This is a genomic window from Halonatronum saccharophilum DSM 13868, assembly GCF_000517025.1.
Taxonomy (GTDB): domain Bacteria; phylum Bacillota; class Halanaerobiia; order Halobacteroidales; family Halobacteroidaceae; genus Halonatronum; species Halonatronum saccharophilum.
Map to the genome: position 1 here is coordinate 146,395 of NZ_KI912092.1, position 49,800 is coordinate 196,194.

Sequence of the window (49,800 nt, forward strand, 5' to 3'; positions counted from 1 at the left end):
GCAGCCAAGGTTAAGAAACCAGCATGACGCCCCATAGCTTCAATTACAAAAGCTCTTTCATGAGAACTTGCAGTATCACGTATCTTAGTAATGGCATCAATAATTGTATTCATAGCAGTATCATAACCAATAGAATCGTCTGTACAAGCAATATCATTATCGATTGTACCAGGGACACCTATAGTTTTAATTCCAGTTTCATTAGTCAATAACATAGCTCCTGTAAAGGATCCATCTCCACCAATTACAACTAGCCCTTCAGCGCCTTCTTTTCTTAGCTGATCTGCTGCTTTTTGGCGGCCTTCTTTAGTTCTAAACTCTTCACAGCGAGCAGATCTTAAGAAGGTTCCTCCGCGATTAATAATATCACTTACAGCACTTGCACCCAATGTAATAAAGTCACCTTCAATTAACCCAGCATAACCTCTATTTACACCTATAACCTCTACACCTTCATAGATGGCTTTTCTAACTACTGCTCTAACAGCAGCATTCATACCTGGTGAATCTCCACCACTAGTCAAGACAGCTATCTTTTTCATAGTAATTTCCTCCTTGATGAATTCTTAGATGGCAGCTTATTTTTCTACTATCTCTCCAACCTTTTCTTTAACCTGCCCCATTTTTCTAAATTTATTATATCTATTATCTAGTAATTCTTCTTTAGATAAGGTTTGTAAAAACTCTATTTCTTTCATAATCTCTTCTTTTAATAATTGTGCACTAAGATTGTAATCTTTATGCGCACCTCCTGGAGGTTCTGACACTATAGTATCAATAATACCAAGCTCTAAGAGATCATTGGCTGTTATCTTTAAAGCTTTAGCAGCAGCTTTAGCTTCCTTAGCATCCTTCCACAATATAGCAGCACAAGCCTCTGGAGAACATACTGAGTAATAAGTGTACTCTAGCATCATTACCTTATCACCTACTCCAATTCCTAATGCTCCACCGCTACCTCCCTCTCCAAGGATAACCACGATAATAGGAACATCAATGCCTGCCATCTCCATCATATTCTTAGCAATAGCTTCAGCTTGACCCCTCTCTTCGGCTCCTAGACCAGGGTAAGCTCCTGGAGTATTAATAAGAGCTACTATTGGACGATTAAATTTCTCTGCTTGTTTCATCAAACGCAAAGCTTTTCTATAACCTTCAGGATGAGCCATTCCAAAGTTTCTCTCTATATTATCTTTGGTCGTCTTCCCTTTTTGGTGCCCAATAATTGTCACTGGCATTCTACCTATAGTTCCAATCCCACCAATTAAAGCCTTATCATCTCCAAATTGACGATCACCATGAAGTTCGATAAAATCATCACAAATTAAATTAATATAGTCTAAGGTCACTGGTCGCTCGGGATGCCTTGCTATTTGAAGCACTTGCCATGGTTCTAATTGAGAGAAGATTTCTTCTCTCAATGTAGTAGTCCTACTCTTTAAACGCTCAATCTCATCAGTCAAATCTATATCCTTCATCTCCATAAAATTACGCAACTCTTGAATCTTTGCTTCTAGTTCTACAAGAGGTTTTTCAAAGTCTAAATAATTACTCGCCATTATCTTCACCTCTCAAATCATGAATAGATAATATTTTAGCTAAAACATTCTTTAAATCTGATCTCTTTACTACTTTATCAATCATTCCATGTTCTAATAAAAATTCAGCTGTTTGAAAACCTTCAGGTAGGTCACGATTGATAGTCTGCTTAATTACCCTTGGCCCGGCAAAACCGATCTTGGCCCCTGGCTCAGCAATATTAATATCACCTAAAGAAGCAAAACTAGCAGAGATTCCACCATAGGTTGGATCTGTTAGTATGGAGATAAATAATCCACCTGCTTTATCTAACCTCTTTAAAGCTGCACTTGTCTTAGCCATTTGCATCAAGGAGAACATCCCTTCATACATACGAGCACCACCACCTCCACCAGCTACGATAATCAAAGGTAGTTGCTTTTCAATAGCTCTTTCAATAGCTAAAGTAAGTTTTTCACCTACTACTGAGTTCATACTTCCCATTAAAAACCTTGAATCTAAGGCTGCTAAAGAGACCTTATGACCAGATATTTTAGCAATTCCTGTAACGACAGCATCTTTTAGCCCTGTTTTCTTCTGATATTTATTTATCTTAGAATCATATTTAGGAAAATCAAGTGGATTATCTGCTTCTAACTCTTCATCATACTCCTCAAACCATTGATCATCAACTAATAAAGATATTCTCTCTGTAGCAGTTAACCTAAAATGATGCCCACAGCTTGGACATACCTTTAAATGTTCACTTAACTTCTTATTAAATATGATTTCCTTACACCTTTTACATTTGGTCCATAGATCATCTGGCATCTCTCTTTTATTTTCTTCTTTATTAGATTTTATTCTGTCTTTATCTCTTCTTGATCGACTCTTCCGCTCAACAGTAACATATTTAGATTTCCCAAAGAAATCTTTTAGCAAAACAGTTCACCTCACTACTAATATAATAGTCTTTTAATTATGATCTTTTTAACATAATTTTTAATCTCTTTTTAGAATAAGTGTATGTTTTATTATAAACTAATATAGATATTAATAATCAACTTTTATCTTTACATAATAAGACCAGTATTATTTTCAAATACTGGTCTTATTATAACACAAAATGAACAAATTGCAACTTTATCAGAGCAAATTTTCGTCTTATATGAACTTTAATTGTAATATGTGGAGGTAATGTAATCAGAAAAGACTCCTTAATTATCTATAAGCTCATACATAAAGCTACTTATAACACTTAAAATTATTGAGGCAAAAGTAGCTGCAAATAACCCTGACACATAAAAGTTATTAACTAAAACTGCAGTAAACAATAACATTAATCCATTAATTACAAATAAGAACAGTCCAAAGGTCAATATAGTAAAAGGCAGAGTGAATATTGTTAAGATTGGCTTAATCAAAGTATTAACCAAACCTAAAATAAAAGCCGCCCATAACCCAGCCCCTAGGGTAGTAATTTGAATCCCTGGAACTATCTGAGCTGTTAAAACCAAAGCCAACATGGTAATTAATAATCTAGTAATATATCTCATTTTACCCCCTCCTTGCTCTTTAAAATTGGAATCAGAAATCAGTAAATTCAAAAACCTAAGTTCATATAAACAAAAAAGCTTTACACTGACTAAAATCTGACAAGGCAGGACAATAGATTAAAAAATAAATTTACTAAAAATCTCACCAGACTTTAGTCAAAGATTTAGTCTCGCCTTTGTCTGCTTTAAGTATTTAGGATTACGTTTTTTAGCTCTCAGCATTTCCTGATTCCAGGCTCCTAAACTTTAAGATGTTCATCTAAGTAATCTCTAATCTCTCCAGCCAACTTATAGCTGATCCCTTCAACCTGGGCCAACTCTTCTTCAGATGCTCTTTTAATCTTATCTAAAGATCCAAAATGTTTCAATAAAGCATTCCTTCTCTTCTTAGCAATTCTAGGTATCTCGTCTAGCATAGAATGGGTTAAGCGCCTTGACCTTAACTTTCTATGGTAACTTACTGCAAAACGGTGGGCTTCATCTCTAACCCTTTGGATCAAATAAAGGGCTTGAGAATCTCTAGGTAATATAATCGGTTCACTTTGCCCAGGTAAGAATACTTCCTCTTCCCTTTTAGCAAGGCCAATTATCTGCTCGTTTCCTCTCCCCAATTCATTAAGTATCTGAACAGCTGAGCTTAGTTGGCCCTTTCCACCATCTATTAAGATCAAATCTGGAAAATCTTCACCCCGCTTAAGAAGGCCTGAATACCTTCGATAAACAACCTCTTCCATAGAAGCAAAGTCATTTACCCCTTCTACAGTCTTAATCTTAAAGCGACGATAATCACTCTTTTTAGGCTTACCATTCTCAAAGACCACCAAAGATGCTACTGTATCAGTTCCTTGAACATGAGAGATATCGAATCCTTCAATCCTATAAGGAAGCTCCTCTAATCCCAAGTGCTCCTGTAACTGAGCAACTCCTTTAGCAACATTAATAGATTTAAACTTCTTCTTAAATCTATATTCTTTTAAGTTATATCTAGCATTTCTATAAGCCATCTGAATAAGTTCCTTCTTCTTACCTTGTTTTGGCACCTGTAAATCAACCTTAGTCCCACGCTTGCTACTTAACCACCCTTCAATCAACTTCAAATCTTCTATCTCAGATTCTATGATGATCTCTTCAGGAATATAATAGACATTATTATAATACTGCTTTAAAAAGGCTGCCAAAGTTTCATTTCTATCCTCGACTTTATTAAAGATAAAGTCCTCTTTTCCAATCAATCGACCACTCCTTACTATTAGAAGCTGGACACAGATATCATCATCTTCTTTGGCAAGGGCAATGATATCTTGATCTATCAGCTTATCTGATACTACCTTCTGCTTTTGGGTTATCTTGTCAATGGCCCGAATCTGATCCCTTAACTTTGCTGCTTGCTCAAAATTTAATTCCTTAGATGCTTGGCCCATCTCTTCTTCTAGACCTTTAATCAATTTATTCTCTTTTCCTTCTAAGATAGATATTCCCTTATCTATTAAGATATTATATTCTTCGACACTTATTTTGTTAATACACGGGCCAACACATTTCTCGATATGATAGTTTAAACAAGCCCTACTCTCCTTCTTCTCCCCTAACTCTCGCTTGCAGGTTCTTAAAGAGAATAGATTCTGTATTAATTCCAAGATATCATTAACAGCCTTAGCATCGGTATAAGGGCCAAAATAACGCGAACCATCCTTTTTAACTATCCTTGTCTTAAAGATCCTAGGATAAGTCTCTTCTAGGGTTACCTTAATATAAGGGTAAGTTTTATCATCCTTAAGTTGAATGTTGTACTTAGGATGGTGCTTCTTAATTAGATTATTCTCTAAGATAAGGGCTTCAACCTCTGTATCTGTTATAATATATTCAAAATCTACAATATTATCAACTAAAATTTTAGTCTTAAAGCGGAGGTTCTTATCACTTTGAAAGTAGGAGGAGACTCTATTACGCAAGGACTTAGCCTTACCAACATAGATAATCCTCCCCCTAGCATCCTGCATCAAATAAACCCCCGGCTCCTTAGGTAGCTTCCTTGCTTTCTCCCTTAGCTTCATAGATACAAACCTCCAAGTCTAAAGATAAAACCTTTTGGAACCACTAATTAACAAGAATTGCACTAATATAAGTTCAAAAGATTAAAATGACTTTAATATTTGTTTAAATAAAATAATCAAATTATGAAATTATTGAAAATTTTAAATTTACTAGTATGAGCTTTATTTTTTTATCTTTTATTTGTGATTATTTGTGTTCATTAGTGGTAAAAATATCTTTAAGTTCTTTGCTCTTAATAATTTATAATATCTCCTTAAGAAATCTCCCTGTATGGGATTTCTCAACCTCTGCTACTTCCTCTGGGGTTCCGGTGGCTATTACCTCTCCACCATTAACACCGCCTTCGGGCCCTAAATCAATTAGATAATCAGCAGATTTGATCACATCTAGGTTATGTTCGATAACTAAGATGGTATTTCCGCCTTCTTTTAATCTCTGCAATACTTGAAGTAGCTTATTAACATCCTCAAAATGAAGTCCTGTCGTTGGCTCGTCCAAGATATAGATAGTATTACCGGTACTTCTCTTGCTCAACTCTGTGGCCAGCTTGACCCTTTGGGCCTCTCCTCCTGATAAGGTAGTAGATGGTTGGCCCAATCTAATATAACTTAAACCTACATCATACAAGGTCTGTAACCTTCTCTTAATAGTCGGGATATTCTCAAAGAATTCTAATGCCTCCTCTACAGTCATACCCAAGACATCAGCTATAGTCTTGCCTTTATACTTAACATCTAAGGTTTCACGGTTATAACGTTTTCCATCACATACCTCACAAGGAACATAGACATCGGCTAAGAAGTGCATCTCTATCTTAATTATACCATCACCCTTACAAGCTTCACAACGTCCCCCCTTAACATTAAAGCTGAAGCGACCTTTCTTATAACCTCGCTCTTGGGCCAACTGAGTCTTAGTAAATACATCTCTAATATAATCAAAGACCTTAGTATAGGTTGCTGGATTGGAACGGGGAGTCCTTCCAATAGGTGATTGGTCAATATCAATAACCTTATCTAAATTTTCAATACCCTCAATCTTCTTATGCTTACCTGGTCTTAACTTGGAGTTATAAAACTCCTTCATCAAGGTCCTTTTTAGAATCTTATTGACTAAGGTACTCTTACCAGATCCTGAAACTCCAGTTACACAGGTAAAGGTACCTAAAGGAATCTCCACATCTATCTCTTTGAGGTTATATTCTTTGGCCCCAAGAACTCTCAGGTAAGCTCCTTCACCCTCTAATCTATCCTCAGGCACCTCTATCTTCCTCTCACCTGATAGATACTTTCCTGTTATAGATTCCTCAACCTTAGCTATCTCTAAAGCACTTCCTTGAGCGATAACCTTTCCACCATGACGACCGGCACCTGGGCCAATATCAATTATCTGATCAGATCTTCTAATCGTCTCTTCATCATGCTCAACTACTAAGACAGTATTTCCTACATCACGCAGATGCTCTAAGGTCTTAATCAGCCTTTCATTATCCCTTTGATGTAAACCGATACTTGGTTCATCAAGGATATAGATAACACCTACTAAACGGGAACCTATCTGAGTTGCTAATCTAATTCTTTGGGCCTCTCCTCCTGATAAAGTACCTGCATTTCTAGCCAAAGATAAATAACCCAAGCCTACATCTACTAAGAATCCTAACCTGGCTCTAATTTCCTTTAATATCTCACGTCCTATTATCTCCTCTTGACCTGATAGTTTTAAATCTAAGAAAAATTTCTGAGCATCCTCGATAGATAATAAATTTATATCAGCTATTGACCTTTCTCCAACTTTAACAGCCAATGACTCTGCCTTTAGTCTCTTGCCTTCACAGACAGGACAAGGGCGAATACTCATATAATTTTCCAAACGCTTTCTAGCACTCTCTGACTTACTCTCCCTGACCCTACGATTAAATAAGCTTATCAGCCCCTCAAAAATCACATAATGGACTCTTGTTCTACCTCGCCTATTGGTATATTCAAATTGAACCTCATCTCTATCACCATAAAGGAGTATATTTATAAAGTCATCATCTAACTCCTTAAGTGGAGCTTCGTATTCTTGGTCATACTTATCAGCCATTGCTTTAATAATCTGGGGATAATAAGTACTAGAAGAACCTTGCCAAGGAATTATTCCTCCTCTAGCCAAAGACTTATCATAATCTAAGATCAAATCTGGATCGAACTCCCTCTTATTCCCTAACCCATCACAAGTAGAACAAGCACCATAAGGACTATTAAAAGAAAACATCCTGGGAGATAATTCCTCTAAACTGATCCCACAATCTGGACAAGCAAATTTTTCACTAAATAAGAACTCCTCACCATCAATTTGGCTTACAATTACTAGACCATCGCCTAACTCTAAAGCTGTCTCTAAAGAGTCTACTAATCTAGACTCTATCCCCTTTTTCATAATCAATCTATCTACAACTACCTCTATAGAATGCTTCTTATTCTTATCTAGATCTATATTCTCGCTTAAATCTCTTACTTCTCCATTAACTCTGACTCTCACAAAGCCATCTCTTTTTACCCTAGCCAAAAGTTCTTTATGCTCTCCCTTTCTCCCTTTAACAATAGGAGATAAAACTTGAAACTTTGTCCTCTCTTCTAACTCCATCACCTTATCTGCAATCTCTTGTACAGTTTGAGATGATATCATCTCTCCACACTTTGGACAGTGAGGAACTCCTATTCTAGCATACAACAACCTCAAATAATCATGTATCTCAGTTACTGTTCCTACAGTAGATCGTGGATTGCGGCTAGTTGTCTTCTGATCAATAGATATGGATGGAGATAAGCCCTCTATATACTCTACCTTGGGCTTCTCCATCTGACCTAAAAACTGCCTAGCATAAGCCGATAATGATTCTACATAACGTCGTTGGCCCTCAGCATAGATTGTATCAAAAGCTAAAGATGACTTACCAGATCCACTAAGACCAGTAATTACTACAAACTTATCCCTAGGTATATCCACATCTATATTTTTCAGGTTATGTTCATTTGCTCCCTTAATTATAATCTTATCCTTTGCCATGGTCATCACCTCAATTTATTTTATTAAATTAATCCTAGTCTCTTCTTAAATATTATATATCATTAATTTATACTTTGATACTCCTTCATTTTTAGGATAAAATAAAGATAATACTTCTTTATTATATCAATAATAATTACTAATTACAAGCAAGTTAATAAAGCTATTTATCGGGAGTCAAGGTTTGGAAATTAGCAAAATAATCTTGTTGCTGATTCTAGATTCTTTATTCCAATACTCAAGGAGGAATATAAATGAAGAAGCCAATTTGTGAAAAGTGTAATAATATAATGAAAACAAAGTTTAAAGAAGGGAAAAAAATATTTTTCTGTAAATCATGCAATGAGTATAGCGACTATTCAATTAAGGAGATTAAGAACTATTGTGATAATTGTAATGAGCAGTTAGAAATAGTTAAAGGGTGTGGAAGTATCTCCTTCTTCTGTAATAACTGTAATAAGGTTAAGTCTAAGAATAAGGTGAAGATCAAAATTTTAGATTTAAATGAATAATTAGAGAATTAAATCGGAAATTAAACTCTAAATATTTACACTTAATCCTTCATATGTTATACTGTTATTAAGTATAATGTAATTATAAGTCAATTTGTATTGGATTGACTTATCAATAAATAATTGACACTAGAAGAAGGAGTGAGACGATTGGCGTTTCCTGTTATAAAGAAAATATTCTTTCAAAAGAAAAAACAGAGTAATATAATATCAAAGGACTTATTAAAACTATTAGTTGAGGAAGAAAAAGTTCTGTTTAAGAATTTGGTTGTTGAGAAGAGTAGAAAACTGGATATAATGTTATGGTTATCGGCTCTTTACTTATTTAATTTCACTATTATAAGAGAATTAAATGATATAAGTATAAAATCCCAAGTTAAAAATAATGTATTTGAAAACTTATCCATTTCTCTTGCATCTAGATTAGAATGTTTATCTGAAGGTAATAATAAGGAAGAGTTATTAGACTTATTAAACAAAAGAACCAATAAATTTCTTCGAATCTATCAGGCTAATAAAACAGGAACAACAAAAGATAGACTAAGGATAATAGCTAAAGAATTATCAAACAATATATTTGAAACATCTAAAGAAAATTTTTCTGTATCCTATCAAGATAAGTTGTTTAATTTTTCAACTAGAAATATGACTATAATACAAGATCTTCTAATCGCAAGATCTGTAAAGTAAATAGGTTCCTACTATTCTTTAGTATCCCCAAAGAAGTCTTCTTGAATTACTAAAAAGAGAAGCCATTCACCTCTAAAGGTAATGGCTTCTCTTTTTAAATTATTATATCTCCAAAATATCTTTTATACCCTCTCTAATCTGACTAGCTAAGATGCTTCGGTTATGCTTGATATCTTTATCCTCTAATCCCTTTAGACCCCTATGAACTCTTAAACCACTAAGTTCACTTAGCCTTTCTAAAATTCTAAACTCATTATCTTCTTCCACCTTTTCTAAAGCTTCTAAGACCGATTTGCTAAATTTATAAGGGTTTGCTGTAGAATCAACTACCATTGGAGTATTATCTGAACTACCTTCTAGATAATCTTGATAAGCCTTAACCCCTACTGCTGTATGAGTATCTAAGAGGTAATCATATCTTTGATAGACCTCTCTTATCGTCTCTTTTGTTTCTTTTTCGTTGGCCCATTCACCAACAAACAGTCCTTTAATCTTCTCTTTAGTCTCTTCATCAACCTTAAAGGCACCATTCTCTTTCAGATCACCATACCATCCATTAATCTTTTGACTATTATGTCCTGTCATCTCAAATAAGAATCTCTCTAAGTTAGAAGAAATTAAAATATCCATCGATGGACTAATGGTCTTCTTAAATTCACGATTAGTACTATACTCACCGCTTTCTAAGAAATCTGTTAAAACCTTATTATCATTAGAAGCACAGATAAACTTATTGATCGGTAACCCCATCTCTCTAGCATAATAAGCTGCTAGAATATTACCGAAATTCCCTGTTGGCACAGAGATATTAATCTTCTCTCCTTCTTTTATCTCTCCATCACGCAAAAGATAAGCATAGGTTGCAAAATAATATACTATCTGAGGAACTAAGCGTCCCCAGTTTATTGAGTTGGCTGATGAAAATTGATAGCCTGATTCTTCTATTAACGCATTAAAATCATCATCACCAAAGATCTCTTTAACTCCACTTTGACAATCATCAAAGTTACCATCTACCCCAACAACGAAGGTATTATCTCCATCGGTAGTAAGCATCTGAGCCTCTTGAACCTTACTAACACCATCGTTAGGATAGAAGACAATAATCTTCACTCCATCTATATCCTTAAAACCTTCTAAAGCTGCCTTCCCTGTATCACCAGAAGTTGCTACTAAAATCAATATTTCCTTGTCAACCTGCGACTTTTCAACTGCTTTGACTAGCAAATGTGGCATTAACTGTAGAGCCATATCTTTGAAGGCTGCCGTTGGCCCGTGCCAAAGCTCTAATATATAAAGCCCATCCTCCAATTTCACCACTGGAGCAATATCCTTATGAGAAAAGCCCTCAGCATTATATGTAGCCAAAATAATCTCCTCCAACTCCTCGGAGCTATAGTCGGTTAGAAATTCTTTCAAAACTTTATAGGCAATCTCCCCATAAGAAAGATCTTTCATCTTATAAATCTCTTGCTTATCAAGATTTGGTATATCTTTAGGGACGAAAAGTCCTCCCCCTGGTACCATACCCAAGCTTATCGCTTCTGCTGCACTCGCCTGCTCATAATTTCCTCTAGTACTAATATATTTCATTCTACTCCGTCCTTTCTACTCATCGTATATACTTAGTTTAATTAATTATATCAAACTTAGTTATAATTTTAAACTTTAAATTTTCAAATTATAAGCTTACCCTATTATTAGCCTAAAAAAGACATGTGAACTTTCACAGAAAATGTGAACTTTCACAATAAGAGTAATTGATAACTGATTGATCCAACCCTATTGTAAATAAATCTTTTATTTGCTATTATAAGACTAATAGAAGTTATTTGCTTAATTTTCTGAATATTTTAAAACTTAAAAGGGAGGCTTTATTATGAAACAGATGAAAGAAAAAATTCAACGCTTTGGTGCTGCTATGTTTGTACCCGTCTTATTATTTGCATTTGCCGGTATTACTGTTGGACTAAGTATCCTATTTATGAACCAAGAAATTGTAGGATCAATAGCAAATCCAGATGGATTATGGTATCAAATTTGGTTTATTATCCAAGAAGGTGCCTGGACTGCATTTCGACAATTACCTCTATTGTTTGTAGTAGGACTACCTATAGCTTTAGCAAAAAAAGCACAAGCTCGTGCCTGTTTGGAAGCTTTAGTAACTTATTTGACTTTTAACTACTTTGTTAGTGCTATGCTTTCACTTTGGGGTAGTAGTTTTGGGATTGATTTTAGTGCTGAAGTTGGTGGTACTAGTGGATTAACAATGATTGCAGGAATTAAGACTTTAGATACAGGTATGATTGGAGCTATTCTAATTTCAAGTATTGTTGTTTATTTACATAACAGATACTTTAGTACAAAGTTACCTGATTATTTAGGGATCTTCCAAGGTTCTTCTTTCGTCGTAATTATTGGATTCTTTGTTATGCTTCCTGTTGCTTTATTGACTTCTATAATATGGCCACAAGTTCAAAGTGGAATAGAATCTTTACAAGTCTTTTTAACTGCTTCTGGCGCAATTGGAGTCTGGTTTTATACATTCTTGGAACGAATCTTAATTCCAACAGGACTACACCATTTTATTTATGGACCATTTATTTTTGGACCTGCAGTAGTAGAAAATGGTATTGCAGCATATTGGCCACAACACCTATCTGAATTTGCAACTTCTAGTATGACCTTAATAGAAATGTTCCCAGAAGGTGGCTTTTCTTTACATGGATTATCTAAAGTTTTTGGTGCCCCTGGTATTGCATTAGCCATTTATGCTACTGCTAAATCTGAAAAGAAAAAGGTTGTGGCAGGATTATTAATTCCAGCTACACTAACGGCAGTTATCGCAGGAATTACAGAACCACTTGAATTTACATTCTTGTTTATTGCACCGGTTTTATTTGCTATCCATGCTGCCTTAGCAGCAACCCTATCAGCGGTTTCTTATTCTCTAGGAGTAGTCGGTAATTTTGGAAGTGGATTGATTGAATTTTTAGCACAAAACTGGCTTCCACTATTCAAATACCATTCATCTACTTATATAATACAGATTCTAGTTGGATTATCATTCACAGCAATTTATTTCTTTACTTTCCGTTATTTAATCTTAAAATATAACTTTGCTACACCTGGTCGTGAAGAAGAAGGTGCAGATATAAAGTTATATAGCAAAGAAGATTTTAAAACAAAAAAATCTAATACAACTCAAGGTAATCAAGCAGTAACAGATAATCAGGCACTAGCCTTTTTAAAAGCATTAGGTGGAAGGGAAAATATTGAGGATGTTACAAATTGTGCAACTCGTCTTCGTGTCTCTGTAAAAGATGAAAGTAAATTATTGAATGATAGCGTCTTTAAGCAAGCAGGAGCTCATGGAGTAGTAAGAAATGGAACGGCAATTCAAGTAATTGTTGGATTATCTGTCCCACAAGTAAGAGATGACTTTGAAAGTTTACTTGACAATGAAGCCCTAAATCTTTAATTAATAAATCAAGGAGGAGATAGTTATGGAGAAGTTTTCTATAGTAATTTCAGGTGGAGGAAGTACATTTACCCCAGGGATTGTTTTAATGTTATTGGATAATTTAGATAAATTCCCAATCCGAAAGCTTAAATTTTATGATAATGATAAAGAACGTCAAGATACTATTGCTCAAGCATGTGAGATTATCTTAAATGAACAAGCACCAGAAATTGAATTTTTAGCTACAGTAGATCCAAAGGAAGCTTTTACTGATGTGGATTTCGTGATGGCCCACATCAGAGTTGGTAAGTATGCAATGCGTGAATTAGATGAAAAAATTCCATTAAAACATAATGTTGTAGGTCAAGAAACCTGTGGACCAGGTGGAATTGCTTACGGTATGAGGTCAATCGGTGGCATTCTTGAAATTATCGATTATATGGAAGAGTATTCTCCAAATGCATGGATGCTAAATTATTCTAATCCAGCAGCTATTGTAGCTGAAGCAACTCGTAGATTACGTCCTAATTCAAAGGTATTGAATATCTGTGATATGCCAGTTGGAATTGAGACTCGTATGGCTGAAATTGTAGGATTAGAATCTCGTAAAGAAATGAATGTACGCTATTATGGATTAAATCACTTTGGTTGGTGGTCAAGTATTACCGATCAAGAAGGTAATGATTTAATGCCAAAAATTAAAGAACATGTTCAAGAATATGGTTATGTAACAGATATAGGAGATGACCAGCATGTTGATAAAAGCTGGAATGATACTTTCCTTAAAGCTCGTGATGTATATGAATTAGACCCAACAACTTTACCAAACACCTATTTAAAGTACTATCTATTCCCTGATTACGTTGTAAATCATTCTGATAAAGAACATACTCGTGCTAACGAAGTAATGGAGGGTCGTGAAAAAGTTGTCTTTGGTGAAGCTAAAAAAATAATTGAAAAACAATCTGCTAAAAATTGCAAATTTCATATTGATGAGCATGCTTCTTATATTGTTGATTTAGCACGTGCAATTGCTTATAATACACAAGAAAGAATGCTATTAATAGTTGAAAATAATGGCGCCATTGAGAACTTTGATTCTACAGGAATGGTGGAAATCCCTTGTATTGTAGGCAGTAATGGTCCAGAACCTATTTCTATTGGAAAGATCCCACAATTCCAAAAGGGATTAATGGAGCAACAAGTATCGGTTGAAAAATTAGTAGTAGAAGCCTGGATAGAAGGATCTTACCAAAAGTTATGGCAAGCAATCACCTTATCAAAAACCGTTCCAAGTGCTAAGGTAGCAAAAGATATCTTAGATGAATTGATTGAAGCCAATCAAAAATTTTGGCCTAAACTAGGTTAATACTACTTTTAAGGGAGGGAAAGGTATTTTTAAAAAATTGTTCAAATCCAAAGTAGAAGAAGTGGAGATACTTTCACCTTTAAAGGGAGAGATTATAGATCTAACAGAGGTTCCTGACCCAGTATTCGCTGAAAAGATGCTAGGTGATGGCTTTGCTATTATTCCTAATGAAGGACGATTACTTTCTCCAGTAGAAGGAAAAGTAGTTGAAATCTTTCCTACTAAACATGCTATTGGAATTAAAACAAAGGAAGGATTAGAACTTTTAATCCATGTTGGACTAGAAACAGTCGAGTTGAACGGAGAAGGATTTGAAGTAATGGTGGAGACTGATGATTCAATAGCAGTAGGTGATCACTTATTAAGCTTTGATATTGATTTTATAGAAAAGAATAATAAAGAAATCATAACACCGGTAGTAGTTACTAACCATAATGATAAAGTAAAGAATTTCTCTAAAATATCTAGCCCACAGGTTGCTTATCAAGACTTAGTACTAAAATGTGAATTAAAATAAACAAACTTTAATAAGAAGGCCATATGGACTTCTTATTTTTATTCTTCAGATTTCTTTCTTTCTTGATACCTTATATACTGTCTAAATAATACATCAATTAAAATAAAAAACATTGAAAAACCATAACTTTCAATACCTATGCAATTCCACCTAGAAGTGGTTATATATAAATTATGAGTTGTCATTCTAGAAAGTAAATTATTACTAAGCTTTGTAATTGAAATAGTATCAATCCCTTTAATAGATAATTCATTAATACAGCTTTGAAGAGAAGTTGTATCCCCAGATAGAGAGACAATTATTACAAGATCACCTTTTATTATTCTAGGAGTTATAATCTGAAACTCACGGAAACCTTCAATAATATTAAAATATTTATTTGCTGCTAAAAAAGTACGATTTAATTCTTGGGCAACGGCCATCTGGGCTGTACCTGTACCATAAACAAAGATTCGTTCTGAGCTATAGATCAGCTCACAGATATCTGTAAAATCCTTCTCCTTCATCAACTTTAAAGTCTCACTTACATCAGTATAAAACTGCTCAATATAATCATTTTCTTCTTGATTGCTTTGTTCCTCTTCCCATTTTAAATTAAATTTAAACTCACTATATCCCTTAAAACCTAATTTTTTTGCAAAGCGAAAGATAGTTGTTCTAGATACATTACACCTTTTAGCTAGATCATTAATCCCTAAATTGATACATTCATCTTTATGATTTAAGATATGCTTTGCAATATAGAGATCATTTTCATTTAAGTTATTATAATAATTATTAATTAACTCTTCTAACCTCATAGTCTATCCCCCTATTAGAAATATTGGTATATCTAATTTAATAATTGTACAATATATAACAACATTCCTGCTTGTTGACAATTTAAATCAATTACACATATAAAAAACAGGCTTTTCAGCCTGTTTAAAAATATTATATTTTTATATTTTAATTTAATTATTTAAGTTGTCCACCAATCCCAACTGTTGTAATTTCTACTTCTAAATTAGAATTAGCTTGCTTAACTGCTTGTTGAACAATTTTAACTAATCCACCACAACAAGGAACCTCCATCCGAGCTACAGTAATACTTTGTAGATCATTTTGTTTAATAATTGCTGCTAACTTATTGACATAAGCCTGACCATCATCCAATTTAGGACAACCCATCGCTACTGCCTTACCTTTTAATAGCTTTTGATGATAATTAGCATAAGCTACTGGTACACAGTCTGCAGTAATTAATAAATCTGCATTCTTAAAGTAAGGAGCAGCTGGAGGTACTAAATGAATCTGTACTGGCCATTGTTGTAATTGAGATTCTAATTCTACATCATAATTTTGTTCAGTAGCCTCTTGCTTCTGATTTAACATTCTCATCTTGGTACTAGGACATCCTGCACTAGGCTTTTTGATCATCTTCATTTGAGTACCTGGACATCCACACTCACTACCGGCAGCAAGATCTAAAGCTGGTTCTTCATCTCCTGTATGAGCTTTCTGTGCTTTTAGCATCTCTTGAACAGCCTCTTCTCCCCTGATCTCTTTTACATGCTCTGCTGTTGCTTTTAAATCAAACTCTTTAGCCTCTCGTTCCTCAATCACCAAAGCTCCTGTTGGACATTCACCTATACAATCACCAAATCCATCACAGAACTCCTCATTTACCAGCTTTGCCTTACCATCAATTATCTGTAGCGCTCCCTCATGACATCCTGTTACACATAGCCCACAACCATTACATTTATCCTCATCAATTTTAATAATCTGTCTCTTTGTCATCTTAATCTCCCCTTTCGGTTTTTTACTTCCCCTTTATATGAATTTTAATTGTTTTTTTAGCTTACTTAAATTATAACTCTACATAAAAAGAAGTTCTGTGAAGTTAATCACAGAACTTCTTTTTATTTGAAATAAAGACTTAGCTTAAATTAATAACTAAGAGTCTAAGTCAAAAACCTTAAGAGCTCTTTTTACCACTAATGAACACGAATAGCCACGAATAAAAGATTTAAAAACAAAAATCATATAAAATCTATTTTAATTAAATAAAAATTCCATAATAAATATCTAAAGTTTAATAATTATTTGAATTACATTAGTGTTAATTCGTGTCCATTAGCACCCCAAGAGTATTTTTCATGGTTTATAAAAGCCATAAACCATTCATGGGATTTCAATTTTAAAGGTCCTCCTCGATCGTCCCTACGAGTTTTATAGTTCCAAAACATCTCGTGTGATCCCAATTCAAAAGGTGCTCCCTCAGGGCATAGTTTCAAAAAAGCTCTTGAATTTTTTATTTTTTAGAAGTAACACTTTATTAATTATATAACTTCACTATATCTTATCTCGTAGCTCTTCTATCTCATCACGAATCTGGGCTGCTAATTCAAATTGGAGGTTTTGAGCTGCTTCCTGCATCTCTTCTTCTAGCTCAGCAATCTCTTTTAAGATCTCTCCCTCAGTCATATCTTCAGCATCTTCTTTATCTACTTTATAATCTGCTCTGGTCTCTGCTACCATATCAACAGGTCTTAGTACTTCTCTAACCTCTTTTTTTATAGTCTGTGGAATAATACTATTCTCTTCATTGAACTTTGTTTGAAGCTTACGACGCCGATTAGTCTCACCAATAGCCTTTTTCATAGAGTCAGTAATTTTATCGGCATACATAATTACCCTTCCATTGGCATTGCGCGCCGCTCGTCCAATGGTCTGTACCAATGATGAGGTAGAACGTAAGAAACCTTCTTTATCTGCATCTAAGATAGCTACTAAGGATACCTCAGGAATATCTAACCCCTCTCTTAGCAAGTTAATACCTACCAGAACATCAAACTTTCCAAGCCTTAAATCTCTAATTATCTCTAACCTTTCGATGGTATCTATATCGGAGTGTAGATATTGAACCTTAATCCCTGCTTGCTCTAAGTAATGAGTCAAATCTTCTGACATCTTCTTGGTTAAGGTAGTGATCAAAACCCGTTCATTATTATCGATAACCTCATTTATCTCACCTAAGAGGTCATCTATTTGGCCCTTTATCGGTCTAACTTCAACCTCAGGATCAACAAGCCCTGTAGGCCTAACAATCTGCTCTACAATCTGCTCACTATGATCAAATTCATATTTGGCAGGTGTGGCCGAAATATAAAGAGCTTGATTAACTAAACCTTCAAACTCAATGAATTTCAAAGGTCTATTATCTAGAGCCGATGGTAATCTAAACCCGTACTCTACTAGTCTTTCTTTACGAGAACGATCCCCTGCATACATACCACCAATCTGTGGAATTGTCTTATGAGACTCATCGATTACCAATAAGAAGTCCTCTGGAAAGTAATCTATCAAGGTCTGTGGTCTTGAACCTTTCTCTCTTCCCTCTAGTAACCTAGAGTAATTCTCTATCCCTGAGCAGAAACCAACCTCCTTTAACATTTCCATATCATAATTGGTCCGCTCTTCTAAACGTTGGGCCTCTAATAATTTGTTTTGGCTTCTAAAGTACTCTAGCCTTTTTTCTAACTCTCTTTCCATCTCCTTTAATGCTCGATCTATCTTATCTTGTGGAGTTACAAAGTGACTAGCTGGATAGATAGTAACTTTATCTAATTCACCTAAAACCTCTCCTGTTAAAGTATTTATCTCTTGGATCCGATCAATCTCATCACCAAATAACTCTACTCTATAAGCTCTATCCTCATAGGCTGGGATTATCTCAATAACATCTCCTCTTACTCTAAAGGTTCCTCGATCAAAGTCAATCTGATTTCTCTCATACTGAATACCTATTAATTCTCTAATAATATCACTTCTATCTTTAATATCTCCTCTTTTTAAACTACAGGTCAAATCTAAATAATCAGCTGGATTACCTAGACCATAAATACAAGAAACACTGGCTACAATAATTACATCTTCTCTTTCAAAAAGGGATGATGTAGCCGACAACCTAAGCTTGTCCACCTCTTCATTGATTGAAGAGTCCTTTTCAATATAAGTATCGGTCTGAGGTACATAAGCCTCAGGTTGGTAATAATCATAATAACTAACAAAGTATCCAACCTGATTTTCAGGAAAGAACTCCTTAAATTCACTACATAATTGGGCTGCTAATGTCTTATTATGGGCAATTACAAGGGTTGGTTTCTGTACCTTCTCAATTACATTAGCAACTGTAAAGGTCTTTCCAGAACCAGTTACTCCAAGTAAGGTCTGCTCCTTCATTCCACCTTTAATCCCCTTAACTAACTTCTTTATCGCTTTGGGTTGATCACCTTGGGGCTTATATTCTGATTTGAGTTTGAACTTTGACATCTTTATCACCTCGATTTTCAAGTTGAAAGTTAATAATTGATAGTTAAAGATAACTCAAAGCCACAGGTTTTAGCCTGCGGCTTTGTTATACTTTATCTTTTACTATTTAGCAAATAATTATGGTAATAAAGTGTTAGTACCATAATTAAAATCAAAAGATTTTTTTACCACGAATGCACACGAATAGTCACGAATAAAAGATTAAAAAACTTATATTACTAAATTTTTAAAATTAAAATACTAAAATCATAATATAATTTACTCAACCTTCATCAAAAAATCCTGAATTTTAATAATAAATAAAATAGGTTTTGATCTATATTAGTGCATATTAATGTTCATTCGTGGTTCCAAAAAGCTCTTAAACTTTTCTTTTTGGTCTTTAAAAGTGACACTTAATTAGTATTAAGTGTTAATTCCAAAACTAACTACCTAACAAGCTGCGATCCATAAACGAGCTTAATCCCCATCTCTTCTAACTTTGGTATCATCTCTTCAATGGCCAAAGCCGTATTGGTCTTAACATGACCAATAGTAATTAGTTCTCCTCTTCTTAGAGCTATCTTTGCTAACCCATCTAGCATCTTCATTATCTCTTCTTTATCATCGATATTGTCTAAGAATAAATAATTAGTTCCAGTAGGTACTCCATATTTTCTTGCCGTACTAGCACCTACACTCTTATTTGAAGTGCTACTATCTATATAATATAGGCCTTTCTCCTTTAAGACCTCCATTATATGAGCCATTATTCTCTGATCTGCAGACCCTTTAGAACCCATATGATGGTTAATACCTACCATTGGTGGAAGACTCTCTAAGTTTTCAATCAATGTCTCTTTAATCTCTTCCTCACTCATATCTTCAAGAATAGCACCACCCCCAGGATCAACCTCAGGATTTAGTGGCTCTAATGGCTGATGGAGTATAAGTTCATGACCTTTGGCTTTGGCCATTTGGGCCTGACTAACAGCATAAGGAGGATAGGGGAGAACTGCCATAGTCAAGGGACGGTTAATATTCACCATTTTATCTATCCCGCTCCAATCATAACCCAAGTCATCGATCACAATAGCCATCTTTGCCTTAGGCCTTTCTTGAATAAATTCAATACTATGGGCCAACACATCTAAGCCCCTATTTTGTGCACTAAATGAAAGATCGACTTTAAGTCTTCTAAACTGATCGTCTTCATTATCTTCCCAACTAACATCAATAAGCGGGAATATCTGCTCTAACTCTTCGATAATCTCATCTTTGATGTAAGGAAGGAGTTGACCCTTATCACCAAAGAGAGGGATTTCTAACTTATGGTTGTTAGTAGTCCAATTAAACTTATATATTCCAACTCTCTCTTCTCCTTCCTCCTTATTTTGTGATATTATATTCTCTTCAAAATCTAATCCTATATAATTTAATCTATCTTTAATAACCTCTTCTAGCTCACCTATTGACTGATCGTAATTAATAGAAATATAATCAAAGAGATTATCACTAATAGCTTCTTCACTTCTTCTCCCACAAGCTGTAATTAGAAGAAGAAAAGATAAGAAAACCAGTAAAACCCCACCCTTCTTCATGAGCTAAAACCCTCTCTAATTTAATTTTCTTAAGATAACATTTAATGCTTCATCTAATTGCTCATCATCTTCAGTATCCGGATTAAATTTAACTTCTATATCTGGCATAATACCATCATGGTCAATAAATCTACCATTAGGAGTATAATATTGAGCAGTAGTTAATTTAACTGCTGAACCATCAGATAAGGGAACTACACTCTGTACTACTCCTTTACCAAAAGTCTTATCACCTACTATAGTTCCTCTATTTAAGTCTTGGACAAGACCGGTTATTATCTCAGAGGCACTTGCACTACCACCATTAACAAGGATAACTAATGGATTATCTACAGTCTCAATACCTCTATAAATATTAACTGGTGTCCTATTGCCACCTCTTTTCTTAACATAAACTGCAGCTCCATCATCTACAAAGTTACTTGCTACTTTAGCAGATTCTGCTAATAAACCACCTGGATTATTTCTTAGATCAAGGATAAATCCTTGGGCACCTTCTGCTTTAAGTTTAGCAATCTCTTTCTCAATATCCTCTCCTACTCCCTCAATAAACTGAGTTAAACGAATATACCCAACCTTATCTTCTCTCAACTCAGACTCTACATAGGATAATTCTATATCCTCTCTTATAATATCTACGTCAAACTCCTTGGAAGAATTACTATCATCACTATCCTCTTCTGACTCTCTTCTAATGCTTAAATGAACATCAGTTCCAGCTTCTCCTCTCATCATAGATACAGCTTGTTGCATATCCATCCCTTCAGTAGAGATTCCGTCTATAGCAGTAATTATATCTCCACCTTGCAATCCAGCTCGATCAGCCGGAGTCCCCTCAATCGGAGAAACTATCATCAACTTGCTTCCTCTCATAGTAATTACTGTCCCAACACCAGCATATCTACCTTCAAATTCACTTTTCATATCTTCAAACTCTTTTGGTGGTAAGTATCCAGTATAAGGATCATCTAAAGATTCTAACATTCCGTCTATAGCGCCTGTAAGTAAAGTATCTATTTCTACTTCTTCCACATAACTTCTCTGTACTACCTGCATAATAACATAAAGTTTTCTAAAGATATTTAAACCTTCACTATCACTAGCTTGGGCTTGACTGACAATAAATCCAGTAACCCCTGCAGTGGCTAGCATAGTTATGATTAACATTCCCACTAATACTTTCTTTAGCCTCTTCATCTATTAACACTACCTTCCTATTAGTCTGTTACAATATATTCTATCACTCTTTTTTTCTTTTAGCAAATAGGAGTAGTGATTAATAAGGAGTTAGTTATTGGCAAGACAATCATTATCTTTCACTCTTAAAATTAATCCTTCTTGAGGAGAAAATACCATAGCTAAAAAGAAAAATAAAGTAGATACAACTACTATTGCAGCTCCAGAAGCTAAGTTAAGATGATAAGATAAGTAAAGACCCAAAAGAGCTGATAAGACTCCAAAGAAAGCCGATAATAATATCATAGTAGATAACCTCTCTGTCAAAAGATAGGCTGTCGCTCCAGGTGTTATTAACATTGCTACTACCAAGACAATCCCTACAGTCTGCAAAGAAGCAACGACAGTAAAAGATAGCATTACCATTAACATATAATGAATTGCTTCTGTAGGTAAACCAATAGACTTAGCCATTATGGGATCAAAAGAAGATAGTTTCAACTCTTTAAAGAAGATAATAATTAAGGCTATAACTATAAAACCTAAGATAGATATTAACCTTAAATCACTTCTTGAGACACCAAGTATATTGCCAAATAGAATATGAAATAGATCTATATTAGTCCTTAACTTACTTATTATTAAGATTCCTACTGCAAAGGCGGCACTGAACATAATACCAATGGCCGAATCCTCTTTAATTTTACTATTTTCAGTTATAAAACCAATACCTAAAGCTGTAGCCACACCGGTTACTGCTGCTCCTATAAAGAAGTTTATACCTAAAATATAGGAGAAGGCTACCCCAGGTAATACAGCATGAGATATGGCATCCCCCATTAAGGCCAACTTCCTTAAGATCAATAAGCTACCTAAAACTCCACAGATAACACCTACCACTATAGCAGCTAAAAAAGCCCTCTGCATAAATTGATACCCTAAAGGTGATATAAATATCTCCAAAAATATATCTATCATTTTAAAATCACCAACCCTTTCTCTAAGATAACAGACTCTTTAGAGAAGGTCTTTTCTATATAAGTTGGAATAAATACTTGACTAGTTGGCCCATAGGCAACTATCCTATGGTTTATCATAATTAGATCATCAAAATAATCTTTAGCCTTCTTCAAATCATGGTGTACAACAATTACAGTCTTTCCCTCTTTAGATAATCGATCTAAAAAATCACATATTCTCTCTTCAGTCTCCTGATCTACCCCCTCAAAGGGCTCATCTAAGAGGAATATTTCTGCTTTTTGGGCCAACGCCCTTGCCAGGAAGACTCTCTGTCTTTGACCACCAGATAACTTACCAACCTGTCTATCTCTATACTCCCATAGATCAACCTCTTTTAATGACTCTTCTACTATCTTATAGTCCTCCTTTGTTGGCCCTTTAAACCAACCTAGATGTACATAACGCCCCATCATTACCACATCAAAGACGGAGACTGGAAATTTCCAATCGATCTCCTCTTGCTGTGGTAAGTAAACCACCTTCTCATAACTTTGCTTAAGAGACTTACCAAAAATTTCAACCTCCCCTTTAAAAGGCAATAAACCCACTATTGCTTTCATAAGAGTAGATTTCCCAGCCCCATTGGGGCCAATAATCCCTACCTTAGATCCTTTATTTATAACACAACTAGCACCTTCGATAACTGGGCTATTACCATCATAGGATATAGTTATATCCTTTAACCTAACAGCTTCATACATCCTCATCATCACCTTTCCTTTAAAGCATTAACAATAGTCTTCACATTGTGAGTCATCAGCTTCAAATAGGTCTCTCCCTTACTGCCTTTCTCTCCAATAGAATCTGAGTATAACACACCTTTAATCGGTGCTCCAGTCTCCTCAGATACCATCTCCATTGGTCTCCTATCAACACTGGTCTCTGTAAATAAAGCTTTAACACCTTTATCACGAATACTATCTACTAACCTAGCAATCTGCCCAGGACTCCCCTCTTCATGAGCATTTATCTGCCAAATGAACCCTTCTTCAAAGCCATAAGACTCACAAAAGTAACGATAAGCACCTTCACTACTTATTAATACTCTATTAGCCTCTGGAATCTTGGCTACTTCTGCTTTTATCCATTGGTGAAGATTATCGACCTCCTCTATATAAGCATTAGCATTCTCTTGATAATATTGAGCACCTTCTGGATCAATATCTGACAAAGCTTCAACTATATTAGGAATATAATAATCCCTAACCAACTTTGGATCAAGCCAAGCATGGGGATCAGGATCACCTTTTAAAATCCCTTCACCCAAATAAAAAGGAATAATTCCATCAGTTACTTCTACCACTACCTTATCTGGACCAACATTTTCAATTATTCTGCTTAACCAATTTTCCATTCCTAAGCCATTAGAAATAACAATATCGGCTTCTGCAACCCTTATCATATCTTCAGGTAATGGTTCATACTCCTCAGGTTCATCCCCAATAGGAACAAGAGTTGTAATCTCCACTCTATCACCACCAACATTCTTAACAAAATCATAGATTATCGAATAAGTAGCAACAACATTCAAGTTCTCATCATTTCTAACTTCATTACTTCCTCCAAAAGCAAATAAAAATACAAAAGCTATTAACAAGACTACCAATCCAACAACCAAAACTATTCTAGCATCCAATTTCATCTAAATCATCCTCCTTAAATTAAAAGTTAACCTAGGCTAACTTTTCTTAAATACGATATATAATATGCTTATAAGCAAAAAGTGTGACTCTAAGCTTCGCTTTAGTAATCAGAAATCAGTAATGAGTGATCAGTAAAACCCTATTCCCTATTAATCATAAGTCTTTTATTTACAACTTTCTTATTAATCCTAATATCATTTTACGAATTTTTATTAATTCACTATCTAAAGATTTGGATGTATACCCTAACCTTTTGGCTATTATCATTTGTGTTTCAACCTCTGATAAAGAACCCAATGCTATATAAAGAAAACGTTTAAAATCTTTTTTAGACCCTCGAGCAGCTCCTTCTGCTATATTAGAGGGGACTGATACAACTGACCTTCTAATTTGGCTAACAAGCCCATACACTTCATTTTGAGGAAAATAACTTGTTATATCATAAACCTCTTCAACTAAATCAATAGCATCTTTCCAAACAAATAAATCTTTATGTGTCTTCAATATAAACACTCCTTTTAAACTTGATGTTTATTATAAATTGTACCCAAATAAGAAACTAGTATTTGTAGATTTAAGTGATTATATACTCTAACATGGACTATATATATATTAAAGTTACTACTATATGCCATAATTCATTTAACTCATTACTCATTACTCATTACTATCATTTAATTTTAAATTAAATGATAAAAAAGAAGGGAGTGGTTCTTATCTTATCACCGAGTTTAGAGGATTATCTAGAAGAGATTTATCGCTTTTCTCAAAATAAGGTTGAAGTAAGAGTTACGGATATAGCAAATAAATTAAGTGTTTCTCTACCCTCAGTAAGTAAAGCAATTAAGACACTTAGTGCAAAGGGATACCTCCACTATGAACCCTATCAAAGTCTACACCTAAGTAAGAAAGGAGAGAAATTGGGTGAATTTTTAGTAGAGAGAAATAAGACCTTACAAGAATTTCTGACAACTATCGGTAGTGAATGTAATAAAGAAAAGGAAGCTGAAGCTATGGAGCATTATCTATCACAACCCACTTTAGAAGCCATTACCTCTCTAGTTAACTTCTTTAGAGAAAATTCCAAATACCAAGATCAATTTATTCAATTTAAAGAAGATGATAAATAAAAAACCCCTTTGAGGAAATATTTCCTCAAAGGGGTTTTCTCTACCAACTCTTTCTGACTTGATTTTAATTGTAAATTGCTCTTAATAATCTCCTTCAACATCTTCTCCAGTTAAAATTGCTACGCCTGAACTGGCTCCAATTCTGTTGGCCCCAGCTTCGACCATTTTAATTGCATCTTCTCGACTTCTGATTCCTCCAGAGGCTTTAACCCCCATATCTTCACCTACTACTTCCCGCATCAACTTAACATCTTCAATGGTAGCTCCTCCTATACCAAATCCAGTTGAAGTCTTAACAAAATCAGCCCCAGCTTCTTTTGCTATCTGGCAAGCTTTTCTCTTTTCTTCATTATCTAAATAACAGGTTTCAATTATAACCTTGACAATTGCCTTACCCTTAACTGATTCTACTACAGCTCTAATATCATCCTTTACAATCTCCCAAGCATTAGACTTCAAAGCACCCATATTAATTACCATATCAAGCTCTTGGGCCCCATATTTTACTGCATTCTTTGCTTCAAAGGTCTTAGCCTCTGTAGTTGTCTCTCCTAAAGGAAAACCAACTACTGTACATACCTTAACATCACTTCCCTTTAACTCCTGACTTACCGTAGATGTGAAGATAGGATTCACACATACAGAAGCAAAACCATATTCCAAAGCTTCTTGGCACTTCAATCTAACATCCTTCTCCACAGCATCAGGATTTAAAATAGTATGATCAATCAATCCTGCTAACTTTTTATCGTTCACCTTAACCCCTCCTTTTATAATAGTTTATAATCTACACCGATATGCCAATTAATTAATTACTCCATAATCACCTTCAATACCTTTTTATACCTTTAAATGACTCTCATTAAAACCTTCACCTAAAACTTCATGAACATCTGTAATTATAACAAAAGCGTCCTTATCAATACTATGTACTGTCCTTTTGAGAGTGGAAACTTCTGATCTATCAGTTATACATAGTAATATATCCTTATTTTCATCTGTAAATCCACCCTTACCATTTAAGACAGTCACACCTCGATCCAAGTTATCCATAATTTCAACCTTTATCTCCTTAGCATTATCAGATATAATAAATGCTGCTTTAGATATATTTATACCCTCTTGTACTAAGTCAATGACCTTACTGGTTATTATAAGAGAAATCAGAGCATAAAGGGCCAACTCCGCATTAAAGACGATTCCAGCTAAGGCTATTACAGCAAAATCAATTACCAATAAGCCTTGCCCCACACTAATATTTGTATATTTACTTATTAATTGAGCAATTAAATCAGTGCCTCCAGTAGTAGCTTTAGATCTAAATACTATTCCAAGACCTAAACCTGTTAATCCTCCCCCATAAATTGCAGACAATAAAGGATCACTAGTTAAAGTTGGTAAATAAGGGGTTAAAAAGTCAATAAAAAAGGACAAAACGACTATACCATATAAGGTCCTAATCCCAAATTTGGCCCCAAGTTCCTTTACTCCTATTATAAATAAGGGTATATTTAAAGCAAAGACCACCTTACCTACAGGAAGATTGAAGAGATAAAAGACTACTGTTGCTAAACCACTGACACCTCCACTAGCAATCTTATTGGGAACTAAGAACATCACCAATCCCATTGCTGTCAAAATAGATCCTGTTGTAATCCCGATGTAATCATAAATAATACCTTTAACTCCTTGAACACTTTTTACCATTATCAACATCCTCAATATTTACTTTATTCTATTGATCTTTTGCTTCAAAACTTGGTGAATAAACTTAGGTAAGGATACCATTCTTCCTGCTCTAGACGGTTCTTGGGCCAACCTATAAAGCCACTCTAAATTTAGCTTTTGGACCATCTGAGGTGCTCTTCTCTTCTCGCCTGATAAAATATCAAAGCTACCTCCTACTCCAATTCCTACAGGAACGCCTAAAAAACTTAGATGCTTATCTAACCACTTCTCTTGCAAGGGAACCCCCATACCTACAAGGAGAATATCGACCTTGCTTACTTTTATCTCCTCTACTACCTTCTTCTCTAATTGACGATCCAAGTAACCATGGTGGAAGTTAATATCTAAATTAGGGTATCTATTTAAGGCCTCCTCTTTGGCCTTTTGAGCTACTCCTGGCTTGCCTCCTAAAAAATAGAAGGAATATCCCTTCTTAGAGCCCCTATTTAATAATTCCTGTACTATATCTATCCCAGAAACCCTCTCTTCTAAACTTTTGTTTAATAATCTAGAAGCTATTACAACCCCTGCCCCATCTGGCAATACCAATTGGGCAGAATTTATAATCTCCTTTAATCTAGAATCTTTTTGGGATCTAACTATCATCTCTGCATTAGGAGTTACAACTATCTTGCTTCCCTCAGAACTTATAAAGTTCTCTATCTTCTCTAGAGCTTCTCTCTTGTTAACCTTATCTATTAATATACCAAGTACATCTACTCTACTTCTCATAAAGATCACCTAGTAACCTTAATGATATTTCTATATTATCCCCAGCCAATCCTTCTAATTTCTTTATTTTTTTATTAATCTTCTCCTTTATAAACTCTTCTTTCTCCCATAATTTTAATATTTTATCAATACTATCAGATACATTCAAATTATCTATCTCGGCAAAAGGATCTAAATCTAAGCGCTTTAGAAAACTATCAATTTTGGGATCATAGGATATTCCTAAGATGGGTATTCGCTTTAGACTAGCGAAGATAAGTGAATGTAATCTAACTCCTAAAAAAAGATCCATCCTACCTATTAGTCCTAATATCTCTCTAGGCTGATAGTAATCTTCTAAAATTTGAACATCTGAATTCATTATACCCTTAATATATCTGCTAACCTTTAAATCATTGGGATAATGCAAAGGAATTAGTATTATATCTAGATTGGACCTCTCTTTAACTTTATCTAAAATAAGGGCCAACTTCATTAAATAACTATTATCCTTCCACGGGCGAATAGATACTCCCATAACAGGGTGGGATAAATATATTTCTTCTTTCTTTAAGATAGCGTTGGCCCTTTCTTCTCCTATCCCATCTAAAATAAAGACAGGGTCTGCTGTCACCTTAATATCTTGCTTAACCCCAATCTCTTCTAATAATTTCTTAGACTCTTCATCTCTGACTGTTATCTTCTTCACACCATTTAATCCCCTCTTAATCATCCTTTTATTTATCCTGCCCCTAACTGGGCCAACCCCCTGTCCACAAAAGAAAACTGGCATCTTAAAAAACTTAGCCAAAGCTATAACCCCTAGATAATAAGGAATAGTTCTATTGCTAGTCACATCCTGCAATAAACTTCCACCACCACTGATTAAGAGATCAGCTTTCTTAAACTCTCTAATTAAACCTTTAAAATCTCCCCTACCAACAGCTTTAATACCATGGATTTTTTCAGTCTTAGAAGGATTTGCAGAGATAGCAACTACATCTATATTAGAATCTGCTCTTTTGAGATTAGAGCTCAAAGAAGCTAAGATCGCTTCATCTCCTGCATTGTCAAAACCATAATAACCAGAGATAATCACCTTTTTCACGGAACTCCCCCCTTTTCATATATAAACTTTTTAACCTAATACCCTCCAATAATTTGAATAGTTTTGAGATTTTATTAAAATACCAAATTCAAAGACTTAGCACTGATAAATACTAATCAATCCCGATTAAATCTGATTTTAAACCTTTCTTATTTTTTATGCTCTAATCAGACCTTCATCGGCTCTTATCAGATTTAATCTGTGTCAAGCCTTTGCTCTTTAATTATTAAAAAGATAAAATTAATTTCATTATAGATTGGCGTTGATTAGTGAGATTCGCACCCCAAGGGCACTTCTTTCAGGGCGCTGCTAAAAAAAAAGAGTTTTTAATCTTTTAAGTTCTAACTAAAAGTGATCCTTTATTATTATTTAATCTTAGCATTATCTAGTAATTTTAAAACTAATATCCCTATTGTACTTCCAATAATCAGTTCAATGAAGGTTCTAATTAAGGATACCCTAAGGGGTGTATGTAGATGAGAAAATGTATTTAAAATTGTAATCTGGCCAATAAGGCCTAATAACAATACCCAAAGATACTTCTTATCCCTTAAAGATAGTCCAACTCCTATAAGAAGTAGGGGATGCCCTATTAAGAAGGTCTTAAATCTAGGTCTAATTACAAATAGCTTCTCTAATAGATCTCTGATCCTAATCTCGACACCACTTGCAGCTATAATTGGATAGTTTCCTGTTCTTGTCAAGTAGATTAATCCCCCAAAAGCTAGAATAAGTCCAATAAAGAGATCTCTCCATAATAAATGCTTCTCTAAAAATCCATTTACCGATACAGATAGTTCTCTCCATCCACCATAAAATAGATTCAAATAATAGATTAGTCCAAATATTAGAGGGAGGAGAAAGGATACTTTGACCCCACGAAAGTGATATATCTGTAAGATATACCCCAGATTTGATAATAAAGAAAATAAAAGAAGTCCACCTGCCAAGGTAATCAAACTTCCCTCCCAAAACAGTCTATATGCTTTTGCTATTGTATAACCACCTTTAACCTTATCTATTAAATAGGCTAGTGTAAATAGCGGATATACTATTGCTCCGCCCAAAGCTATTGCCTCTAATAGTATTCTAGGGCCAAGGAGTAAATATACTGCTAAAGCAGCTAAGGGAACTAGAAAGATCAAAATTCTAAGCTTATTATGAAATCTAGCTAAGATTAAATATAATGGGGCCAACAAAGCTAAAGAAATTAAGACTTCAAAGAGGGCATTTCTATAAATCGGTCGAAAAGCGTTGGCCCTTTCTAGCCTATACCTTCCACCTTTAAGTCTCTCACTTAGCCCACTTACAAAGCTTAGAGTATCCTCTTCTTCTAAGAAAGGTTTTAAATATAATCCTCTTACATTCCTTTCATTAACAGCTCTAAAGTATCTATCTATACTTCTATCTATGCCCAACCTCTCAAATTCTCTTATATCGCCACTATGTACTCTAAAAACTTCAAATTCCATTTTCTCGCCTAAGGTACTTATACCCCTTTGATGACCGATAAAGGGTTCTATCATACCCAAGCTGACCTTTTGGTCTTTTAAAACATAAGCAACCTGATCAATCTGATCTGGATAACCTACTACCCTATCTCCTTTAAAGATTATACTAACTAGATTCTCCAATTCTTTTAGCTTATTCTCCAGCTCTAAAGGTGATATCCCATAGCTAAGACGAGGAATCAAATTTAGATCTAACTTCTTTGCTTCAGCTATTATATCTTGATCTAAGTATATCTCTTCATCTATAACCTCTTCACTAAAGTTACTTAAAACAAGGAGATTATCCCTTAAATTTAGTTCACCTTCTTCTACTTTTTGATCAAAAAGTAGTTTTAACTCTTTTAACATCCTACGCTCTCCACTTATATATAAGTTATTATCAGCAAAGCTCTCTAAATCAGCTACTAGATCATTTAAAAAAGAGACCTCTCTTCCCCAATAATAACCTATCTTCTCACTTTTCTTTAAATCACTTAAACTAAGAAACTCTATTGCTAAGGAAGTTATACCTGCCTCCTTCAGTTCTGAAAGGAGGTGCTGTTGGCCTTCTTCCTCTAATAAAGCATAATCCATAATCAGCTCCACATCTCTATTCTCTGACTCTATTTTATACCTATCTATTAAGATGAAGGATGAAGCTATTAAACCTATTATTATAATTATACCTACTAATCTCTTCATATAGCTCCCCTCTTTCACTTTGATAATAAACTAAAACTCACCCTAATATATATATTAGGGTGAGTTAATTTAAACGTTCTTATTCTAGCTTATATTTTAAAATTAACTTATCTAACAAGATAGAAGGTCTAATCTCTCGACTATAGCCCCCCTTTAGACAAGTTAAATTAATTCTAAATTCTTAATTAATAATAATCTTATCCTCTCTCATCTTGACATTTCTAATCTTTAAAGGGAAAGGAAGGTCTGAAAGATCGATCTCAAACTGTAGTTGATCCTTTAACTGTTCTATTAAAGCACTTGGGATAACTATATTCTGAACTGCTAGATTATCAACCTTATAAATAATCGACTCCTCTTCTCCTACGAGAAATCTACCCTCTATCTGCAAATTCACACTAGCATTAAAGAGTCTGATATTTCCCACCATCATCACTTTATTGGATAATAAATTAATATGAAGATTATCAAAAATATCTAACTCCTCTTTATCTCTAAGATAATCATTAAGCTCATCTTCAAAAAACTCTATATTAAGATAGGTGTTCTCCCCTCGAACTACCTCCCACTCTTCTTGTACCCTCTTTAACCTCAAGCCTTCAAACTCTCCTTCGATCACCCTTATAGGCAAATCATCAATCAAGACCCCTTCCCCTCTAATCTCTAACCTATCTACAAAACCAAAGGACAACTTAATAGAAGGAAATGATCTAACCTTAACCGATATTTCTTCACTATAATCAAGCTCCTTATCTAAAGCCTCAGTAAGACTTCTAGAAATCGTCCTAGGCAACCAAAGCTGCATTATAATAAAGAGCAAGAGAACGCTTATAAGGCCAGCCTTTACTAGCTTGTTCAAAAGAAAAAACCTCCTTTCGTTAGTAAAGTGTCAGTGCCAGTGTGAGTGTCAGTAAAATCAAACCTCACACCTTCCACTATCTCACCTCTACATAATTCTTCTCTTCATCAAAATGGAAAGAATGATATTATTTTAAAGTCCTTCCTTGGTGAAGGGAATACTATCATAACTTTATGACATTGAGGTTAGATGAAACAAAGTCTAAGGTTTTTACTGACACAGACACTCACACTGACACTAGTAATAAAGCTAAGCTTTATTACTAAACCAAAACACTCAGCAATACCCCTAATGATAACCCTAAAATTATCCCTGCAGTTGCATCTAAACCATAAGAAAAAGAATAAGAACCAGGCAAGAGTTCAAATATAGTAATATATAACATAGCACCTGCTGCAAATCCTAGAGTTAAGGATAGGACAAAAGGAGATATAGTACCTATTATTGCTCCTACAAAGGCACCAAGCCCCATGGGTATCCCTGGAAGAAGAGTTGCTATAATTATCTTCTTTGAACTCCATCCTCCTACATTCATAGGAGTAGCCATAGATAACCCTTCGGGATAATTATGAAGAGCCATTATTACTGCTAAGCTAAGCCCTAACCTCCCAGTAGCAATATAACCTGCACCAATTGCTAAGCCTTCAGGAAAATTATGCAAAGCTATCCCTAAACCTAAAAGTATCCCCGTCTGAATATAACCCTCTTCTTTTATATATCTATTAAAGATTATTGAGATTAGCCATAATACTAAGAAGCCGATTATTGTTCCACTGAGACCTAAGGGCCAATTACCGTACTCCAAAGCTTCCGGGAATAGATCAATCCCAACTATTGAGATCATAACCCCAGCAGCTAAACCCAATAACAGGCTGACCGACCTCTCACTAGGTCTGCGCCAGAAAATAGTAGTAACCCCTCCCAAACCAGTGCCTAATACCCCAGCTAAAAGACCAATCGCTGTTGTCTGTAAGACATAGTTCATAAGAACACCTCCGCTATCACCATAGCTACTAGTTACTAGCTATTAGCCAAAAGCCAGAAACCAGAAGCTACTAGCTACCTTACATTTAGTATACCTAATATCTATGCCATTATAATAATAGTTATGATTTTATGAGCTATGAGCTAAAAAAGGCTGTACCCTAGGGCACAGCCTTTTTTAGCTAGCTATATACTTATTGCTGTCTAAGATATCCTTCAATGAACTCTTCTAAATCTCCATCCATAACTGCTGAAGTCTTTCCAGTCTCAACTTCAGTTCTATGATCTTTTACCATCTGATAAGGGTGAAAGACATAAGATCGAATCTGACTTCCCCAAGCAATCTCCTTCTTCTCACCTCTGATCTCATCAATCTTTTGGGCTTCTTTTTCTTGCATATACTCAAATATCTTGGATTTTAAGATGCTCATAGCACTTGCTTTATTCTTATGCTGAGATCTTTCATTTTGACATTGAGCTACTATTCCTGTAGGAATATGAGTTATCCTAACGGCTGAATCAGTAGTGTTAACATGCTGACCTCCGGCACCGCTGGCTCGATAGGTATCAATCTTTAGATCACTCTTATCAATATCTATCTCTATATCATCATCTACCTCTGGCATTATATCTACTGAAGCAAAGGAAGTATGCCTTCTTCCTGAAGAGTCAAAGGGAGATATCCTAACTAAGCGATGTACCCCCTTCTCCGACTTCAAGTAACCATAAGCATACGGGCCAACGATTCGTAAGGTTACACTCTTAATCCCAGCTTCATCACCTGGCATTAATTCCATGATACTAACCTTATAGTCATTACCCTCAGCCCATCTAGTGTACATTCTAAGTAGCATCTCTGCCCAATCCTGGGACTCGGTCCCACCAGCACCTGGGTTGATGGATAGCAAAGCATTATTTTGATCATAATCTCCAGATAATAGAGTCTTTAGTTCCAACTTCTCTATTGCCGGAGCAAGTTTGTTGGCCCTTTTTTCTACCTCTTTTATCACACCTTTGTCATCTTCCTCTATAGCCATCTCTAGTAACAATTCTAACTCCTCAACTTCCTCCCAAAGACCATCAAAGTCATCTAACTTACTCTTAACTGCACTTAATCTCTGAGCTATCCGCTGAGCCTTATCACTATCATCCCAAAAGTCAGGAGCTGCCATTCTCTTTTCTAGCTTCTTCTTCCGCTCTTCTAAGCTATCATAGTCAAAGAGATTCCCTCAAATCTATCAACTTATCTTTCATCTCTTCTAAATTGGCTTTCAATTCACTTTCTATCATCTATTTCACTCCTTGTTTTTAGCTAATTGCTTTTAGCTACTAGCCCTTAGCTAAAAACTAGGAACTAATAGCTAGCAGCTACTATCACTTATTAATACAACACTTCTTATACTTCTTCCCGCTTCCACAAGGGCAGGGATCATTTCTTCCTGGCTCATCAGTTTTAACTATAGGAGTTAACTTCTGTTCTTCTCCTCCTGTATTACCTTTTCTTCTACCGCCAGCAGTATCGTAAGCTGTAGTTAGAGGGCCATGAGTATAGTCAAGCTTTCTTCTATCCTCACTATCATCCTTTCTTACAACTTCAATAGCAAATAAATACTTGATAATATCTTCTCTAATTGAAGCACTCATCTCTCTAAACATATCAAAAGATTCCATCTTATACTCTACTAAAGGATTTCTCTGACCATAAGCTCGAAGTCCAATACCTTGGCGTAGTTGATCCATTGCCTTTAAGTGATCCATCCACTTTTGATCAATTATCTTAAGCATTACAACCTTCTCTAACTCTTCCATACCTTCCATACCTAAATCGGCCCTTTTAGCCTTATAAGCTTCTTTAAAGTTTTCAAAGAGCTTATCTTTAACCTTATCTTTATAAAGTCCGCTTATATCATCAGCTTCTAACTCTAAATCCTTTAACTGATTCTTAATATATTGAACCAAACCATCTAAATCCCAGCTACTTGGCTCTTCTTTTTCATCTATATATAGATCTATAATATCATCTAACCATCCATCGGCCATTCTAAATAAAGCATCAGTTAACTTCTCTCCAATCAATACCTGATGTCTTTGATCATAGATTACCTTTCTTTGGTGGTTTAATACATCATCATACTCCAAAACATTCTTTCTAATCTCAAAGTTACGCCCCTCTACTCTAGCTTGGGCATTGGCTAAGGACTTAGTAATTAACTTATGTTCAATAGGTTGATCATCCTCTAAACCTAAGGTATTCATAATACTCTCTATTTTATCTGAACCAAAGAGTCTCATCAAATCATCAGATAAAGAGACATAAAAACGGGATGATCCTGGGTCTCCCTGTCTTCCTGAACGTCCTCTTAGCTGATTATCTATTCTACGACTCTCATGACGTTCTGTACCAATTACATGTAATCCACCAAGATCTTTTACACCTTCACCAAGAACGATATCTGTACCACGACCAGCCATATTAGTAGCTATAGTTACTGCTCCTTTCTGACCAGCACGCTTAACAATATCAGCTTCACGTTCATGGTGCTTAGCATTTAAGACCTCATGGGGTACATGAACCTGCTTTAATCTTCTGCTTAGCTCCTCAGAGTTCTCAATAGATACTGTACCTACTAGAACAGGTTGGCCCTTTTTGTACCTTTCTTTAATATCTTGGGCAACTGCATTAAACTTTGCATCCTCTGTCTTATAGATAACATCAGGATGATCCTTTCTAATAACTGGTTCATTAGTAGGGATAACAATAACATCTAAATCATAAATTTCATCGAATTCATCTTCTTCAGTTTTTGCAGTACCAGTCATACCAGATAGTTTATCATACATTCTAAAGAAATTCTGGAAAGTAATACTAGCCAGAGTCTGACTCTCTCTTTGAATTTGAACTCCTTCTTTGGCCTCAATAGATTGGTGAAGACCTTCACTAAATCTCCTACCAGACATCAATCTACCAGTAAATTCATCTACAATCTGAACCTCTCCATTTTTAACTATATAATCTCTGTCTTTCTTCATTAGAGTATGAGCTCTTAATCCTTGGTTTATATGGTGTAAGTGATCCATATACTTATTATCGTATAAATTATCAATCCCCATAATCTCCTCTACCTTATCAGTTCCTTCTTCTGTTAAGGTAACAGATTTGGCTTTCTCATCTATAGTATAGTGCTCTTCTTTTTTTAACCTTGGAATAACCTTAGCAACCTTATAATATAAATCTGGTGATTGCTGTGAAGGTCCAGAAATTATTAAAGGTGTCCTCGCTTCATCTATTAGGATACTATCAACCTCATCTAAGATAGCAAAATTTAAATCACCTTGTACCAAGTTATCCTTCTTTAAAGCCATATTATCCCTTAAGTAGTCAAAACCAAATTGATTGTTTGTACCATAGGTTATATCGGCAGCATAAGCATCTTTTCGCTCTTGAGGATTCATATCCTGTAAGATAACTCCTACCTCTAAACCTAAGAATTCATAGATTTGGCCCATCCACTCACTATCACGCTCAGCCAAATAGTCATTAACTGTAATAACGTGAACTCCTTTGCCAGATAAAGCGTTTAAATATGCAGGTAAGGTAGCAACTAATGTTTTACCCTCACCAGTCTTCATCTCACCAATCTTTCCTTGATGAAGAACGATTCCACCAATTAACTGTACATCATAGTGTCTCATACCTGTAACTCGTTTAGAGGTCTCTCTTACTACAGCAAATGCTTCTGCTAATAGATCATCTAAAGTCTCACCTTGCTTTAACCTTTCTCTAAACTCTACCGTCTTCCCCTTTAATTCATCATCACTTAAAGCAGCAATACCATCTTCTAAAGAATTAATCTGATCGACCAAAGGTCTTATCTTCTTTAATTTTTTCTCATTAGGATCACCTAATAATTTACTTAAAATCCCCAACATATTCTATATATCCTCCTTGAATTAGTTTGTAATTACGTTATATAGTAATAAAGCTGAGCTTTATTACTAGTGATGAGTAATCAGTAATGGGTGATGGGTAAAACCTCAAAAACCAGAAATACCTTTGTTCCATAAAGTTTATAAGAGTTCTTGATATTTTAATTTTACCCATTACTCATCACTCATTACCCATTACTAATGGCACGTCAGTGCCATTTAACTATAATTTTATCTTCCAATATAAGTATTGTCAACTTCTATCAAGCTCTTTATTTGAATTCATTGAAAATTTAACCTGTTAAATATAACCAAACACTAAAAAAGGCTAGCTCTAGAGCTAGCCTCTATACATATATTCTTAGAAAGTAGGTTCAATTAAACCGTAATTTCCATCATTTCTTTTATAAACAACATTTACCTCTTCAGTCTTAGCATTTGAGAAGACGTAAAAGTCATGTTGTAATAGATCCATTTGCATAACAGCCTCTTCTACAGGCATTGGTTTTATAGCAAACTGTTTAGTCTTGACAATCTTTGGACTATCTTCAGTTTCCTCTTTATTCAATTTAGCTTTTAAACCTTTTCCGAATTTATCTTTCTCTCTTCTTAACTTACTGTGAATACGAGTTTTATATTTACGAACTTGGCTTTCTAATTTTTCAATTACACCGTCAATAGATGCGTACATATCATTGCTTCTTTCTTCACCACGTAAGATTAACCCATCTACAAAAAGAGTAACCTCAACTATATGTCTTCCTCTTTCAACCTCCAGGGAGATCTGTGCCTCTATTACTGTATCCTCTTCAAAATACTTTTCTATCTTCCCAACCTTTTCTTCAGCATACCCTCTTAGAGCTTCAGTTACTTCTAAATTCTTTCCTCTAACCATAAATTTCATAACTAGACCAACTCCTTCCCAGGTAATATCTATCTTTACTATACTATTATTATTTCTGTAAACAAATAAAAAACCCTTTTTTTTCTGAAATTTATTTTTCCTAAATTGCAATACTAAATTAAATCAAGAAATTGGTCTTTCTCACAGAGCAATTTTATTACACATCTAATAAAAGATTTGCACTCTAGTAGTTTAAATTTAGACCTAAATACCCCTTCTATTTAACTAATGGGGCAAGATGAAAATTTCTATTAATATATAGTTATAAAGGGCTTATTCTCTTATACTTACTCCTTGAATTATAAACTATTATAAATAAGCCCCTTCTTATCTTATCTTAAATTATAGACTTCCAAAATAATTGATTACCTCAGTAGTAATATCTTCTCCTCCACTAAGGATAATCTCGCTATTTAAGATTAAGTCATATCCTAAATCTTTCCTTACATCTTCTAAATCACTCTCTACTTTCTCCATTAAGCCTCCACTTATCTCAGATCTAATTTCATTAACCTCCTGCTGAAACTCTTGTTCAACTTGGTTAATCTCTTCCATATCTTTTTCTTGATCTAAACCTGCCAATCTGTCTTGGAATTCAGATTGAACAACCTGAACTTCTTGTTGGAACTGCTGATTTGTTGCTACTACCTTTGGATGGTTTTCATAAACCTCTTCAAAGTTAACATATCCTACGTCAGCCTCTGATGCTTGAGTAAAACTATTAAAACTAAATAATAGAGCAAATACTAAAAAACCACCTATAACTAATAACTTCTTGTTTTTATACAAAATTTAACCCCCTAATTATAGTAATTATTAAAATTCTGAATCTTCTTCTTCAAATGGGTTTAACTCTTCTTCTTGCTGTTGTTGCTGGAAGTCTTCTTCACTCATCTGTTCACCTTCTGGTACTGCACATCCTATTAAAGCAAAAGCCACCACCAAAACTATTGCAAAAGTCAATATTTTTTTAAGCATTTTCCAACCCCCTTACCTTATTTACATTTATAATTATAAAGGTTAAATGTGATAAATGTGTGAGATAAGATTTAAGTTTTGGTGAATTAATATATATTTGAAATTTATATAAATCAATCATTAGATCTTAAAGAGTATAATTCCCTTGCAAAAAATAAAAAAGACCCCGGATAAAAATCCGAAGCCTTGCTGTTTTCATCTATATAAAACTATATAAACAAAACTTACAGCTTAATTAACTAAATTACAGCTTACTTACTTTGTCAGCTTGAGGTCCTCTTTCGCCTTCAACGATTTCAAACTCTACAGCTTGACCTTCGTCTAAAGATTTGAACCCGTCACCTTCGATAGCTGAAAAATGTACAAATACATCTTCTCCAGCTTCTCTTTCAATAAAACCATAACCTTTTTCATTGTCAAACCATTTTACGCTTCCTTCTAATTTCATTCTTTCATTCCTCCTAATTACTTGTTTCTATTAAGTGACTTTCTATCACTTTCCATATATAACTATAACACAACTATTAATCAGTGTCAACAAAATTCCAAAATTTTTTAATTTTTACCCGAAAAACCATCTCTACATCCTAAAGTAACTTTATAATATCTTAGCTAAGAAGGATTTGGTTCTTTCCTCTTGAGGATTGCTAAATATATTCTCTGGATTATCAGCTTCAACTATTACTCCAGCATCCATAAATAGTACTCTATCTCCCACTTCTCGAGCAAACCCCATCTCATGGGTAACAACTACCATTGTCATACCTTCATGGGCCAACTCCTTCATAACTGCTAATACCTCTCCTACCATCTCTGGATCTAAAGCTGACGTAGGTTCATCAAATAACATTACCTCTGGTTGCATTGCTAAAGCTCTAGCAATGGCAATCCTTTGCTTCTGTCCTCCAGATAATTGGCTTGGATAAGCCATAGCCTTATCTTTTAAGCCTACCTTCTTTAATAGATCATAAGCAATCTCTTCTGCTTTCTTCTCTTTTACACCTTTAACTTTTACTGGGGCCAACGTTATATTATCCAAGACATTCTTGTGAGGAAAGAGGTTAAAGTGTTGAAATACCATCCCTGTATTCTGTCGAATTTCATTTATATTAGCCTGAGGAGAATTAATCTGCGCTCCGTTAATAAAGACCTCTCCTGCAGTAATATCCTCTAAAAGATTTAAACATCTTAAGAAGGTACTCTTACCTGAACCACTTGGCCCAATTACAACAACTACCTCTCCCTTAGTTATCTCTTCATCTATCCCTTTTAATACTTCCAAATCACCAAAGCTCTTATGCAAATCCTTAACCTTAATCACTTACGCTCAGCCTCCTTTCAGCCCAATTTACCAGCCTTGTCATCATAAAGGTCATTACAAAGTAGATGACTGCAACTGCAGAAAAGATCAAAAATGACTCGTAGTTTCTACTGATAATTAACCTTCCTTGCCTAGTCAAATCTTGAACGGCAATTATTGATACCAAAGAAGAGTCCTTTAATAAAGCAATAAACTCATTACCCAAAGGAGGTACTACCCTCTTAATTGCTTGAGGTAAAATTACATATCTCATTGCTTCATAATAGGACATACCCAAAGAGCGAGCTGCCTCCATTTGGCCCTTATCTATTGATATGATTCCTGATCGAACAATCTCACCTACATAAGCACCACTATTTAAGCCTAAACCTAAAATAGCTGCAAGGTAATTACCTAGATCTATCCCAATATTAGGAAGTCCAAAGTGTAATAAGAATAACTGAATCAATAAAGGTGTTCCTCTAAAGAATTCAATATAAGTCTTAGATACCCCTTGAAGAATCTTGCTTTTAGAGACTCTAGCTAGTCCTAATATAGTACCTATCACAATTCCTATCATAACAGCAAAGGTAGTAATTCTAACTGTAACAGCTGCCCCTCTCATTAGATGAGGAAAAGCTTGCTGTAAAATTTCAATCTTATCAACTAACATATATATGTCACGTCCTTTCTCTTTTTTAAGCACTTGTTTATTTTCTTTTTTTCATTCGCCAAAATAATTATACATTAATTTGATTATTTATTCAAGAAATTATTAATAGTTTCAGTGTCTGTGTCGGTGTCAGTAAAATCTAGCTCTTTAGACTCTGCTCTTAACTAACACTCACACTGACACCGACACTATTAATAAAGCATAGCTTTATTAATAAAAAAAAGCAGCAAGGCATTTAACCTCACTGCTTATCTATTATCTACTCTTTACTCTTTGACCTCCTGCTCGCTTAAAAAGATTCCTACGAGTTTTTAAAAATCCAAAAACTCTCCGTGAGCGGATGAAGGCTCACTACTTTTTTACTTTAAACTCCTGCTCGCTTAAAAAGATCCCTACGAGTTTTTAAAAATCCAAAAACTCTCCGTGAGCGGATGAAGGCTCACTACTTTTTTACTTTAAACTCCTGCTCGCTCTATTTAAACCATTTAGCAAAGATTTGGTCATAGGTTCCATCATCTTTAATCTGGGCTAAAGCTTCATTGATGTTTTCTAATAAATCTTCGTCTCCTTGTCTCATAGCCATACCATAGAACTCTTCTGTAAATGGCTCTCCAACAATCTTAGCTCTACCTCTTTCTTGTATATAAGCAGCTGTTACTGGTAAATCATTAACAACCGCCTCTACTCTCTCATTATCTAAATCAATAAAAGCTTCAGGAATAGTATCATATCTTACAATATCAATACCATCCATCTCACTTACTAAAAGATCCGCTGTGGTACCTAACTGTACACCTACTCTTTTACCTTTTAGATCACCTTCATTATTAATTGTATCATTATCTTCTAAAACTGCAATTACCTGACCAGCATTGAAGTAAGGGTCTGAGAAGTTAACAGCCTGTGCTCTCTCTTCAGTAATTGTCATAGCTGATATAATTAAGTCATACTCTCCAGCTTGAAGACCAGGGATGATTCCATCAAAGGATACATCTTGAAGTACTATATCTACATCTAATCTGTCACCAATCTCTCTAATTAGGTCTGCATCAAAACCAGTGATCTCTCCATCTTCATCATAGAACTCAAAAGGACGATAAGCTGCATCCATACCAACTCTTAAACCATTCTCTTGAACATTCTCCCAAGTAGTACCTTCTTGATTACTACACCCTACCACTAAAACAGCAAACATAAGTAATGATAAAAAGACTAACTTTTTCATTTATATTCCCCCCTAAATTTATTTTCTCAATTTGTTATTAATTATTATACATTATTAGTTATAATTATGCAAGGGGTTTTATAAAAATTCTATGTATATTTTCATTATATTCTTTAGATCGCTTAAGTTTCTTTTGATAATAGTATAAACTATATCTAAATCTACATCTAAATAATCATAGACCAGTATATTTCTAAAACCAACTATCTTAATAAATACCTCTTTTAACTCTTTATCAATATAATTATTCTCATACAGAATCTTAGGTATATCACTATAGGATTCAACCCTACCTAAGTTTTGATCAGAGATGATGTGATTTCCTATATCTATTAAAGATTCAATGGCTAGATACAAAAATCTTTCTGCGCTTCCATAGACCATTTGATCTCCTTTAAACTCTCTTAAAGAGTATTCCGCTTTTATTTTATTTAAGAAATCTAAGTATTCTTTTGCTTTCTTGACCCTCTTTTGGATTACACTTCTATTAACCATTTAGTATCTGCTCCTTTAAATATTTTCTTTGGACTTTTAGAATTGGCTCGAAATCTAAAAAAGTTCTTATACTAAAAGAGAAGTAGGTATTAGCATCAAAGTCCTCTCTTTTATAAATAATTTTATTATGTTTAACAATCTCATATCTGGTCACTATATCAGCTTGATTTAAGATAACCAAATCTACTTCACAATAGCCATATTCTGCTAATTTGGCTAGAATATCAACCTTTATCATCTTGTCGTAGCCTTTATCTAATAAAATTCCTATATCTATATCACTATTTTTACGCTCTTTATCTTGGGCATATGAACCAAAAAGATAAGCTGCTTTGATATTATTATATAATTTAAAGATATCTTTTAAACTTTTAAGTTGACTTTCTTTTAGCCCCATATTTCATCCTCCTTTTTACTATTATAACCTATTTTTGTATATTAATAAAGCGTGGCTTTATTAACAGTAATGAGTAATTAGTGATGAGGAAGACCTTAAAAATCAGAAAACTCTTTATTGTCTAATCTTTTAGGGATTTAATCTTACTCATTACTATATTATTTGTCTTACTAATAAAAAAAGAGAGGACAATTTGTCCCCTCTCCTTTGTATGTTACCTAGCTGACCTGGTTTTTGCCCCCACACTCGCCTACTGGAAGTCTCGCAGAAGTTGTCATCTACTACTCCTTCTCTCTAGTATTACTATTATGTAGTTAACCTAGGTAGGACTTACCCCTAAGCCGCACCATGCTCAGTAGCTTTGCTACCTTACGTGGATCGTTTTGCCTGCGACTGGCATCGACTTTCAACCACAGACCTAAGTAAACACAGACTTAATTATATAATTTATAAGGTGAAAAAGCAAGAGATTTATTTGATTTTAGCTGTGGGATTTATGCTAAAAACTTAAAACCTGTAAATCAAAGACTTAGCACGGATAAAGGAGGATTAGATCTGATTAAATCTGATTTTAAACCTTTTTTAATTTTAATTATTTAATCTCTTGTCCTGATCTTGTCGGCTCTTGTCCGAACTTAGTCAGCGTAAATGACTTTGATTTTTATATCTTTACTACCTCCAAAAACGAAGAACCAAGGATTTGGTATCCTTGGTTCTATAAATAATATTCTATTTATTGATTTCTCTATTTAACTTTTTATCAAAGGTATAAATTTCATCTCCCCTTACCTTAGAATAAGCAAATAATAAGCAATCTATAAAATCTAATTTTATCTTTGAATATTTGTCCAAAGCTTGAGTGACTATTTCTTTATCTTCTAATGATACTGTAGTCAATTGACTAAACTCTATTAATACCTGAGTTACCTCTTCTTTATCTAAATTATAGACCCCTTGAAGAACATATACTACCTCTGCCAAGACTTCATTTAATATATATACTTCATTGTTATCTATAATTTTTGCTGCTTGATTGGATAACTCTTCTACATCATTTAATAGATATCTTAAAATTACATTGGCATCAACTATCTTCATATTTCTCCTCCACCGCCATCTGCCATGCCTCTTCTTCTTCTTTTATTAAATCGGGATTAGAGTATTTATTTAGAATTCCTTTTAAACTTTTAGTATTCTTCTTTTCTTTGGGATCATCATCAACAGGTAGAACGATAACTTCTACTTTTTTATTTTTTAGCTCTACTGGCAAATCCATTATCGTAGCTATTGAATTGCTATCTATTATCTTTCTAATAAAATTCATTTATCCCACCTCCATTTATACTTTTACCTATAGATCATACTTCTATTAATATTATTATACGCTATATATAATTAAATTTAAAGGAAGAAATAGATTTGAAAATCAAAGACTTAACACAGATAAAATTCTGAACTAAACCGATTAAATCTAATTTTAAGCTTTTTTATTTTTCAACCCCTTAAAATCATTAACTCTGACAAGACCTGCGACTAAACCTTTGACTAAAATCTGACTAAAAGCAGTAGTCTAGAATCAGGAATCTGGAGTCTGTAAATTCAAAATATCAACTTAAAAACCATTAACCCTTTGACTTTGACCTATGCTCTTGCCGATTATTGGTTCCTTATTCCTGGTTCCTAAAATTTAATTGTTTAATCTCTTGTCTTGACCTTGTCGGCACTTGTCCGAACTTAGTCAGCCCAAACGCCTTTGATTTTTATCTTTTTACTACCTCCAAAAGCAAGAACCAACGATTTTTGAAATCGTTGGCCCTGTAATTTGATCTTAACTTGTCTTAACTATCAATTATCAATTATCAATTATCAATTCTCAACTGCCCTTCACACCCATACTGCAAAGATCTCTTTTCCATCCTTGCGTATCAATTCTTCTTTATATTCCTTGGCTTGATTAAAATTAAAGCTGACTAGGTAGCCTTTATCCAACCCTTGAATATCAAGATAATCTGATAATTGTTCTAAGCCTTCTTGATGATACTTCTCTCCTCGCCAGATCTTTAACTCTATTACATACTTCTTGTCAAGATAGGTGATGATAACATCTAACCTCTTTTCCTGTGAAATCTGTACCTCTTTGAAGTCAAAGCCCTTGCCATTGATAATAGGCTTTAGAAAGGCCAGAAAGATTAAACGCCCATTTCTCTCTAGAAACTCTTGATCCTTGTCGCTATACTGCTCTTTGATAAATAATTGGAACTTCCTTAGTACCTTCTTTAGATCTAAATATCCATCTTCTTGAATGAAGTTTTCTCTAAAGTTATAGCTTGTCATATCTGCATCGGTCTCTACCTTAGAGATTAAATAATTATATATCCTCTGTTCATAGATTCTATTATGAAGCTTTACTCTACCACTTTCATTTCTAAATATACCATATAGCTCTCCTAAGTTTATTATTGGATTATCTGAGTTATACATAATCTTGTTACCTTCTATTATTATTCTATAGACTAACCTATGAAGTTCCTTGTTGTTTTCTAGATTTTTAATCAGACTCTCGAAGTTAACACTATCTTCTTCTAAGATCTTCTTAACTGCTCTTTCTATATCTTTTAATTCCCATTTCTTTTTCTCTTTATCGGATAGTATATCCTCATCTATTACCTTAGCTACCTTACTGACTAAATAAGGGTAACCAGATGTATAATAATATATCCTGCTGGCTATCTGGGGTATATCCATCTCTATACCTTTATCATCTTTATATTCTCTTAGCATTGTCTCTATCTCTTTGGGGTTAAAGGACATCTCTACATTGAAGTTTACTGCTATATTCCAGGGGCTATTATATTTTCGCTCTTGGTCTGGTCTTAATTTAATCTTTAAATTTTTAACATCATGAACCCCGGCTAAGATGACGCTATGAAAGCTATAATCCTCACCTTCTTTGGCAGAAAGATACTTACTTCTTAGTATGCCTAAAAAGTCTAAAAACAACTGATTATCACTACTCTTATCCACTTCATCTATCATTAATACCACTTTTCTCTTATCATTTTTAACTATCTTAGATATAAGCCTTCCTAGCCTGCGCATATTAGTAGCTCTACTTAGGTTTTCTTCTATTATTTTTATTAATTCCTCTTCACTTTGTAATTCTAACTTATCTATAATAGTTAGTAAAAGCTCTTCTATAAATAATTTTTGGTCTTTATATATCTCTTTATCGAAGCCTTCAAAGCTAATTCGTATTATAAGATAATCTTCTCTTCTTAATTTTTTGGATAATAGATACATTGTGGTAGTCTTTCCGTATTGTCTTGGTCTATTTATTGTAAAGTAGCTTCCTTCTTCTACTAGCTTTTCTATTTGATCTAGTTTATTTGAAATATCGACGGTATAATGCTCTTTAGGAATGCAAGTTCCTGTTATGTTGAACTTTTTCATTTGTATAGCACCTCCTTTTATTATTATACCATATTTTAGTTGTTTTAAAAGGTGTTTAGTCTTCAGCTATCAGCTATCTGCCTTCAGCTAAAACCCTTAAAACCTGTAAATCAAAGACTTGGCACAGATAAAGGAGGATTAGATCTGATTAAATCTGATTTTAAACCTTTTTTAATTTTAATTATTTAATCTCTTGTCCTGACCCTGTCGGGTCTTGTCCGAACTTAGTCAGCGTCTAAGACTTTGATTTTTGTTTTTTTACTACCTCCAAAAAGCGAAGAACCAACGATTTTTGAAATCGTTGGCCCTATAAATATAAGTGAATCCCTTATCCCTTGGCCCTTTAGTCTCTTCGATATAGATCTCTGGTATAGACCTTATCATTTACATCGCCTAGTTCTTCGTTCATTCTGTTTACTACGATTACATCAGAATCTTTTTTGAACTGGTCTAGGTCTTTGACTACCTTGAAACCGGCGAACTCAGCTTCTTCTAGGGTTGGTTCGTAGATTACTATCTCTACATCTTTGGACTTGAGTCTATCCATTACCCCTTGGATTGCTGAGGCTCTGAAGTTGTCTGAGCCTGACTTCATAATCAATCTATAGACGCCAACTGTCTGTGGTTCTTTACTTAGAATCCTGTCAGCTATATGGTCTTTTCTAGTATCGTTAGAAGCTACTATGGCTTTAACGATATCATTTGGTACTCCTTCGTAGTTGGCTTTTAGCTGTTTGGTATCCTTTGGTAGGCAGTATCCACCATAGCCGAAGGATGGGTTGTTATAATGGTCACCGATTCTTGGGTCTAGCCCAACACCGTCAATGATCTGTTTGGCATCTAAGCCTTCTAGTTCTGCATAGGTATCTAACTCGTTGAAGTAGGATACTCGCATAGCTAAGTAGGTATTGGCAAAGAGTTTGATGGCCTCTGCTTCTGTGGAGTCGGTAAACAGTACTGGTATATCTTCTTTGATTGCTCCCTCTACTAAAAGATCGGCGAATTGCTGGGCACGATCTGACTTTTCTCCTACTACTATTCGTGAAGGATATAAGTTATCGTAAAGTGCTTTCCCTTCTCTTAGAAACTCTGGTGAGAAGACTATGTTATCGGTGTTATACTTTTCTTTGATTTCTTTTGTGTAACCTACTGGGATGGTAGATTTAATGATCATTGTTGCTTCTGAGTTAATCTCTAAAACGTCCTCGATTACGGCTTCGACTGATTTGGTGTTGAAGAAGTTATTCTCAGTGTCGTAGTCGGTTGGTGTAGCGATTATTATGTACTGGGCACCTTGGTAGGCTTCTTCTTTGTTTAGGGTTGCTTTTAGGTCTAGTTCTTTGTTGGCTAGGTAGTCTTGGATCTCTGCATCAACGATTGGTGATTTCTTGTTGTTGATGAGATCTACTTTTTCTTTGACGATGTCTAGGGCTACTACTTGGTTGTTCTGTGCTAGAAGGACGGCGTTTGATAGTCCTACATAGCCTGTCCCTGCGACTGCTATTTTCATATATAATTCACTCCTTATTTTATAGTTCTTAAAACCTTAAAATCTTAAAAGATATTTTTTGGCAACGAATCTCGTGAATTTACTCGAATCGTCTCGAATCTAGGTCAAGGGCTTTAAAACCTAAATTCAAAATATTTAACTCTGACAAAGGCGCGACTAAACCTTTGACTAACTTCTGACTAAAACCTATTAATTATTTTTATTTTAATCTTTTGTCTGGACCTTGTCGGCTCTTATCGGGCTTTTGTCACCCCAAGGGCACTTCCTCAGTCGTTCCTCAGGGTTTATAACAATCATAAACCCCTCGTGGAATCTCAATTTCAAATGTCCTCCCTCAGGGCGCAGAGTATAAGCCTTTTATCTTTGGCTTTTAAAGCCTTATTTTATTTTTAATTTAATTTAGGTCTTAATCTTTTAACTATCAATTATCAACTATTAATTATCAATTGCTCTTCGAAGTTGCTATTTCTTCTAGGGATGGGAGTTCTTGTTGTAGCAGGCTGTATAGGTATTCTCTGAATGGTCCGCCTATGTCTTCTCGATCTAGTGCGAATTCTATTGTTGCTTCTAGGAAGCCTAGTTTGTTACCTATGTCATATCTCTTGCCGCTGAATACTTGGGCGTAGATGTCTTCTTTGTCCATTAACTCCACTAGGGCATCGGTTAGTTGGATTTCGCTGCCTTTGCCTGGAGGTGTTGACTCTAGGATGTTAAAGATCTCTGGGGTTATGATGTATCGACCCAGTATAGCTATATTAGATGGGGCATCTTTTAGCTCTGGCTTTTCTACAAGGCCATCTACTTTATATAAGTCGCCATTGTTCTTAGAATACTCGACTATACCATATTTGCTTACATTCTCGTCTTTGACCTTCTGGACACCGATAACTGTTGATTGTTTTTCTTCGAAGGCTTCGATCAGCTGTTTGGTTACAGGCTTCTTGGCTTTGACGATATCATCACCTAGTAGGACTGCAAAGGGTTCGTTGCCGATGAAGGTTTTGGCACAAAGGATGGCATGGCCTAGGCCTTTGGCTTCCTTTTGGCGAACATAGTGGACATTGATCAGGCTTGAGATATCTTTGATCTGTTCAAGCATCTCTAGTTTCTGTTTTCTCTCTAGTGCCATTTCTAGCTCTATGTTCTTATCGAAGTGATCTTCGATTGCTCTTTTATGTCGTCCTGTGATTATGATAAGATCTTCGATACCCGATTCTACTGCCTCTTCGACGATATACTGGATTGTAGGTGTGTCTACTATCGGTAGCATCTCCTTTGGCTGGGCTTTGGTTGCTGGTAGGAATCTAGTTCCTAGCCCTGCTGCTGGGATTACTGCTTTTTTCACTTTCATACTTATCAACTCCTTATCTTTGTATATTCAAAATTTTAACATATATGTCTTGTGGAAGCAATGGTATGTTGTGCTTATAGGTCAAAGTCAAGGGCTTTGAAAGATAAATTCAAAGAATTGACTCTGACAAGGGCATGACTAAACCTTTGACTAACTTCTGACTAAAACTTATTAGTTATAATTATTTTTTGTCTTGGCTTTATCAACTCTTGTCATCCTTTGATAAAAGGGTAAGCCTTTAATCCAACCTTATTTTATTTTTAAAAATAGAACCCTAAACCCCTCTTTGGCAGCGAATCTCGCGAATTGGCCCGAATCTAAGTCAAGGGCTTTTAAAGATAAGTTCAAAGGATTGACTCTGACAAGGGCAGGACTAAATCTTTGACTAACTTCTGACTAAAGCCTATTAAT

At 34.7% G+C, this 49,800-nt stretch carries 45 protein-coding genes (1 of these 45 only partly in view); 6 read left to right on the forward strand and 39 right to left on the reverse strand.

Translation table 11 applies throughout. The features are described from left to right. The 6 genes from pfkA to uvrA all read right to left on the reverse strand — a co-directional run. On the reverse strand, nucleotides 1–542 hold the 5' portion of the coding sequence (gene pfkA / locus HALSAC_RS0102755; protein ID WP_027338981.1) for a 6-phosphofructokinase. It extends 466 nt beyond the left edge of the window; the window shows 542 of its 1,008 coding nt (coding positions 1–542); its start codon is at nucleotides 540–542; its stop codon lies off the left edge, out of view. Nucleotides 543–578: 36 nt separating this feature from the next. Then, nucleotides 579–1,559 (reverse strand): acetyl-CoA carboxylase carboxyltransferase subunit alpha, encoded by a 981-nt coding sequence (locus tag HALSAC_RS0102760; RefSeq protein WP_027338982.1) that lies wholly within the window; start codon nucleotides 1,557–1,559, stop codon nucleotides 579–581. After that, the gene (gene accD / locus HALSAC_RS0102765; RefSeq protein WP_027338983.1) at nucleotides 1,549–2,460 is read right to left on the reverse strand and encodes an acetyl-CoA carboxylase, carboxyltransferase subunit beta; all 912 of its coding nucleotides are present in this window, start codon (nucleotides 2,458–2,460) and stop codon (nucleotides 1,549–1,551) included. The genes HALSAC_RS0102760 and accD overlap by 11 nt, the downstream gene beginning before the upstream one ends. A 275-nt stretch (nucleotides 2,461–2,735) precedes the next feature. Beyond that, nucleotides 2,736–3,074 (reverse strand): phage holin family protein, encoded by a 339-nt coding sequence (locus tag HALSAC_RS0102770; RefSeq protein ID WP_027338984.1) that lies wholly within the window; start codon nucleotides 3,072–3,074, stop codon nucleotides 2,736–2,738. A 239-nt stretch (nucleotides 3,075–3,313) separates the two neighbouring features. After that, nucleotides 3,314–5,128 (reverse strand): excinuclease ABC subunit UvrC, encoded by a 1,815-nt coding sequence (gene uvrC / locus HALSAC_RS0102775; protein ID WP_027338985.1) that lies wholly within the window; start codon nucleotides 5,126–5,128, stop codon nucleotides 3,314–3,316. 241 nt (nucleotides 5,129–5,369) lie between these two features. Continuing rightward, complete coding sequence (uvrA, locus tag HALSAC_RS0102780) at nucleotides 5,370–8,180, reverse strand: excinuclease ABC subunit UvrA (RefSeq protein WP_027338986.1); 2,811 nt, start codon at nucleotides 8,178–8,180, stop codon at nucleotides 5,370–5,372. Nucleotides 8,181–8,434: 254 nt separating this feature from the next. On the opposite strand from uvrA, the gene HALSAC_RS0102785 reads away from it, so the two are divergent. Together HALSAC_RS0102785 and HALSAC_RS0102790 are read left to right on the forward strand one after the other, a co-directional pair. Beyond that, complete coding sequence (locus tag HALSAC_RS0102785) at nucleotides 8,435–8,692, forward strand: YfgJ family double zinc ribbon protein (protein WP_027338987.1); 258 nt, start codon at nucleotides 8,435–8,437, stop codon at nucleotides 8,690–8,692. 150 nt (nucleotides 8,693–8,842) lie between these two features. Then, on the forward strand, nucleotides 8,843–9,382 hold the full coding sequence (locus tag HALSAC_RS0102790; protein WP_027338988.1) for a hypothetical protein: 540 nt from the start codon (nucleotides 8,843–8,845) through the stop codon (nucleotides 9,380–9,382). 102 nt (nucleotides 9,383–9,484) lie between these two features. On the opposite strand, the gene thrC is transcribed toward HALSAC_RS0102790, so the two are convergent. After that, complete coding sequence (gene thrC, locus HALSAC_RS0102795) at nucleotides 9,485–10,975, reverse strand: threonine synthase (protein ID WP_027338989.1); 1,491 nt, start codon at nucleotides 10,973–10,975, stop codon at nucleotides 9,485–9,487. A 295-nt stretch (nucleotides 10,976–11,270) separates the two neighbouring features. On the opposite strand from thrC, the gene HALSAC_RS0102800 reads away from it, so the two are divergent. The 3 genes from HALSAC_RS0102800 to HALSAC_RS0102810 are packed head-to-tail and all read left to right on the forward strand — an operon-like array spanning nucleotide 11,271 to nucleotide 14,731. Further along, a complete protein-coding gene (locus HALSAC_RS0102800) occupies nucleotides 11,271–12,863 on the forward strand; it encodes an alpha-glucoside-specific PTS transporter subunit IIBC (RefSeq protein ID WP_027338990.1) in 1,593 nt (530 codons plus the stop codon). Between the two features lie 25 nt (nucleotides 12,864–12,888). After that, the gene (locus HALSAC_RS0102805) at nucleotides 12,889–14,214 is read left to right on the forward strand and encodes a family 4 glycosyl hydrolase (protein ID WP_027338991.1); all 1,326 of its coding nucleotides are present in this window, start codon (nucleotides 12,889–12,891) and stop codon (nucleotides 14,212–14,214) included. A gap of 37 nt (nucleotides 14,215–14,251) precedes the next feature. Further along, nucleotides 14,252–14,731: a PTS sugar transporter subunit IIA gene (locus HALSAC_RS0102810; RefSeq protein WP_211231286.1), complete on the forward strand. Its 480-nt coding sequence runs from the start codon at nucleotides 14,252–14,254 to the stop codon at nucleotides 14,729–14,731. A gap of 38 nt (nucleotides 14,732–14,769) precedes the next feature. Here the strand turns inward: HALSAC_RS0102810 and HALSAC_RS0102815 are convergent, their stop codons facing one another. The 9 genes from HALSAC_RS0102815 to HALSAC_RS0102860 form a co-directional block, all read right to left on the reverse strand. Further along, nucleotides 14,770–15,531, reverse strand: a complete 762-nt coding sequence (locus tag HALSAC_RS0102815) for a MurR/RpiR family transcriptional regulator (protein ID WP_027338993.1) — start codon at nucleotides 15,529–15,531, stop codon at nucleotides 14,770–14,772. Between the two features lie 157 nt (nucleotides 15,532–15,688). Then, nucleotides 15,689–16,513: an ATP-binding protein gene (locus HALSAC_RS0102820; RefSeq protein WP_027338994.1), complete on the reverse strand. Its 825-nt coding sequence runs from the start codon at nucleotides 16,511–16,513 to the stop codon at nucleotides 15,689–15,691. A 555-nt stretch (nucleotides 16,514–17,068) separates the two neighbouring features. Next, a complete protein-coding gene (uvrB, locus tag HALSAC_RS0102830; protein WP_027338995.1) occupies nucleotides 17,069–19,048 on the reverse strand; it encodes an excinuclease ABC subunit UvrB in 1,980 nt (659 codons plus the stop codon). A 428-nt stretch (nucleotides 19,049–19,476) separates the two neighbouring features. Continuing rightward, entirely contained in the window at nucleotides 19,477–20,628 is a 1,152-nt protein-coding gene (locus HALSAC_RS0102835) for a divergent polysaccharide deacetylase family protein (protein ID WP_027338996.1), read from the reverse strand. A 15-nt stretch (nucleotides 20,629–20,643) separates the two neighbouring features. Continuing rightward, a complete protein-coding gene (locus HALSAC_RS0102840; protein WP_027338997.1) occupies nucleotides 20,644–21,825 on the reverse strand; it encodes a S41 family peptidase in 1,182 nt (393 codons plus the stop codon). A 90-nt stretch (nucleotides 21,826–21,915) separates the two neighbouring features. Beyond that, nucleotides 21,916–22,782, reverse strand: a complete 867-nt coding sequence (locus HALSAC_RS0102845) for a metal ABC transporter permease (protein WP_035571186.1) — start codon at nucleotides 22,780–22,782, stop codon at nucleotides 21,916–21,918. Further along, a complete protein-coding gene (locus tag HALSAC_RS0102850) occupies nucleotides 22,779–23,525 on the reverse strand; it encodes a metal ABC transporter ATP-binding protein (RefSeq protein WP_027338999.1) in 747 nt (248 codons plus the stop codon). The genes HALSAC_RS0102845 and HALSAC_RS0102850 overlap by 4 nt, the downstream gene beginning before the upstream one ends. Nucleotides 23,526–23,533: 8 nt before the next feature. Next, a complete protein-coding gene (locus HALSAC_RS0102855; RefSeq protein ID WP_051412047.1) occupies nucleotides 23,534–24,466 on the reverse strand; it encodes a metal ABC transporter solute-binding protein, Zn/Mn family in 933 nt (310 codons plus the stop codon). Nucleotides 24,467–24,635: 169 nt separating this feature from the next. After that, complete coding sequence (locus HALSAC_RS0102860) at nucleotides 24,636–24,980, reverse strand: four helix bundle protein (RefSeq protein WP_342666839.1); 345 nt, start codon at nucleotides 24,978–24,980, stop codon at nucleotides 24,636–24,638. Between the two features lie 203 nt (nucleotides 24,981–25,183). On the opposite strand from HALSAC_RS0102860, the gene HALSAC_RS0102865 reads away from it, so the two are divergent. Beyond that, the gene (locus HALSAC_RS0102865; protein WP_027339002.1) at nucleotides 25,184–25,597 is read left to right on the forward strand and encodes an iron dependent repressor, metal binding and dimerization domain protein; all 414 of its coding nucleotides are present in this window, start codon (nucleotides 25,184–25,186) and stop codon (nucleotides 25,595–25,597) included. A gap of 81 nt (nucleotides 25,598–25,678) precedes the next feature. Here HALSAC_RS0102865 and deoC read toward each other — a convergent pair whose 3' ends face one another. The 23 genes from deoC to galU all read right to left on the reverse strand — a co-directional run bounded on the left by deoC (nucleotide 25,679) and on the right by galU (nucleotide 49,389). After that, the gene (gene deoC / locus HALSAC_RS0102875) at nucleotides 25,679–26,353 is read right to left on the reverse strand and encodes a deoxyribose-phosphate aldolase (protein ID WP_027339003.1); all 675 of its coding nucleotides are present in this window, start codon (nucleotides 26,351–26,353) and stop codon (nucleotides 25,679–25,681) included. 84 nt (nucleotides 26,354–26,437) lie between these two features. Continuing rightward, the gene (locus tag HALSAC_RS0102880; RefSeq protein ID WP_027339004.1) at nucleotides 26,438–27,304 is read right to left on the reverse strand and encodes a YitT family protein; all 867 of its coding nucleotides are present in this window, start codon (nucleotides 27,302–27,304) and stop codon (nucleotides 26,438–26,440) included. 18 nt (nucleotides 27,305–27,322) lie between these two features. Beyond that, entirely contained in the window at nucleotides 27,323–28,057 is a 735-nt protein-coding gene (locus HALSAC_RS0102885; RefSeq protein WP_027339005.1) for a WecB/TagA/CpsF family glycosyltransferase, read from the reverse strand. Continuing rightward, entirely contained in the window at nucleotides 28,047–29,144 is a 1,098-nt protein-coding gene (csaB, locus tag HALSAC_RS0102890) for a polysaccharide pyruvyl transferase CsaB (RefSeq protein ID WP_027339006.1), read from the reverse strand. Before csaB ends, HALSAC_RS0102885 begins: the two co-directional genes overlap by 11 nt. A 365-nt stretch (nucleotides 29,145–29,509) precedes the next feature. Further along, nucleotides 29,510–31,336, reverse strand: a complete 1,827-nt coding sequence (locus HALSAC_RS0102895; protein ID WP_027339007.1) for a DUF5693 family protein — start codon at nucleotides 31,334–31,336, stop codon at nucleotides 29,510–29,512. Nucleotides 31,337–31,517: 181 nt separating this feature from the next. After that, on the reverse strand, nucleotides 31,518–32,195 hold the full coding sequence (locus HALSAC_RS0102900) for an LmeA family phospholipid-binding protein (RefSeq protein WP_027339008.1): 678 nt from the start codon (nucleotides 32,193–32,195) through the stop codon (nucleotides 31,518–31,520). A 262-nt stretch (nucleotides 32,196–32,457) separates the two neighbouring features. After that, a complete protein-coding gene (locus HALSAC_RS0102905) occupies nucleotides 32,458–33,180 on the reverse strand; it encodes a ZIP family metal transporter (RefSeq protein ID WP_027339009.1) in 723 nt (240 codons plus the stop codon). Nucleotides 33,181–33,373: 193 nt separating this feature from the next. Beyond that, a protein-coding gene (gene prfB / locus HALSAC_RS0102910) for a peptide chain release factor 2 (RefSeq protein ID WP_156924123.1) occupies nucleotides 33,374–34,469 on the reverse strand; the annotation gives its coding sequence in 2 pieces (ribosomal slippage) (nucleotides 33,374–34,396 and nucleotides 34,398–34,469; 1,095 coding nt in all). Nucleotides 34,470–34,553: 84 nt separating this feature from the next. After that, nucleotides 34,554–37,109, reverse strand: a complete 2,556-nt coding sequence (secA, locus tag HALSAC_RS0102915; protein WP_027339011.1) for a preprotein translocase subunit SecA — start codon at nucleotides 37,107–37,109, stop codon at nucleotides 34,554–34,556. Between the two features lie 358 nt (nucleotides 37,110–37,467). Continuing rightward, nucleotides 37,468–38,010, reverse strand: a complete 543-nt coding sequence (hpf, locus tag HALSAC_RS0102920) for a ribosome hibernation-promoting factor, HPF/YfiA family (RefSeq protein ID WP_027339012.1) — start codon at nucleotides 38,008–38,010, stop codon at nucleotides 37,468–37,470. A 342-nt stretch (nucleotides 38,011–38,352) separates the two neighbouring features. Continuing rightward, the gene (locus HALSAC_RS0102925; RefSeq protein WP_027339013.1) at nucleotides 38,353–38,799 is read right to left on the reverse strand and encodes an OmpH/Skp family outer membrane protein; all 447 of its coding nucleotides are present in this window, start codon (nucleotides 38,797–38,799) and stop codon (nucleotides 38,353–38,355) included. 27 nt (nucleotides 38,800–38,826) lie between these two features. Then, on the reverse strand, nucleotides 38,827–38,988 hold the full coding sequence (locus HALSAC_RS16980; protein ID WP_156924124.1) for a hypothetical protein: 162 nt from the start codon (nucleotides 38,986–38,988) through the stop codon (nucleotides 38,827–38,829). A 244-nt stretch (nucleotides 38,989–39,232) separates the two neighbouring features. After that, nucleotides 39,233–39,436: a cold shock domain-containing protein gene (locus HALSAC_RS0102935; protein WP_027339014.1), complete on the reverse strand. Its 204-nt coding sequence runs from the start codon at nucleotides 39,434–39,436 to the stop codon at nucleotides 39,233–39,235. Nucleotides 39,437–39,586: 150 nt separating this feature from the next. Continuing rightward, nucleotides 39,587–40,309, reverse strand: a complete 723-nt coding sequence (locus HALSAC_RS0102940) for an amino acid ABC transporter ATP-binding protein (RefSeq protein WP_027339015.1) — start codon at nucleotides 40,307–40,309, stop codon at nucleotides 39,587–39,589. Next, nucleotides 40,302–40,961, reverse strand: coding sequence for an amino acid ABC transporter permease (locus HALSAC_RS0102945; protein WP_027339016.1), 660 nt, complete (start codon nucleotides 40,959–40,961; stop codon nucleotides 40,302–40,304). Before HALSAC_RS0102945 ends, HALSAC_RS0102940 begins: the two co-directional genes overlap by 8 nt. A 472-nt stretch (nucleotides 40,962–41,433) precedes the next feature. Further along, on the reverse strand, nucleotides 41,434–42,186 hold the full coding sequence (locus HALSAC_RS0102950; protein ID WP_027339017.1) for a basic amino acid ABC transporter substrate-binding protein: 753 nt from the start codon (nucleotides 42,184–42,186) through the stop codon (nucleotides 41,434–41,436). Nucleotides 42,187–42,264: 78 nt separating this feature from the next. Then, nucleotides 42,265–42,681, reverse strand: a complete 417-nt coding sequence (hepT, locus tag HALSAC_RS0102955) for a type VII toxin-antitoxin system HepT family RNase toxin (protein WP_027339018.1) — start codon at nucleotides 42,679–42,681, stop codon at nucleotides 42,265–42,267. Continuing rightward, nucleotides 42,674–43,078: a type VII toxin-antitoxin system MntA family adenylyltransferase antitoxin gene (gene mntA / locus HALSAC_RS0102960; protein WP_027339019.1), complete on the reverse strand. Its 405-nt coding sequence runs from the start codon at nucleotides 43,076–43,078 to the stop codon at nucleotides 42,674–42,676. Before mntA ends, hepT begins: the two co-directional genes overlap by 8 nt. 729 nt (nucleotides 43,079–43,807) lie before the next feature. Then, nucleotides 43,808–44,176: a type II toxin-antitoxin system VapC family toxin gene (locus HALSAC_RS0102965; RefSeq protein ID WP_027339020.1), complete on the reverse strand. Its 369-nt coding sequence runs from the start codon at nucleotides 44,174–44,176 to the stop codon at nucleotides 43,808–43,810. Beyond that, nucleotides 44,163–44,402 carry a hypothetical protein gene (locus HALSAC_RS0102970; RefSeq protein ID WP_027339021.1) on the reverse strand — a complete coding sequence of 80 codons (240 nt, stop codon included), beginning with the start codon at nucleotides 44,400–44,402 and terminating at the stop codon, nucleotides 44,163–44,165. Before HALSAC_RS0102970 ends, HALSAC_RS0102965 begins: the two co-directional genes overlap by 14 nt. Before the next feature lie 560 nt (nucleotides 44,403–44,962). Further along, a complete protein-coding gene (locus tag HALSAC_RS0102975) occupies nucleotides 44,963–46,528 on the reverse strand; it encodes an AAA-like domain-containing protein (RefSeq protein WP_035571189.1) in 1,566 nt (521 codons plus the stop codon). A 343-nt stretch (nucleotides 46,529–46,871) separates the two neighbouring features. Continuing rightward, entirely contained in the window at nucleotides 46,872–48,038 is a 1,167-nt protein-coding gene (locus HALSAC_RS0102980; protein WP_027339023.1) for a nucleotide sugar dehydrogenase, read from the reverse strand. 442 nt (nucleotides 48,039–48,480) lie between these two features. Further along, complete coding sequence (gene galU, locus HALSAC_RS0102990) at nucleotides 48,481–49,389, reverse strand: UTP--glucose-1-phosphate uridylyltransferase GalU (protein ID WP_027339024.1); 909 nt, start codon at nucleotides 49,387–49,389, stop codon at nucleotides 48,481–48,483. Nucleotides 49,390–49,800 lie beyond the last annotated feature (411 nt).

Excerpts from the sequence above, each read along its gene's own strand:
- HALSAC_RS0102760 (WP_027338982.1), bottom strand. The coding sequence starts at position 1,559 with ATGGCGAGTAATTATTTAGACTTTGAAAAACCTCTTGTAGAACTAGAA.
- HALSAC_RS0102770 (WP_027338984.1), bottom strand. The coding sequence starts at position 3,074 with ATGAGATATATTACTAGATTATTAATTACCATGTTGGCTTTGGTTTTA.
- uvrC (WP_027338985.1), bottom strand. The coding sequence starts at position 5,128 with ATGAAGCTAAGGGAGAAAGCAAGGAAGCTACCTAAGGAGCCGGGGGTT.
- uvrA (WP_027338986.1), bottom strand. The coding sequence starts at position 8,180 with ATGGCAAAGGATAAGATTATAATTAAGGGAGCAAATGAACATAACCTG.
- HALSAC_RS0102785 (WP_027338987.1), top strand. The coding sequence starts at position 8,435 with ATGAAGAAGCCAATTTGTGAAAAGTGTAATAATATAATGAAAACAAAG.
- thrC (WP_027338989.1), bottom strand. The coding sequence starts at position 10,975 with ATGAAATATATTAGTACTAGAGGAAATTATGAGCAGGCGAGTGCAGCA.
- HALSAC_RS0102800 (WP_027338990.1), top strand. The coding sequence starts at position 11,271 with ATGAAAGAAAAAATTCAACGCTTTGGTGCTGCTATGTTTGTACCCGTC.
- HALSAC_RS0102805 (WP_027338991.1), top strand. The coding sequence starts at position 12,889 with ATGGAGAAGTTTTCTATAGTAATTTCAGGTGGAGGAAGTACATTTACC.
- HALSAC_RS0102815 (WP_027338993.1), bottom strand. The coding sequence starts at position 15,531 with ATGAGGTTAGAAGAGTTAATTAATAATTATTATAATAACTTAAATGAA.
- HALSAC_RS0102820 (WP_027338994.1), bottom strand. The coding sequence starts at position 16,513 with ATGACAAAGAGACAGATTATTAAAATTGATGAGGATAAATGTAATGGT.
- uvrB (WP_027338995.1), bottom strand. The coding sequence starts at position 19,048 with ATGTCAAAGTTCAAACTCAAATCAGAATATAAGCCCCAAGGTGATCAA.
- HALSAC_RS0102835 (WP_027338996.1), bottom strand. The coding sequence starts at position 20,628 with ATGAAGAAGGGTGGGGTTTTACTGGTTTTCTTATCTTTTCTTCTTCTA.
- HALSAC_RS0102840 (WP_027338997.1), bottom strand. The coding sequence starts at position 21,825 with ATGAAGAGGCTAAAGAAAGTATTAGTGGGAATGTTAATCATAACTATG.
- HALSAC_RS0102845 (WP_035571186.1), bottom strand. The coding sequence starts at position 22,782 with ATGATAGATATATTTTTGGAGATATTTATATCACCTTTAGGGTATCAA.
- HALSAC_RS0102850 (WP_027338999.1), bottom strand. The coding sequence starts at position 23,525 with ATGTATGAAGCTGTTAGGTTAAAGGATATAACTATATCCTATGATGGT.
- HALSAC_RS0102855 (WP_051412047.1), bottom strand. The coding sequence starts at position 24,466 with ATGAAATTGGATGCTAGAATAGTTTTGGTTGTTGGATTGGTAGTCTTG.
- HALSAC_RS0102880 (WP_027339004.1), bottom strand. The coding sequence starts at position 27,304 with ATGGTAAAAAGTGTTCAAGGAGTTAAAGGTATTATTTATGATTACATC.
- HALSAC_RS0102885 (WP_027339005.1), bottom strand. The coding sequence starts at position 28,057 with ATGAGAAGTAGAGTAGATGTACTTGGTATATTAATAGATAAGGTTAAC.
- HALSAC_RS0102895 (WP_027339007.1), bottom strand. The coding sequence starts at position 31,336 with ATGAAGAGATTAGTAGGTATAATTATAATAATAGGTTTAATAGCTTCA.
- HALSAC_RS0102905 (WP_027339009.1), bottom strand. The coding sequence starts at position 33,180 with ATGAACTATGTCTTACAGACAACAGCGATTGGTCTTTTAGCTGGGGTA.
- secA (WP_027339011.1), bottom strand. The coding sequence starts at position 37,109 with ATGTTGGGGATTTTAAGTAAATTATTAGGTGATCCTAATGAGAAAAAA.
- hpf (WP_027339012.1), bottom strand. The coding sequence starts at position 38,010 with ATGAAATTTATGGTTAGAGGAAAGAATTTAGAAGTAACTGAAGCTCTA.
- HALSAC_RS16980 (WP_156924124.1), bottom strand. The coding sequence starts at position 38,988 with ATGCTTAAAAAAATATTGACTTTTGCAATAGTTTTGGTGGTGGCTTTT.
- HALSAC_RS0102935 (WP_027339014.1), bottom strand. The coding sequence starts at position 39,436 with ATGAAATTAGAAGGAAGCGTAAAATGGTTTGACAATGAAAAAGGTTAT.
- HALSAC_RS0102945 (WP_027339016.1), bottom strand. The coding sequence starts at position 40,961 with ATGTTAGTTGATAAGATTGAAATTTTACAGCAAGCTTTTCCTCATCTA.
- HALSAC_RS0102950 (WP_027339017.1), bottom strand. The coding sequence starts at position 42,186 with ATGAAAAAGTTAGTCTTTTTATCATTACTTATGTTTGCTGTTTTAGTG.
- hepT (WP_027339018.1), bottom strand. The coding sequence starts at position 42,681 with ATGGTTAATAGAAGTGTAATCCAAAAGAGGGTCAAGAAAGCAAAAGAA.
- mntA (WP_027339019.1), bottom strand. The coding sequence starts at position 43,078 with ATGGGGCTAAAAGAAAGTCAACTTAAAAGTTTAAAAGATATCTTTAAA.
- HALSAC_RS0102965 (WP_027339020.1), bottom strand. The coding sequence starts at position 44,176 with ATGAAGATAGTTGATGCCAATGTAATTTTAAGATATCTATTAAATGAT.
- HALSAC_RS0102970 (WP_027339021.1), bottom strand. The coding sequence starts at position 44,402 with ATGAATTTTATTAGAAAGATAATAGATAGCAATTCAATAGCTACGATA.
- HALSAC_RS0102975 (WP_035571189.1), bottom strand. The coding sequence starts at position 46,528 with ATGAAAAAGTTCAACATAACAGGAACTTGCATTCCTAAAGAGCATTAT.
- HALSAC_RS0102980 (WP_027339023.1), bottom strand. The coding sequence starts at position 48,038 with ATGAAAATAGCAGTCGCAGGGACAGGCTATGTAGGACTATCAAACGCC.
- galU (WP_027339024.1), bottom strand. The coding sequence starts at position 49,389 with ATGAAAGTGAAAAAAGCAGTAATCCCAGCAGCAGGGCTAGGAACTAGA.